At 67.2% G+C, this 53296-nt stretch carries 66 protein-coding genes, 1 tRNA gene, 1 other RNA gene and 1 pseudogene (2 of these 69 cut by a window edge); 22 read left to right on the top strand and 47 right to left on the bottom strand.

Features of this window, described 5'->3' with window-relative positions:
- Nucleotides 1-71, top strand: partial view of a TetR/AcrR family transcriptional regulator gene (locus tag HWD99_RS04550; protein WP_241795057.1) — the 3' portion only. 475 nt of this gene lie to the left of the window's left edge; 71 of the gene's 546 nt are visible here — the last part of the coding sequence; its start codon lies off the left edge, out of view; it ends in the stop codon at nt 69-71.
- 81 nt (nt 72-152) lie between these two features.
- Here HWD99_RS04550 and serA read toward each other — a convergent pair whose 3' ends face one another.
- The 3 genes from serA to HWD99_RS04535 all read right to left on the bottom strand — a co-directional run bounded on the left by serA (nt 153) and on the right by HWD99_RS04535 (nt 2752).
- Entirely contained in the window at nt 153-1757 is a 1605-nt protein-coding gene (serA, locus tag HWD99_RS04545) for a phosphoglycerate dehydrogenase (RefSeq protein WP_241795056.1), read from the bottom strand.
- Nucleotides 1758-1871: 114 nt separating this feature from the next.
- The gene (locus HWD99_RS04540) at nt 1872-2225 is read right to left on the bottom strand and encodes a hypothetical protein (RefSeq protein WP_241795055.1); all 354 of its coding nucleotides are present in this window, start codon (nt 2223-2225) and stop codon (nt 1872-1874) included.
- Nucleotides 2222-2752, bottom strand: coding sequence for a hypothetical protein (locus HWD99_RS04535; RefSeq protein WP_241795054.1), 531 nt, complete (start codon nt 2750-2752; stop codon nt 2222-2224). The genes HWD99_RS04540 and HWD99_RS04535 overlap by 4 nt, the downstream gene beginning before the upstream one ends.
- Nucleotides 2753-2828: 76 nt before the next feature.
- On the opposite strand from HWD99_RS04535, the gene HWD99_RS04530 reads away from it, so the two are divergent.
- Nucleotides 2829-3761, top strand: a complete 933-nt coding sequence (locus tag HWD99_RS04530) for a hypothetical protein (protein ID WP_241795053.1) — start codon at nt 2829-2831, stop codon at nt 3759-3761.
- 142 nt (nt 3762-3903) lie between these two features.
- On the opposite strand, the gene ilvC is transcribed toward HWD99_RS04530, so the two are convergent.
- From ilvC to HWD99_RS04495, 7 genes are read right to left on the bottom strand one after another with little or no spacing between them, the layout of a single operon-like run.
- Nucleotides 3904-4932, bottom strand: a complete 1029-nt coding sequence (gene ilvC / locus HWD99_RS04525; protein ID WP_241795052.1) for a ketol-acid reductoisomerase — start codon at nt 4930-4932, stop codon at nt 3904-3906.
- A gap of 48 nt (nt 4933-4980) precedes the next feature.
- Nucleotides 4981-5490 (bottom strand): acetolactate synthase small subunit, encoded by a 510-nt coding sequence (gene ilvN, locus HWD99_RS04520; protein WP_210097756.1) that lies wholly within the window; start codon nt 5488-5490, stop codon nt 4981-4983.
- A 2-nt stretch (nt 5491-5492) separates the two neighbouring features.
- A complete protein-coding gene (locus tag HWD99_RS04515; RefSeq protein WP_241795051.1) occupies nt 5493-7295 on the bottom strand; it encodes an acetolactate synthase large subunit in 1803 nt (600 codons plus the stop codon).
- Nucleotides 7296-7355: 60 nt separating this feature from the next.
- Entirely contained in the window at nt 7356-9074 is a 1719-nt protein-coding gene (gene ilvD, locus HWD99_RS04510) for a dihydroxy-acid dehydratase (protein ID WP_241795050.1), read from the bottom strand.
- A 9-nt stretch (nt 9075-9083) separates the two neighbouring features.
- Entirely contained in the window at nt 9084-9881 is a 798-nt protein-coding gene (gene otsB / locus HWD99_RS04505) for a trehalose-phosphatase (protein ID WP_241795049.1), read from the bottom strand.
- Between the two features lie 46 nt (nt 9882-9927).
- Complete coding sequence (locus HWD99_RS04500) at nt 9928-11337, bottom strand: trehalose-6-phosphate synthase (protein ID WP_241795048.1); 1410 nt, start codon at nt 11335-11337, stop codon at nt 9928-9930.
- 31 nt (nt 11338-11368) lie between these two features.
- A complete protein-coding gene (locus HWD99_RS04495; protein WP_241795047.1) occupies nt 11369-12655 on the bottom strand; it encodes an MFS transporter in 1287 nt (428 codons plus the stop codon).
- Between the two features lie 221 nt (nt 12656-12876).
- Here HWD99_RS04495 and HWD99_RS04490 point away from each other — a divergent pair, with 221 nt between their 5' ends.
- Nucleotides 12877-13155: a hypothetical protein gene (locus HWD99_RS04490; RefSeq protein ID WP_241795046.1), complete on the top strand. Its 279-nt coding sequence runs from the start codon at nt 12877-12879 to the stop codon at nt 13153-13155.
- A gap of 15 nt (nt 13156-13170) precedes the next feature.
- Here the strand turns inward: HWD99_RS04490 and HWD99_RS04485 are convergent, their stop codons facing one another.
- Genes HWD99_RS04485 through HWD99_RS04475 form a run of 3 tightly spaced genes read right to left on the bottom strand, consistent with a single transcriptional unit; the run spans nt 13171 to nt 15813 of the window.
- Nucleotides 13171-14373, bottom strand: coding sequence for an acetyl-CoA C-acetyltransferase (locus HWD99_RS04485; RefSeq protein ID WP_241795045.1), 1203 nt, complete (start codon nt 14371-14373; stop codon nt 13171-13173).
- A complete protein-coding gene (locus HWD99_RS04480; protein ID WP_241795044.1) occupies nt 14370-15038 on the bottom strand; it encodes a CoA transferase subunit B in 669 nt (222 codons plus the stop codon). Before HWD99_RS04480 ends, HWD99_RS04485 begins: the two co-directional genes overlap by 4 nt.
- 1 nt (nt 15039) lies before the next feature.
- Complete coding sequence (locus HWD99_RS04475; RefSeq protein WP_241795043.1) at nt 15040-15813, bottom strand: CoA transferase subunit A; 774 nt, start codon at nt 15811-15813, stop codon at nt 15040-15042.
- Nucleotides 15814-15917: 104 nt separating this feature from the next.
- Here HWD99_RS04475 and HWD99_RS04470 point away from each other — a divergent pair, with 104 nt between their 5' ends.
- Genes HWD99_RS04470 through HWD99_RS04455 form a run of 4 tightly spaced genes read left to right on the top strand, consistent with a single transcriptional unit; the run spans nt 15918 to nt 18945 of the window.
- Complete coding sequence (locus tag HWD99_RS04470) at nt 15918-16706, top strand: IclR family transcriptional regulator (RefSeq protein ID WP_241795042.1); 789 nt, start codon at nt 15918-15920, stop codon at nt 16704-16706.
- Nucleotides 16707-16759: 53 nt separating this feature from the next.
- Nucleotides 16760-17197, top strand: a complete 438-nt coding sequence (locus HWD99_RS04465; protein ID WP_241795041.1) for a MarR family winged helix-turn-helix transcriptional regulator — start codon at nt 16760-16762, stop codon at nt 17195-17197.
- The gene (locus HWD99_RS04460; protein ID WP_241795040.1) at nt 17194-18420 is read left to right on the top strand and encodes an MFS transporter; all 1227 of its coding nucleotides are present in this window, start codon (nt 17194-17196) and stop codon (nt 18418-18420) included. Before HWD99_RS04465 ends, HWD99_RS04460 begins: the two co-directional genes overlap by 4 nt.
- Nucleotides 18421-18471: 51 nt before the next feature.
- Nucleotides 18472-18945 carry a YbaK/EbsC family protein gene (locus tag HWD99_RS04455; RefSeq protein ID WP_241795039.1) on the top strand — a complete coding sequence of 158 codons (474 nt, stop codon included), beginning with the start codon at nt 18472-18474 and terminating at the stop codon, nt 18943-18945.
- 6 nt (nt 18946-18951) lie between these two features.
- On the opposite strand, the gene HWD99_RS04450 is transcribed toward HWD99_RS04455, so the two are convergent.
- Both HWD99_RS04450 and HWD99_RS04445 read right to left on the bottom strand, forming a co-directional pair.
- Nucleotides 18952-19362 (bottom strand): protease inhibitor I42 family protein, encoded by a 411-nt coding sequence (locus HWD99_RS04450; RefSeq protein ID WP_241795038.1) that lies wholly within the window; start codon nt 19360-19362, stop codon nt 18952-18954.
- Nucleotides 19363-19462: 100 nt separating this feature from the next.
- Nucleotides 19463-19535 (bottom strand) — tRNA-Lys (locus HWD99_RS04445).
- A 147-nt stretch (nt 19536-19682) separates the two neighbouring features.
- On the opposite strand from HWD99_RS04445, the gene HWD99_RS04440 reads away from it, so the two are divergent.
- Genes HWD99_RS04440 through HWD99_RS04430 form a run of 3 tightly spaced genes read left to right on the top strand, consistent with a single transcriptional unit; the run spans nt 19683 to nt 21974 of the window.
- Nucleotides 19683-20480 (top strand): inositol monophosphatase family protein, encoded by a 798-nt coding sequence (locus HWD99_RS04440; protein ID WP_241795037.1) that lies wholly within the window; start codon nt 19683-19685, stop codon nt 20478-20480.
- 18 nt (nt 20481-20498) lie between these two features.
- On the top strand, nt 20499-21071 hold the full coding sequence (locus HWD99_RS04435; protein WP_241795036.1) for a hypothetical protein: 573 nt from the start codon (nt 20499-20501) through the stop codon (nt 21069-21071).
- A gap of 42 nt (nt 21072-21113) precedes the next feature.
- Nucleotides 21114-21974, top strand: a complete 861-nt coding sequence (locus HWD99_RS04430) for a transposase (protein WP_241795035.1) — start codon at nt 21114-21116, stop codon at nt 21972-21974.
- A 91-nt stretch (nt 21975-22065) separates the two neighbouring features.
- On the opposite strand, the gene HWD99_RS04425 is transcribed toward HWD99_RS04430, so the two are convergent.
- Nucleotides 22066-22359 (bottom strand): hypothetical protein, encoded by a 294-nt coding sequence (locus HWD99_RS04425; RefSeq protein ID WP_241795034.1) that lies wholly within the window; start codon nt 22357-22359, stop codon nt 22066-22068.
- A 118-nt stretch (nt 22360-22477) separates the two neighbouring features.
- On the opposite strand from HWD99_RS04425, the gene HWD99_RS04420 reads away from it, so the two are divergent.
- Entirely contained in the window at nt 22478-22990 is a 513-nt protein-coding gene (locus HWD99_RS04420) for a hypothetical protein (RefSeq protein ID WP_241795033.1), read from the top strand.
- A gap of 175 nt (nt 22991-23165) precedes the next feature.
- Here HWD99_RS04420 and HWD99_RS18755 read toward each other — a convergent pair whose 3' ends face one another.
- Complete coding sequence (locus HWD99_RS18755) at nt 23166-23462, bottom strand: DUF3263 domain-containing protein (RefSeq protein WP_374205448.1); 297 nt, start codon at nt 23460-23462, stop codon at nt 23166-23168.
- Here HWD99_RS18755 and HWD99_RS04415 point away from each other — a divergent pair.
- Both HWD99_RS04415 and HWD99_RS04410 read left to right on the top strand, forming a co-directional pair.
- Nucleotides 23461-23655 (top strand): hypothetical protein, encoded by a 195-nt coding sequence (locus HWD99_RS04415; protein WP_241795032.1) that lies wholly within the window; start codon nt 23461-23463, stop codon nt 23653-23655. The two genes, HWD99_RS18755 and HWD99_RS04415, sit on opposite strands and share 2 nt — an antisense overlap.
- A gap of 37 nt (nt 23656-23692) precedes the next feature.
- A complete protein-coding gene (locus HWD99_RS04410) occupies nt 23693-24001 on the top strand; it encodes a hypothetical protein (protein ID WP_241795031.1) in 309 nt (102 codons plus the stop codon).
- 70 nt (nt 24002-24071) lie between these two features.
- On the opposite strand, the gene HWD99_RS04405 is transcribed toward HWD99_RS04410, so the two are convergent.
- From HWD99_RS04405 to HWD99_RS04375, 7 genes are all read right to left on the bottom strand, one after another.
- The gene (locus tag HWD99_RS04405; RefSeq protein ID WP_241795030.1) at nt 24072-24962 is read right to left on the bottom strand and encodes a hypothetical protein; all 891 of its coding nucleotides are present in this window, start codon (nt 24960-24962) and stop codon (nt 24072-24074) included.
- A gap of 95 nt (nt 24963-25057) precedes the next feature.
- Nucleotides 25058-25396, bottom strand: coding sequence for a hypothetical protein (locus tag HWD99_RS04400; RefSeq protein WP_241795029.1), 339 nt, complete (start codon nt 25394-25396; stop codon nt 25058-25060).
- A 9-nt stretch (nt 25397-25405) separates the two neighbouring features.
- Nucleotides 25406-25807 (bottom strand): hypothetical protein, encoded by a 402-nt coding sequence (locus tag HWD99_RS04395; RefSeq protein WP_241795028.1) that lies wholly within the window; start codon nt 25805-25807, stop codon nt 25406-25408.
- The gene (locus HWD99_RS04390) at nt 25800-25994 is read right to left on the bottom strand and encodes a hypothetical protein (protein ID WP_241795027.1); all 195 of its coding nucleotides are present in this window, start codon (nt 25992-25994) and stop codon (nt 25800-25802) included. The genes HWD99_RS04395 and HWD99_RS04390 overlap by 8 nt, the downstream gene beginning before the upstream one ends.
- A gap of 216 nt (nt 25995-26210) precedes the next feature.
- Nucleotides 26211-26573: a hypothetical protein gene (locus HWD99_RS04385; protein WP_241795026.1), complete on the bottom strand. Its 363-nt coding sequence runs from the start codon at nt 26571-26573 to the stop codon at nt 26211-26213.
- A gap of 13 nt (nt 26574-26586) precedes the next feature.
- Nucleotides 26587-27003 carry a hypothetical protein gene (locus tag HWD99_RS04380; protein ID WP_241795025.1) on the bottom strand — a complete coding sequence of 139 codons (417 nt, stop codon included), beginning with the start codon at nt 27001-27003 and terminating at the stop codon, nt 26587-26589.
- Nucleotides 27004-27005: 2 nt separating this feature from the next.
- Complete coding sequence (locus HWD99_RS04375) at nt 27006-27179, bottom strand: hypothetical protein (RefSeq protein ID WP_241795024.1); 174 nt, start codon at nt 27177-27179, stop codon at nt 27006-27008.
- Between the two features lie 57 nt (nt 27180-27236).
- Here HWD99_RS04375 and HWD99_RS04370 point away from each other — a divergent pair, with 57 nt between their 5' ends.
- A complete protein-coding gene (locus HWD99_RS04370) occupies nt 27237-27818 on the top strand; it encodes a hypothetical protein (RefSeq protein WP_241795023.1) in 582 nt (193 codons plus the stop codon).
- A 192-nt stretch (nt 27819-28010) separates the two neighbouring features.
- The gene (locus HWD99_RS04365) at nt 28011-28655 is read left to right on the top strand and encodes a hypothetical protein (protein WP_241795022.1); all 645 of its coding nucleotides are present in this window, start codon (nt 28011-28013) and stop codon (nt 28653-28655) included.
- Here HWD99_RS04365 and HWD99_RS04360 read toward each other — a convergent pair.
- A complete protein-coding gene (locus HWD99_RS04360) occupies nt 28643-29563 on the bottom strand; it encodes a hypothetical protein (protein WP_241795021.1) in 921 nt (306 codons plus the stop codon). The two genes, HWD99_RS04365 and HWD99_RS04360, sit on opposite strands and share 13 nt — an antisense overlap.
- Nucleotides 29564-29577: 14 nt before the next feature.
- Here HWD99_RS04360 and HWD99_RS04355 point away from each other — a divergent pair.
- Nucleotides 29578-29982: pseudogene (locus HWD99_RS04355) on the top strand (tyrosine-type recombinase/integrase); the annotation flags it as partial.
- A gap of 80 nt (nt 29983-30062) precedes the next feature.
- On the opposite strand, the gene ssrA reads toward HWD99_RS04355, so the two are convergent.
- Nucleotides 30063-30432: a transfer-messenger RNA gene (gene ssrA / locus HWD99_RS04350) on the bottom strand.
- A 142-nt stretch (nt 30433-30574) separates the two neighbouring features.
- Between ssrA and HWD99_RS04345 the strand changes: the two genes are divergently transcribed.
- Nucleotides 30575-31243, top strand: a complete 669-nt coding sequence (locus tag HWD99_RS04345) for an SIMPL domain-containing protein (RefSeq protein WP_241795020.1) — start codon at nt 30575-30577, stop codon at nt 31241-31243.
- Between the two features lie 6 nt (nt 31244-31249).
- Here the strand turns inward: HWD99_RS04345 and hflX are convergent, their stop codons facing one another.
- Entirely contained in the window at nt 31250-32767 is a 1518-nt protein-coding gene (gene hflX / locus HWD99_RS04340; protein WP_241795019.1) for a GTPase HflX, read from the bottom strand.
- Between the two features lie 68 nt (nt 32768-32835).
- On the opposite strand from hflX, the gene HWD99_RS04335 reads away from it, so the two are divergent.
- Complete coding sequence (locus tag HWD99_RS04335; RefSeq protein WP_241795018.1) at nt 32836-33489, top strand: class I SAM-dependent methyltransferase; 654 nt, start codon at nt 32836-32838, stop codon at nt 33487-33489.
- Between the two features lie 12 nt (nt 33490-33501).
- Here the strand turns inward: HWD99_RS04335 and HWD99_RS04330 are convergent, their stop codons facing one another.
- The 17 genes from HWD99_RS04330 to HWD99_RS04250 all read right to left on the bottom strand — a co-directional run bounded on the left by HWD99_RS04330 (nt 33502) and on the right by HWD99_RS04250 (nt 49167).
- Nucleotides 33502-34158, bottom strand: coding sequence for an HAD family phosphatase (locus HWD99_RS04330; protein WP_241795017.1), 657 nt, complete (start codon nt 34156-34158; stop codon nt 33502-33504).
- Nucleotides 34158-35030 (bottom strand): diaminopimelate epimerase, encoded by an 873-nt coding sequence (dapF, locus tag HWD99_RS04325; protein WP_241795016.1) that lies wholly within the window; start codon nt 35028-35030, stop codon nt 34158-34160. The genes HWD99_RS04330 and dapF overlap by 1 nt, the downstream gene beginning before the upstream one ends.
- Before the next feature lie 22 nt (nt 35031-35052).
- A complete protein-coding gene (locus HWD99_RS04320) occupies nt 35053-35496 on the bottom strand; it encodes a GNAT family acetyltransferase (protein WP_241795015.1) in 444 nt (147 codons plus the stop codon).
- A complete protein-coding gene (locus tag HWD99_RS04315) occupies nt 35493-36050 on the bottom strand; it encodes a dihydrofolate reductase family protein (protein ID WP_241795014.1) in 558 nt (185 codons plus the stop codon). Before HWD99_RS04315 ends, HWD99_RS04320 begins: the two co-directional genes overlap by 4 nt.
- 29 nt (nt 36051-36079) lie before the next feature.
- On the bottom strand, nt 36080-37015 hold the full coding sequence (miaA, locus tag HWD99_RS04310) for a tRNA (adenosine(37)-N6)-dimethylallyltransferase MiaA (RefSeq protein ID WP_241795013.1): 936 nt from the start codon (nt 37013-37015) through the stop codon (nt 36080-36082).
- Complete coding sequence (gene miaB / locus HWD99_RS04305; protein ID WP_241795012.1) at nt 37012-38559, bottom strand: tRNA (N6-isopentenyl adenosine(37)-C2)-methylthiotransferase MiaB; 1548 nt, start codon at nt 38557-38559, stop codon at nt 37012-37014. The genes miaA and miaB overlap by 4 nt, the downstream gene beginning before the upstream one ends.
- Before the next feature lie 83 nt (nt 38560-38642).
- Nucleotides 38643-39212, bottom strand: coding sequence for a regulatory protein RecX (locus tag HWD99_RS04300; RefSeq protein ID WP_241795011.1), 570 nt, complete (start codon nt 39210-39212; stop codon nt 38643-38645).
- A 341-nt stretch (nt 39213-39553) separates the two neighbouring features.
- The gene (recA, locus tag HWD99_RS04295) at nt 39554-40600 is read right to left on the bottom strand and encodes a recombinase RecA (RefSeq protein WP_241795010.1); all 1047 of its coding nucleotides are present in this window, start codon (nt 40598-40600) and stop codon (nt 39554-39556) included.
- Nucleotides 40601-40864: 264 nt separating this feature from the next.
- Nucleotides 40865-41089, bottom strand: a complete 225-nt coding sequence (locus tag HWD99_RS04290) for a DUF3046 domain-containing protein (RefSeq protein WP_241795009.1) — start codon at nt 41087-41089, stop codon at nt 40865-40867.
- 21 nt (nt 41090-41110) lie between these two features.
- Nucleotides 41111-41419 (bottom strand): helix-turn-helix domain-containing protein, encoded by a 309-nt coding sequence (locus HWD99_RS04285; RefSeq protein WP_045280478.1) that lies wholly within the window; start codon nt 41417-41419, stop codon nt 41111-41113.
- A gap of 140 nt (nt 41420-41559) precedes the next feature.
- Nucleotides 41560-42042 carry a CinA family protein gene (locus HWD99_RS04280; RefSeq protein ID WP_241795008.1) on the bottom strand — a complete coding sequence of 161 codons (483 nt, stop codon included), beginning with the start codon at nt 42040-42042 and terminating at the stop codon, nt 41560-41562.
- The gene (pgsA, locus tag HWD99_RS04275; RefSeq protein ID WP_241795007.1) at nt 42039-42611 is read right to left on the bottom strand and encodes a CDP-diacylglycerol--glycerol-3-phosphate 3-phosphatidyltransferase; all 573 of its coding nucleotides are present in this window, start codon (nt 42609-42611) and stop codon (nt 42039-42041) included. The genes HWD99_RS04280 and pgsA overlap by 4 nt, the downstream gene beginning before the upstream one ends.
- Entirely contained in the window at nt 42611-45340 is a 2730-nt protein-coding gene (locus HWD99_RS04270) for a DNA translocase FtsK (protein WP_241795006.1), read from the bottom strand. Before HWD99_RS04270 ends, pgsA begins: the two co-directional genes overlap by 1 nt.
- Nucleotides 45341-45422: 82 nt before the next feature.
- Nucleotides 45423-45917: a GNAT family N-acetyltransferase gene (locus HWD99_RS04265; protein ID WP_241795005.1), complete on the bottom strand. Its 495-nt coding sequence runs from the start codon at nt 45915-45917 to the stop codon at nt 45423-45425.
- 69 nt (nt 45918-45986) lie between these two features.
- Complete coding sequence (locus HWD99_RS04260; protein ID WP_241795004.1) at nt 45987-47663, bottom strand: ribonuclease J; 1677 nt, start codon at nt 47661-47663, stop codon at nt 45987-45989.
- A gap of 68 nt (nt 47664-47731) precedes the next feature.
- A complete protein-coding gene (gene dapA, locus HWD99_RS04255) occupies nt 47732-48709 on the bottom strand; it encodes a 4-hydroxy-tetrahydrodipicolinate synthase (protein ID WP_241795003.1) in 978 nt (325 codons plus the stop codon).
- Between the two features lie 29 nt (nt 48710-48738).
- Nucleotides 48739-49167, bottom strand: coding sequence for an EF-Tu/IF-2/RF-3 family GTPase (locus HWD99_RS04250; RefSeq protein WP_241795002.1), 429 nt, complete (start codon nt 49165-49167; stop codon nt 48739-48741).
- 49 nt (nt 49168-49216) lie between these two features.
- On the opposite strand from HWD99_RS04250, the gene HWD99_RS04245 reads away from it, so the two are divergent.
- Nucleotides 49217-49759, top strand: coding sequence for an NUDIX hydrolase (locus tag HWD99_RS04245; protein WP_241795001.1), 543 nt, complete (start codon nt 49217-49219; stop codon nt 49757-49759).
- A gap of 18 nt (nt 49760-49777) precedes the next feature.
- On the opposite strand, the gene HWD99_RS04240 is transcribed toward HWD99_RS04245, so the two are convergent.
- From HWD99_RS04240 to HWD99_RS04230, 3 genes are read right to left on the bottom strand one after another with little or no spacing between them, the layout of a single operon-like run.
- Nucleotides 49778-50539, bottom strand: coding sequence for an SDR family oxidoreductase (locus HWD99_RS04240; RefSeq protein WP_241795000.1), 762 nt, complete (start codon nt 50537-50539; stop codon nt 49778-49780).
- Entirely contained in the window at nt 50539-51015 is a 477-nt protein-coding gene (locus tag HWD99_RS04235) for a dihydrofolate reductase (RefSeq protein WP_308220680.1), read from the bottom strand. Before HWD99_RS04235 ends, HWD99_RS04240 begins: the two co-directional genes overlap by 1 nt.
- Complete coding sequence (locus HWD99_RS04230) at nt 51012-51821, bottom strand: thymidylate synthase (RefSeq protein WP_241794999.1); 810 nt, start codon at nt 51819-51821, stop codon at nt 51012-51014. The genes HWD99_RS04235 and HWD99_RS04230 overlap by 4 nt, the downstream gene beginning before the upstream one ends.
- A gap of 96 nt (nt 51822-51917) precedes the next feature.
- On the opposite strand from HWD99_RS04230, the gene HWD99_RS04225 reads away from it, so the two are divergent.
- From HWD99_RS04225 to HWD99_RS04215, 3 genes are all read left to right on the top strand, one after another.
- Nucleotides 51918-52337 carry a thioredoxin family protein gene (locus HWD99_RS04225; RefSeq protein ID WP_241794998.1) on the top strand — a complete coding sequence of 140 codons (420 nt, stop codon included), beginning with the start codon at nt 51918-51920 and terminating at the stop codon, nt 52335-52337.
- A 22-nt stretch (nt 52338-52359) separates the two neighbouring features.
- A complete protein-coding gene (locus HWD99_RS04220) occupies nt 52360-52926 on the top strand; it encodes a DUF4395 domain-containing protein (RefSeq protein ID WP_241794997.1) in 567 nt (188 codons plus the stop codon).
- Between the two features lie 85 nt (nt 52927-53011).
- A protein-coding gene (locus tag HWD99_RS04215) for an OsmC family peroxiredoxin (protein ID WP_241794996.1) crosses the window boundary here: on the top strand, nt 53012-53296 show its 5' portion. The gene runs 141 nt beyond the window's last position; only the first 285 of its 426 coding nucleotides appear in the window; its start codon is at nt 53012-53014; its stop codon lies beyond the right edge, outside the window.

The raw sequence follows: 53296 nt of genomic DNA, 5'->3' as shown, positions 1-53296 counted from the left end.
AGCGGCTCGTGCCCCGGAGCGACGAGCTCGCCGACCTGATCGCGCTCGTCCTGCGTGCGACGGCACCCTGACACCCGACGCCACACGAACAGAGCGGGAGGCAGCCGCTCGGCTGCCTCCCGCTCCCGTCGGTTCGAGGGTCTCCCCCGCGCTCAGACCTCGGTGATCTCGATCTGGCGGAAGAGATCGGCGTCGATCGCGGTGCTGACCTCGGCGAGCAGCTCGTCGGACACCGGGGAGTCGAGCGTCACGACGCTGAGCGCCTGGTCGCCGGCGCCGAGTCGCGAGATCTGCATGCCTGCGATGTTGACTCCGGCCTCGCCGAACTTCTGACCGTAGACGGCGACGATTCCGGGGCGGTCGGTGTAGAGCATCACGACGTGGTGCTTCTCGATCGGGAGCTCGAGGGCGTGACCGTTGATCCCGACCAGCTTCTCGGCCTGCTTCGGCCCGGTGAGGGTGCCGGACACCGAGAGCTGCGAACCGTCCGAGAGGGCGCCGCTCAGGGTGATGACGTTGCGGTACTCGTCGCTGACGTCGTCCTTGAGCAGACGGACCGCGATGCCGCGCTGCTCGGCGAGCAGCGGTGCGTTCACATACGAGACCGTCTCGCTCACGATGTTCGTGAAGACCCCCTTGAGGGCGGCGAGCTTCAGCACGCTCACGTCGTAGTCGTTGAGCTCGCCGTGCACCTCGACATCGAGGCTCGTCAGCGGCGACGTCGCGAGAGCGGCGAAGATCTGGCCGAGCTTCTCCACCAGCGAGATACCGGGGCGGACGTACGGGTCGATCACGCCGCCGGCGACGTTCACGGCATCCGGCACCAGGTCGCCGCCGAGCGCGAGACGCACCGAGCGCGCGACCGACACACCGGCCTTCTCCTGCGCCTCTTCGGTGCTGGCTCCGAGGTGAGGGGTCACCACCACGTTCGGGAGGTCGAGCAGGGGACGAGCCGTGCCGCCCTCTGCCGGGGGCTCGGACGTGAAGACATCGAGACCCGCACCCGCGATCTCGCCGGCGACGAGTGCCGCGTGCAGCGCCTCTTCGTCGATCAGTCCGCCGCGGGCGACGTTGACGACGAACGCCGTGGGCTTCATGGCCTTGAACTGCTCGGCGCCGATCATGCCGGTCGTCTCGGGCGTCTTCGGCATGTGGATCGTCAGGAAGTCCGCTTCCGCGACCAGCTCGTCGAGAGAGAGGAGCTGGACGCCGAGCTGCTGCGCGCGGGCGGAGGTGACGTAGGGGTCGTACGCGACGACCCGCATGTCGAACGCCGCGAGGCGCGCCGCGACGAGCGCTCCGATGCGGCCGAGGCCGACGATGCCGACGGTCTTCTCGAAGAGCTCGGCGCCCGTGAACGAGCTGCGCTTCCACTGACCGGCGGCGAGGGAGGCGTGCGCGGCCGGGATCCGGCGAGCGAGGCTGAGGATGTGCCCGACCGTCAGCTCGGCGGCGGAGACGATGTTCGAGGTCGGTGCGTTCACGACCATGACGCCGGCCGTCGTCGCGGCCTTGATGTCGACATTGTCGAGTCCGACTCCGGCGCGGGCCACGACCTTCAGCTTCGGCGCGTGAGAGAGCGCCTCCTCGTCGATCTGGGTCGCCGAGCGGATGAGCACCGCGTCGGCATCCGCGAGCGAGGCGAAGAGCGCCTCGCGGTCGGTGCCGTCGACGTCACGGACGTCGAAATCGGGGCCGAGGGCCTCGATCGTGGCGGGAGAGAGAACTTCGGCGAGGAGCACGACGGGCTTCGGCACAGGGATCCTTCGGGGCAGCGCGACAGGGGGCCGATGCGCCGCACACCGTGGGGGCGCGATCACTTCAACTGTACCCGAGCGCTCCTGCTCCTCCGTGCCGTGTGACGCCCCGGATCACGATGCGGCCGTCACCAGATCCGACATGTTGAGGACGCTGTAGCCGATGAGACTGAGCCAGAACACCGCCACGATCCCGAGGCCGGCCAGCAGCACGAGCCCGAGTTCGCCCGCGTTACGCCGCCTGCCGATGGCATACGCGAACACGAACACGATGGCGGGGAAGACGACTCCGAAGAGAAGCGTCACCCATCCGACGCCCGTCAGGCCGTTCTGGGCCATCGAGACGAGGTGCGCCACGGCGTTCCAGATCGCATACGCGTAGAAGAGGCCTGCGAACCCGAGCACCACGGCGCTGAGCCAGCGCGGAGCGCCGGACGTCGACGACGTTTCCGTCTTCGATCCGGTCATGAGCCGATCACCCCCACAGTCACGAACGGCCACGGCACGAGCAGCACGACCCCGACCAGAAGGAGCGCGATGCGGATCCAGCCCGCCTTCGCCCTGGTCAGCACCCACACGGCGAGGAACCACAGCGCGGGAGCAGCTACGGCGAGGATGAACCATGGCACGTACATCGCGTCGGCGACGATGAGGTTGGCGAGCGGCTTGAGACGCAACCCGCCGACGACCCACCCCACGCTGTAGAGCAGGTAGATGCCGCCGACGATGCCGAGAGTCAGCAGCATCCCGGTGCTGAGCGGCGTGGCATCCTCGCGGCCCACCGTGACGGATGAGGTCGTCTCGCTGCCTCCACCGACCGCCGTCCACCCGTCGGGAAGGTCCGCGTCCGGCGCGGACCCCGTCGACTCCGGAGCACTCTGGGGCGATCTCGCGGGCCGTTCGGCCTTCGAAGATCGCTCCCCCGGCGCGGGTCTCGCCGGAGCATCGCTGTCGTCTCCGTCCCAGCTCAGGGCGTCATCGGAATCGGAAGTCATGTCCCCAGCGTAGGACACGGCGTCCACTATGCTCGGGGGCATCTGGGCCGCTGAGGCCCCGGCGAGAGGGACCACCGTGGCAGAGCAGAGCAAGCACGTCGAGCAGAGCGCAGCGGGTGGCCCCGTCAGCGAGCCGGCCGCGGGGTGGAAGCCCACCGCTGCGGCGAAGTCGAAGGCGACGACCTTCCGGTGGATCGCCGGAGCCCTCTGGGCCATCGCCATCGCGGCCGAGGCCGTCGGGATCTTCTGGCTGCTGCGTCAGCGCGAATACGTGGGCGAAGACGGCGCTCTCGTGCGCGACCCCGATACCGGTCTCCTCGAGGAGCAGGGCGTCAGCGCGCAGTTCCCCCAGTGGGCCTTCATCACACTGCTCGTACTGCTCGTCGTCATCGCGGCGCTTGCGATCACCGGCTCGATCCTCTGGAAGAAGGCGAATCGCCTCGACCCGGCGCGGAAGTCCGAGACGGTGCGCTTCTTCGTGCAGAACCAGCTCGGCGCCATCATCGCGATCGTCGCGTTCCTGCCACTGATCATCCTGATCTTCCTGAACAAGGACATGGACAAGGGACAGAAGGCGACCGCGGGCGTCGTCGGAATCGTTCTCGCCGTCCTCGCGACCGTCATCGGCGTCGACTTCAGCCCGCCCTCCGTCGAGCAGTACACCGCTGACCAGTCGACCGTGATCCAGCTGCTCGGCAAGGACGAGGTCGTCTGGGTCGACGGGGGCGCGGTCTATCACGTGTGCGACGAGGTGTCCGATATCCAGACCGGCAGCGAGAAGCGCACGGGCACGACAGCCGAGGCGGTCGAGGCCGGCAAGAGCCGTCTCACCCTGAAGTTCGCCTCCGAGCTGCGGACCTGTGGTCTGGCGGTCCCCGAGAATGCGGACGACATCGAGGCCGCCCTGCGCGAGATCCAGGCCGGTCAGGTCGACACGCTGCTTCCGGCTCCGGTCTGGGCAGATCCGGCTGACGCCCCCATCACCGTCGAGGACGCGCCCGTCGAATAGCCCTCGGACACGACGAAGGGCCCGGCGCGGATCGCGTCGGGCCCTTCCTCGTACCACGGTGTCTCGCTCCGGATACGAGCGGCGGATACGCGGAACGGGCACCCCCGAAGGGATGCCCGTTCCGTCGGAGGAGGACTCGGCGTCAGCGTGCGGCGCTGCCGTCGACGTAGTCCTCGTCCTGCTGCTTCCAGGCGAAGAGCGAGCGCAGCTCCTTGCCGGTCTCCTCGATCGGGTGCTTCTCCTCCTTGGCGCGAAGGGCCAGGAACTCCTCGGCGCCGTTGTCCTGGTCGTCGATGAAGCGCTTCGCGAAGGCACCGCTCTGGATGTCGGCGAGGATCGCCTTCATCGAGTCCTTGACCTCCGGCGTCACGACGCGGGGGCCCGAGACGTAGTCGCCGTACTCTGCCGTGTCGGAGATCGACCAGCGCTGCTTGGCGATGCCGCCCTCCCACATGAGGTCGACGATGAGCTTGAGCTCGTGGAGCACCTCGAAGTACGCGATCTGCGGCTGGTAGCCCGCCTCGGTCAGCGTCTCGAAGCCCGCCTGCACGAGGTGGCTGACACCACCGCAGAGCACGGCCTGCTCGCCGAACAGGTCGGTCTCGGTCTCTTCCGTGAACGTGGTCTTGATGACACCGGCGCGGGTGCCGCCGATCGCCTTGGCGTACGACAGCGCGGTCGCCCAGGCGTTGCCCGAGGCATCGCGCTCGACCGCGATGATGTCGGGGATGCCGCGGCCGGCGACGAACTCGCGGCGCACGGTGTGACCCGGTGCCTTCGGAGCGACGAGGATGACGTCGACGCCCTCGGGAGCGTCGATGTAGCCGAAGCGGATGTTGAAGCCGTGCGCGAACGCGAGGGTCTTGCCCTCGGTCAGGTTCGGGGCGATCGACTCGCTGTAGATGCCGCGCTGGTGCTGGTCCGGCGCGAGGATCATGATGAGATCGGCCCACTTCGTCGCCTCGGCGACCGTCTTGACCGCGAATCCGGCCTCCTCTGCCTTCGGCGCGGACTTCGACCCCTCCTTGAGAGCGATCGCGACCTCGACGCCGGAGTCGCGAAGGTTCTGCGCGTGCGCGTGCCCCTGCGAGCCGTAGCCGACGATGGCGACCTTCTTGCCCTGGATGATCGACAGATCGGCGTCTGCGTCGTAGAAGATCTCGGTGCTCACTGGTTTTCTCCTTGATTGATGTTCGTGTACGTGTGTGAAAGTTCGGAATCAGCCGCGCAGGACGCGCTCGGTGATGCTCTTGCCGCCGCGGCCGATGGCGAGGAGACCCGACTGCGCGATCTCCTTGATGCCGAAGGGCTCGAGCGCGCGCAGCAGCGCGTCGACCTTGCCCCGGTCGCCGGTGACCTCGATCACGAGCGCGTCGGAGGCGTAGTCCACGACCGAGGCGCGGAACAGGTTCGCGACCTCGATGACGTTCGACCGCGTCGCGTTGTCGGTGCGGACCTTGACGAGCATGTGCTCGCGCTGCACCGAGGTCGGGAAGTCGAGCTCCACGATCTTGATGACGTTGATCAGCTTGTTGAGCTGCTTCGTCACCTGCTCGAGAGGAAGGTCCTCGAGGTCGACGACCACGGTGATGCGCGAGATGCCGGGCACCTCGGTCACGCCCACCGCGAGCGAGTCGATGTTGAAGCCGCGGCGCGCGAACAGACCTGCGACACGGGTCAGCAGACCGGGGGTGTTCTCCACGAGGAGGCTCAGCACGTGAGTCGACATGGTCAGTCCTCCTCGTCGAATGCGGGCGCGTGCTCGCGGGCGTACTGGACGTAGCTGTTGCTCACGCCCTGGGGAACCATCGGCCAGACCATGGAGTCCGCGCTGACGACGAAGTCGATGACGACGGGCCGGTCGTTCGTCTCGAGGGCGAGCTTGATCGCGGCATCCACCTCCTCTTCCTTCTCCACGCGGATCGCGAGGCAGCCGTAGGCCTCGGCGAGCTTCACGAAGTCGGGGATGCGCACGGTGCCGTGCCCGGTGTTGAGGTCGGTGTTCGAGTGGCGGCCGTCGTAGAACAGCGTCTGCCACTGGCGCACCATGCCGAGCGAGGAGTTGTTGATGATCGCGACCTTGATCGGGATGTTGTTGATCGCGCAGGTGGCGAGCTCCTGATTGGTCATCTGGAAGCATCCGTCACCGTCGATCGCCCACACCACACGGTCGGGCTCGGCGACCTTGGCACCCATCGCAGCAGGCACGGAGTAGCCCATCGTGCCCGCTCCCCCGGAGTTCAGCCAGGCGTTGGGGCGCTCGTACTTGATGAACTGCGCGGCCCACATCTGGTGCTGCCCGACGCCCGCGGCGTAGATGCCCTCGGGGCCGGTGAGTTCACCGATCCGCTGGATCACGTGCTGCGGGGCGAGCAGACCGTCGGTCGTGGGCGCGTAGCCGAGGGGGAACTCGGTGCGGAGTCCGTCGAGGTACGACCACCATTCCTCGGTGTCGGGCGCGTCCGTCCCGATCGCGGTCCGGAACGCCGACTCGAGGTCCGCGAGCACATCGCGCACGTCGCCCACGATCGGCACATCGGCCATGCGGATCTTGGAGATCTCGGCGGGATCGATGTCGACGTGCACGACCTTGGCGTTCGGCGCGAAGAGCGCGGCCTTGCCGGTCACGCGATCATCGAAGCGGGCGCCGAGCGACACGATCAGGTCGGCCTCCTGCAGCGCGAGCACCGCGGGGACCGTGCCGTGCATGCCCGGCATCCCCAGGTGCTGCTGGTGGGAGTCGGGGAACGCGCCGCGTGCCATCAGCGTGGTCACGACGGGCGCGTTCGTGGTCTCGGCGAGGGCCAGCAGCTCGGCCGACGCGCGACCGCGGATCACGCCGCCGCCGACGTACAGCACCGGCTTCTTGGCCTCGGCGAGAAGCGCGGCAGCCGCCTGGATCTGCTTGCCGTGGGCCTTGGTCACGGGCCGGTAGCCCGGCAGCTCGATCTTCGCGGGCCAGATGAACGGCGCCATCGCCTGCTGCGCGTCCTTCGTGATGTCCACGAGAACGGGGCCGGGACGACCCGTCGAGGCGATCTCGTACGCCGCGGCGAGGGCGCCGGGGATCTCGGATGCGTCCTTCACCAGGAACGAGTGCTTCGTCACCGGCATGGTGATGCCCACGATGTCGGCCTCCTGGAACGCGTCCGTGCCCATCAGCGTCGAGAACACCTGACCGGTGATCGCGAGCAGCGGCACCGAGTCCATGTAGGCGTCCGCGATCGCGGTGACGAGGTTGGTCGCTCCCGGTCCGGACGTCGCGATGCACACGCCGACCTTGCCCGACGACGACGCGTAGCCCTCGGCGGCGTGGCCGGCGCCCTGCTCGTGGCGCACCAGGATGTGCCGGAGCTCGGACGCATCCATGAGCGGGTCGTAGACGGGGAGGATGGCGCCGCCCGGGAGCCCGAAGACGTCCTTGACGCCGAGGAGCTCCAGGGTGCGGACGACGGCCTCGGCACCGGAGATCTCCGGTGCGGCGGACTTGGGGGCGGGCGGCCTCGGCACAGCCGAGACGGTGTCAGCAGTCATGACACTCCTTCTGATGGTCTGTTGGCGACGTCGGAGGCCGGGGCCCGGAGCCGACGCGGATCAGCCGGTCGTCGCGCCCTCGGCGGCGGACCGCACGAGACGCGAGTACTTGGCAAGAACGCCACGGGTATAGCGCGGGGGTAGCGGCTCCCAGCCAGAGCGGCGGGAGGCGAGCTCCGCCTCGTCGACGAGTAGGTCGAGAGAGCGAGCTGCGATATCGACCCGTATCAGATCACCATCGCGCACGAAGGCGATAGGACCTGCGTCCACCGCTTCGGGTGCTATGTGGCCGATGCACAGGCCGGTTGTGCCGCCTGAGAATCGTCCGTCAGTCAAGAGTAGTACATCTTTTCCGAGCCCCGCGCCCTTGATGGCCGCGGTGATCGCGAGCATCTCGCGCATACCCGGACCGCCCTTGGGTCCTTCGTAGCGGATGACGATCACGGTGCCCGCCTCGATCTCGCCGTTCGCGACCGCATCCATCGCGGCGCGCTCGCGCTCGAACACGCGGGCGGGGCCCTCGAAGACCGCGGCGTCGAAGCCTGCGGTCTTCACGACGGCACCCTCGGGCGCCAGCGATCCGTGCAGGATCGTCAGGCCGCCGGTGGCGTGGATCGGGTTGTCGAACGTGTGGATGACCTCACCGTCGATCGGCTGCGGGTCGAGGTCTGCGAGGTTCTCTGCGAGCGTCTTGCCGGTCACGGTGAGGGCGTCTCCGTGCAGCAGCCCCTCGTCGAGCATCGCCTTCATGATCACGGGGATGCCGCCGTGGCGGTCGACGTCGTTCATGACGTACTTGCCGAAGGGCTTCATGTCCGCGACGTGCGGGACCTTGTCGCCGATGCGGTTGAAGTCGTGCAGGCTCAGGTCGACCTCGGCCTCGCGGGCGATCGCGAGGAGGTGCAGGACCACGTTGGTCGAGCCGCCGAGAGCCATCGCGAGGGCGATCGCGTTCTCGAAAGCCTCCTTGGTGAGGATGTCGCGGGTCGTGATGCCCTGGCGAAGCAGGTTCACGACGGCCTCGCCGGAACGGTGCGCGAAGTAGTCGCGGCGACGGTCAGCTGCGGGCGGCGCGGCCGAGCCGGGCAGGCTCAGGCCGAGCGCCTCGGCGACGGATGCCATCGTGTTGGCGGTGTACATGCCTCCGCAGGCGCCTTCACCCGGCGCGATCGCACACTCGATGCGCTTGAGGTCCTCTTCGCTCATGAGCCCTGCCCGGCACGCGCCGACGGCCTCGAAGGAGTCGATGATGGTGACGTCCTTCTCAGTGCCGTCGGACAGCTTCACCCACCCGGGAGCGATGGATCCGGCGTAGAGGAACACGCTCGACAGGTCGAGGCGGGCACTGGCCATGAGCATGCCGGGGATCGACTTGTCGCAGCCGGCGAGCAGGACGGACCCGTCGAGTCGCTCGGCCATCATGACCGTCTCGACGGAGTCGGCGATGACCTCGCGCGACACGAGCGAGAAGTGCATTCCCTCGTGACCCATCGAGATGCCGTCGGAGACGGAGATCGTGCCGAACTGCAGCGGGTAGCCACCGCCCGAGTGCACGCCTTCCTTGGCTCCCTGCGCCAGGCGGTCGAGGCTCAGGTTGCAGGGAGTGATCTCGTTCCAGCTCGACGCGATTCCGATCTGGGGCTTGTCCCAGTCGGCGTCTCCCATCCCGACGGCACGGAGCATGCCTCGGGAGGTCGTCGCCTCGATGCCGTCGGTGACGACGCGGCTGCGGGGCTTGATGTCGATGGGCGCGCTGGTGGAGGGGTCATGCGAGGACATGACGGAAGTCTATTCCCGCTGAGAGGCTCTCTCGTCCGCGAGGGCTTCGAGAAGAAGGGCGATCTCTTGTGGATTCTCCACACGAAGGGTCGCCACGCTCTCGCCGGGACCGACGCGCACGCCCAGATCGTCGGCGGTGAGCACGCGCATCGCGTCCTCATCCGTGACGTCGTCGCCCGCGAACAGGATGCCGGTCGCGTCGAAGTGCTGACGGAGCGCGGCCATCGCCGCATCCTTGCCCTCGGTGCGTGACGAGAACTCGAGCACCCGGTGACCGGCGCGGCGCCGCCAGTGCGGGAACCTCTCCGCGGCGAGAGCATCGATCTCGGCGAACACCTGCTGCTCGATCTCGGGCGTCGCCGTGCGGGTGTGCACGCCCATCCCGAACGTCTTCGGCTCGAACTCCGCACCCTCGTAGCGATCGATGATCGGACGCGCGGCCGCCCACAGGGCTTCGCGCTCCCCCGCCGCCGTCTCGGGTCCGGTGGCGTCCGCATCCCCCGACCCGGGGTACCAGTACTGCGCACCATGCGAGCCTGCGAGGGCGATCAGGGAATCATCGGTGTGCTCCGTGATCACCCGCAGATCGTGCATGCTTCGGCCCGAGACATAGGCCACCACGGTGCCGGGGAGCTCAGCGAGACGCGCGACCTGCTCGGCCACCTCGGGCAGCGCCCGAGCGGCCATCGGATCCGGAACGAGCGGAGAGGCGGTGCCGTCGAAGTCGAGGGCCACGACCAGTCGTGGCGTGGCTGCGATGGCGCTCAGCGCTGCGTCGGGCGATCCAGGGGTCCAGCTGCGGGTCACGGGTACTCCAATCGATACGGGATGTTGTCTCAGTGCCTCGGCGGCATCACCGCTGGCGGATGTCCGCCAGCGCGCGGAGGAAGGACGAGGACCAGGCGTCGACGTCGTTCTCCAGCACGCGGCGGCGCAGCGAGCGCATCCGCTTGCCCTGCTCCGCCGGTGTCATCGCGACGGCCGTCATGATCGCGTCCTTCAGACCTGCGATGTCGTGCGGGTTCACCCGCACGGCCTGCCGCAGCTCATCGGCGGCGCCCGTGAACTCGCTCAGCACGAGCACGCCTCGATTGTCGGCGCGGGTGGCCACATACTCCTTGGCCACGAGGTTCATGCCGTCGCGGAGGGCCGTGACGAGCATGACATCCGCGGCGAGGTAGAGCGCGACCATCTCCTCCCGCGGATATCCCTGGTGGAGGTAGCGGATCGCGGTGTGCCCCATGGTGTCGTGGTCGCCGTTGATCCGTCCGACGGCGAGCTCGATCTCATCGCGCAGATGCACGTACGCGTCGACGCGCTCCCGACTCGGACTCGCCACCTGGACGAACGTGACGTCCTCGACGCTGAGCAGGCCGTCTTCGAGGAGCTCTCCGTAAGCCTTGATGCGATGCCGGATGCCCTTGGTGTAGTCGAGGCGGTCGACACCGAGGAGGATCTTCTTGGGATTTCCGAGACTCTCCCTGATCTCCGCGGCCCGAGCCCGCACATCGGGACGTGCCGCGAGCTCGAGGTACGGCGTCGTGTCGATCGAGATCGGGAACGCTCTGGCGATCGCCGTGCGGGACCCGCCGTCGGCGGTCGGGATCGCGACTGCCGAGCCCTTGACCTCGTACCGCAGTCGGCGGCGGACAGCGGTGAGGAAGTACGTCGCGTCCTGCGCCCGCTGGAATCCGATGACGTCGGCTCCGAGAAGACCGGTCAGCACCTGATCGCGCCACGGGAGCTGAGCGTAGAGACCGTGAGCGGGGAACGGGATGTGGTGGAAGTAGCCGATGGTGACGTCGGAGCGGATCTCCCGGATCATCTGGGGCACCAGCTGGAGCTGGTAGTCGTGGATCCAGACCGTGCCGTTCGGAGCGGCGACGGCGGCCGCGGCCTCGGCGAACCGACGATTCACCCGTACGTACGCGTCCCACCATTCGCGGTGGTACTGCGGCGGGGCGATCACGTCGTGGTACAGCGGCCAGATCGTGTCGTTGGCGAAGCCCTCGTAGTAGTCGGCGACCTCTTCGGTGCTGAGCGGAACGGGCACCAGGTCGATCCCGTTGATCTCGAACGGCTCGAGATCGACGTCGGGTTGCCCCGGCCATCCCACCCAGGCGCCGTGCGCGCTGCGCATCATCGGCTCGAGTGCCGCGACGAGGCCACCCGGAGACGTCCGCCACTCGTCCTCGCCGTCGGGACCCACCACCCGGTCGACGGGGAGTCGGTTGGCGACGACGACGAAATCTGCGGCTGGCATGGGGCTCCTGACGATGCAGTGGGGACGAACCTCAGGCTACCGAGGCTCTTTCCGAGCGTACGCGAGAGGCGGTCGCACTCAGCCGCCAGTTGACAAGCCCCGCCGCGAAGGCTACTCCGGCGGCGATGATCGGAAGGAGAAGGGCGCTGCCGGTTCCCGCGCTCTCGGCGAGCTCTCCTGCGACTGCGGCGCCGAGCGACTGACCGACCACGATGCCGGAACCGAGCATCGTCATGACGGTCGCCGAGCGGCCGAGCGGACTCCGCGCGGCTCCGAAGCTGTACTGGGTGACCAGCGTCGGTCCGATGCCGATGCCCATGATCGCGAGAGCGAGCATCATCGTCGCCGGCGTGTCGACGACGAGCAGCAGCAGACTGCCTGCGAGCAGGATGCCGGAGAACACCAGCCAGCGCCCGCGCAGCGAGAACCGTGCCGGGAGCCAGGCGACGCCGAGAGCGAGGATCGCCGAGCCGACGCCCATCACTCCGTACAGCAGTCCTGCCTGCTCGGGGGCTCCGCGGTCGGCCATGAACGATGTCAGCGACGTGAGCATGGTGCCGAAGAACATCCCGACGCCGAGGATGCCGACGACGACGATCAGCAGGCGCGGTCGGAACAGCTCGGACACGGCGGACGGTGCGCGGCCGTCGCTGTCGCGGTGCGCGGACACGGCACGGGCGCTGGGGTGCAGCGCGAAAGCGCCGACGAAGATCACGGTCAGCACCGCGGCACCCACGAGCGGTGCCCAGGGGGCCAGGGCCGACGCGAGGACGCCCACGATGAAGGGACCGAAGACGAAGACCGTCTCGTCCGCAGCCGATTCGTAGGCCATCGTCCCCGAGGTGGTCCGGGTCCGCACCGCCTCGGGCATGCGGTCCGCGATCATCGTGACGAGCCGGGACCGCGACATCGGCGCGACCTGAGGAGCCGTCGCACCGATCCCGAACGCGGAGATCAGCACCAGGGCGTCAGCAGCCCCTGCGTACACGACGACGGTGAACAGCACGAGCATCGCGCCGTTCGCGATCGCCAGGATCAGCAGGACGGTCCGCTGGCCGAATCGATCGGCCGCAGCGCCGAGCAGCGGTCCGAAGCAGGCGGTGCCCAGTCCCACCGCGGCAGAGGTGAGTCCGCCGAGCGACAGCGACCCACGTGCCGAGACGACGACGGTCAGGACGCCGACGACCATCATGGCGAAGGGCAGTCGCGCGACGAACGCGATCAGGAAATAGGGCAGGCCCGCGATGCGGAGGAGGCTGGGCGCATCCGTCGCCTGCGTGCGGATGTCGGATCGCTCCTGTGATGATGCGTGTGTCATGGCTCTCGCGCGCCCGGAGACGCGGGGTCGGGTGCCGCCGCTGTCCGCCGGGGAGCCGACGGCCGGTAGATACACGGGTTGCGGACGCGGACGAACCGCGACCCGACGATGCTATCGCAGTCGTCTGCGAGCGTGCTGGGCACCGTCGCCGAGGCGTGGCAGACGGCGCATCCGCTGTCAAGGCTCGGCGCTGCGCATGCGGGTGAGGGTAGCGTGAAGGTATGAATTACCTCTCGGGTACCGGACTCATCGGCGCGATCATGACCGGGTTCACCCTGCTCCGCGGCTCCCGCGAGACGAAGATCACGTGGCGCTCGGCCCTCGCGTGGGTGAGCTGGGCCATCAGCCTGGCCCTGGCGATCGGCGCGGTGGTCGACACGCGTCGCGCACGACAGGGACGCCCGGTCTCCCCGGACTCCCCCGTGTACGCGAAGCAGCAGAAGGCGTTCGAGAAGGAAGCGAAGAAGAATCCTCGCGACTTCACGCCCTCGAAGCGCTGACGCCCCTGGCGGAGATCAGCGTGTGAGGATGAGCGCTTCGCCCTGACCCCCACCACCGCAGAGGCCGACCGCTGCGATACCGGAGCCTCGGCGGGCGAGTTCGTGCGCGACGTGCACCACGAGGCGCGCGCCCGAGGCGCCGATGGGGTGACCGATCGCGATACCGCCGCCATGGATGTTGACGACGTCGCTCGAGATGCCGAGCTCGACCTGAGACCGTGACACCACCGCACCGAACGCCTCGTTGATCTCGACGAGATCGAGATCTGCCGGGAAGATCCCCTGCTTCGCGCAGGCCCGCTCGATCGCGCGCGCCGGCTGCGCCTGCAGGGAGTTGTCCGGTCCTGCCGTCTGCCCGCTCGCGCCGACCGCCACGAGTACGGGCCAGCCCGACGCCTCGGCCCTGGCGCGCGTGGTCACGATCACAGCCGATGCGCCGTCGGAGATCTGCGACGAGTTGCCCGCGGTGATCGATCCCCCTTCCGCGAACGCTGCTCGCAGGCCGCTCAGCGACTCGACGGTGGTGTCGGGACGGATGCCTTCGTCGGCTGTCACGAGGATCGGCTCCCCGCGTCGCTGCGGGACCGCGACGGCGACGATCTCATCGTCGAAGACTCCCTGCGCCTGCGCTGCGGCGGCTCGTTGATGGGAGAGCGCCGCGACCTCGTCCTGCGCTTCGCGGGTCAGCTCGTACCGGGCGTTGTGGCGCTCCGTCGACGCGCCCATGCTCTCGCGGTCATAGGCGTCGGTCAGACCGTCGTACGCCATGTGGTCGAGCACCTCGGTGCTGCCGTACGTCCAGCCGTCCCGTGACCCCATCAGCAGGTGCGGCGCGCGGGTCATCGACTCCATGCCGCCGGCCACCACGACCTGCGCGTCGCCGGTGCGGATCATGCGCGCGGCGTCGATGATGGCTGTGAGGCCCGACAGACACACCTTGTTGACCGAGTGCGCGGGGACGTCCCACCCGATCCCTGCACCGATGGATGCCTGGCGTGCGGCGTTCTGGCCCGACCCGGCGGCGAGGACCTGCCCCATGATCACGGCGTCCACGTCCGAACCGTCGACACCCGCCTGCTCTCGCGCGCCGCGGATCGCGAGCGAACCGAGCTGGGGCGCTGTGAAGCCCGCCAGCTGACCTTTGAGTCGTCCCTGCGGCGTGCGCGCCGCAGCGACAATGACGATGTCGTCGGCGTCAGTATGCGTGGTGTCGGTCATTCCGTGGTTCTCCCTCTGTCACTGTTCACGACCTGATCCACGATCAGGGGTGGCTCGGTCGCTGCGACCACCTGCTCCACCGACACGCCGGGTGTGGTTTCGACCAGCACCAGGCCCGCGTCGGTGACATCGATCACCGCGAGGTCCGTGATGATGCGGTCCACCACCCGTCGCCCCGTGAGCGGCAGAGAGCACTCCCGCACGATCTTCGGCGATCCGTCCTTCGCGACGTGCTCCATGAGCACGATGACTCGCGCCGCGCCGTGCACGAGATCCATCGCGCCGCCCGGTCCCTTGACCATCTTCCCGGGGATCATCCAGTTCGCGAGATCTCCGCCGGCCGACACCTGCATGGCTCCGAGGATCGCAGCATCGATCTTCCCCGCCCGGATCATGCCGAAGCTCAGTGCCGAGTCGAAGAAGGCCGCACCCGGCAGCACCGTGACGGTCTCCTTGCCGGCGTTGATGAGGTCGGGATCCACCGCCTTCTCGCGAGGGTACGGACCGACGCCCAGGATGCCGTTCTCCGACTGCAGCACGACCATGACGCCGTCCGGAACGTGGTTGGGCACGAGCGTCGGCAGCCCGATGCCGAGGTTGACGTACGAGCCGTCCTGCAGCTCGGCGGCGGCGCGAGCCGCCATCTGATCGCGAGTGAGCGCCATCTCAGGCTCCTTCCGCGGCGACCGTGCGCCGTTCGATGCGCTTGGGGATGTCGGCTCCGACCTCGACGATCCGATGCACGTACACACCGGGCAGGTGGATGCGATCGGGGTCGAGGTCGCCCGGCTCCACGAGCTGCTCGACCTGGGCGATGCAGACTCGCCCTGCCATCGCGGCCAACGGATTGAAGTTGCGCGCCGCCTTGTTGAAGATCAGATTGCCGTGACGATCGCCTGCCAGCGCATGAACGAGCGCGAAGTCGGTGGTGATCGCCTCTTCCAGCACGTAGTCGCGGGGCGTGCCCTCCACATCGAAGGTCCGGACGTCCTTTACGGGTGATGCCGCCGCCACCGTGCCGTCGGGGCGATATCGGCGCGGCAGTCCGCCCTCGGCGACCTGGGTGCCGACTCCCGTCTGTGTGTAGAACGCGGCGATGCCGGAACCGCCCGCGCGCAGCTTCTCGGCCAGTGTGCCCTGCGGGGTGAGCTCCAACTCCAACTCACCGGACAGGAACTGACGCTCGAACTCCTTGTTCTCGCCCACATACGACGATGTCATCTTGCGGATGCGACGCGCACCGAGGAGCACTCCGAGCCCCCAGTCGTCGACCCCGCAGTTGTTGCTCACGATGCGGAGATCGGTCGTCCCCTGCGCCAGGATCGCCTCGATCAGCGCGATCGGATTTCCGGACAGCCCGAACCCCCCGACCGCGAGGGACGATCCGTCCGAGATGTCTGCCACGGCGTCCGCCGCCGAGGGCCTCTGCTTGTCGATCACGCGTGCTCCTTCGAAGACGTACCTGCGTCAAGCATCCGCCTCCGCGAGGTCTCGCGCGAGCGCCCTCTTGCGATGTGGTTCGATCGCTCTGTAGCGTCCACATCATGGAACATCCGTCCCGCAGCGTCCCGGGCACCCAGGCGATCTCCCGCGCGGCGGCCCTGTTGCGCCTCGTCACGCAGAGCGGCTCCGACGGCGCCGCCCTGCACGAGCTCGCTCGCGAATCCGGGCTCACCCGCTCGACCGCGCACCGGCTCCTCTCCGCCCTGCGGGTGGAGGGACTCGTCGACCGCGACGAGGGGTCGTCGCACTGGATGCCCGGGCCGGAGCTCTTCTTGATGGGAACCGTGGCTGCGGCTCGCTATGACGTGACGGCGCTCGCTCGTGACATCGTGCGGTCGCTCGCGGTGAAGACCGAGGAGAGCGCGTTCCTGTCCGTGCGGCGCGCCGACGAGACCGTGTGCCTCGTCCGGGAAGAGGGCGCGTTCCCCATCCGATCGTTCGTGCTGAGCGAGGGAGTCCGCTTCCCGCTCGGCGTGGCGAGCGCCGGCCTCGCGATCCTCGCCTTCCTGCCTGACCACGATGTGGACGCCTACCTCGAGCGCCATCCCGAGCTGGAACAGCGCTGGGGCAGCCCCCACGCCGTCCGCCCACTGCGCTCGCGCCTCTCCGAGACGAAGGAGCGGGGGTATGCGGTGAATCCGGGGCTGATCGTCGAGGGCAGCTGGGGCCTCGGCGCGGCGGTCTTCGATCGAGCCGGCCGTCCGGAGTGGGCACTGAGTCTGACGGGCGTCGGATTCCGCTTCGGACCGGATCGCCTTCCGGAGCTCGGCCGCACGCTGCTCGCACACGCGCACCAGCTGTCCGCGCGCATCGCCGGGGCACGGCGCTAGCGGATCACTGCGGGCGATACCCATTACATACCAGCAGGTATATACTTTATGGTATGAACCGAATCGACGTGATCCCGTCGCTCGTGCTCTCCGGATACGCACTGGGGCGCATCGCCGCTCAGGACGCGGGGAACGACGCACCGGCCGCACAATGGCGGATCCTGAACCTCCTCGAGCAGTCAGGTCCGAAGCGGGTCGGCGAGCTCGCTGCCGCGGCCCGGACCACCCAGCCCGGAATGACGAGGCTCATCGGCACTCTCGAGCGCGACGGCCTCGTGCTGAGGTCGCCTGTGCCCGAAGACTCCCGAGCGATCGCCGTCGAGATCACCGCCGAAGGCTCCAGTGCCCTGGCGGACTGGCGGACCGAGTTCCGCGACACGCTCGCGCCCCGTTTCGCCGGCCTCGACGACGACGACTGGAACACCCTCACGCGCGCCGCCGAGATCCTCGCCGCGCACACCGCCATCGAATCGACAGGAGCACACCGGTGACCCGCACCACCACATCCATATGGAAGCAGCCCGCACAGGTGTGGGCGGTCGCGTTCGCCTGCGTCGTCGCCTTCATGGGGATCGGTCTCGTCGATCCGATCCTGCCCGCCATCGCGGAGTCTCTGCAGGCGAGCCCGTTCGAGACCGAGCTGCTGTTCACGAGCTACCTCGCCGTCACAGGCCTCGCGATGCTCGTGACGAGCTGGATCTCGAGTCGCATCGGGGCCAAGAAGACGCTGCTGATCGGACTCGCGCTGATCGTGCTGTTCGCACTGCTGTGCGCGCTCAGCGGCAGTGTCGACGCCGTCATCGGCTTCCGCGCCGGATGGGGACTCGGCAACGCCCTCTTCATCTCGACCGCGCTGGCCACCATCGTGGGCGCGGCATCCGGAGGCAGCGCCGCCGCCATCATCCTCTACGAGGCCGCGCTCGGGCTCGGCATCGCCATCGGACCGCTGCTCGGCGGCATCCTGGGCGAGCAGAGCTGGCGCGCCCCATTCTTCGGCGTCGTCGTGCTGATGGCGATCGCCTTCCTCGCCGTGCTCGTGCTGCTGCGCGGGCCGGAGGGCCCCCGCACCCCCGTGCCGTTCTCCGCCCCGTTCAAGGCGCTCGGACGCCCCGCCCTGGCGATCCTCGCCGTCGCTGCGTTCTTCTACAACATCGGCTTCTTCATCCTGCTGGCGTTCTCGCCGTTCCCCCTCGGCTTCGGGGCGATGGGCATCGGCTTCACGTTCTTCGGATGGGGCGTCGCACTCGCGGTGACGAGCGTCTGGGTCGCTCCCCTGCTGATGCGCCGGATGCCGCGCACCCGGGTGATCCTGCTGGTCCTCCCCCTGCTCGCGATCGATCTCGTCGTCGCCGGTCTGCTCGTCGAGTCGGCCGCGGCCCTGGTGACCTGCATCGTGATCGGAGGACTCCTTCTCGGCATCATGAACACCGTGCTCACCGAAGCGGTGATGGAGGCGACCGACCTCCCGCGCTCCGTCGCCTCGTCGGCCTACTCGTCAGTGCGGTTCCTCGGCGGCGCCGTCGCTCCGCCTCTCGCCGCGGCCCTCTGGCACGCGTTCAGCGCGACGATCCCGTACTTCGTCGCAGCCGTGGCCGTTCTCGTCGCCGCGCTCGTGATCTTCCTCGGCCGCTCGACGCTCGCGCACATCGACGATGAGCCCGACGATGCGACGGTCGAGGATGCCGAGGCGATCCTGCTGGGCGATGCGGGCTGATCAGCTCGTGCAGTGCCGCACGAGCCTGCTCGCGTTCGATACGGTGGGGCCATGACCGCCCTCCCCGAACGCAGCAGACTCGTGCAGCAGCACCTCGACGCGGCGGGGATCCACACCGAGATCAGGGTTCTCCCCGAGTCGGCGCGCACTGCCGCCGAAGCCGCCGCCGCGATCGGATGCGAGGTGGCGGCGATCGCGAACAGCCTGATCTTCGTCGCCGACGGCTCCCCCGTGCTCATCATGACGAGCGGCGGACACCGCGCCGACCCCACCGCGCTGGCGCTCGGCATCGGAGCGCGTGAGGTGACCATGGCACCGGCGGCCCTCGTCCGTGAAACCACCGGCCAGGCGATCGGAGGCGTCGCACCCGTCGGGCACCCTGCGCCGATCCGCACCTACATCGACGAGGCTCTGCGCTCCCACGAACAGATCTGGGCAGCCGCGGGACACCCCCACACCGTCATGCCGCTGACGTTCGCCTCGTTGCAGGAGCTGACGCACGGAACGGTTATCGCCGTCGCCTGAGCGGGGTCACTTCACAGTGACCGTGATCTCCGCCGACCTGCGATCCTGAGGATCGTCGGGGACCGAACCCCGGAACTGATAGTCGAACCGCACCACGGTCGTTCCGCCCCCGATCGCCGCGAAGCGGTAGGTCATCTCGCTCGGCGCGCCCGTCTCGCCCTCCTCGCCGAGGTAGCGATTCCGCTCGTCGCCCTCGTCGAGGACCATCGGATCCGGCTCGCGCGTGAGCACCCAGGCCTCTCCGACTGACGCGTTGACCTCGCCGAACTCCACGATCAGCGCCTCGCCTGGCGCGAGAGACACCGAGGACGTCGTGTAGTCCACGCGCTTCTCGACAGTCGCGGCGCACCCCATCAGGCCCAGCCCGAGCGTCGTCGCCACCAGGACCGTCACTGTCGCCGTCCGTACATCGTGCATCGCCACCCCCGAGCGTTGGCATCACGCTAGCGCAGGCGAGGACATGTGGACAGATGCAGAAAAGCCCCGATGACTGGCGAGAGTCATCAGGGCTGATCCGTGCACCCCCTCGGACTTGAACCGAGAACCCACTGATTAAGAGTCAGTTGCTCTGCCGATTGAGCTAGAGGTGCGTGGCCCGGGAATTCCCCGGCCGAGGAATTACATTACCAGCCGATCACGCCGAGACGAAATCGGGGCGAGCTCTCCGTGCGCGCCGCGCGTGTCGCTCGGTTTCCGCGGTCCTCGGTCGGCCGGTTCCGGGCGGTTATCCTGAGGATGTGACCTCACCCCCTCGCACCGCCGATCTGTCCGTGGACCTCGATCTGGCGCTCCGGCTCGCAGATGCCGCCGATGCGCAGTCGCTGTCACGTTTCGACAGCGCCGATCTGCAGATCTCCACCAAGGCCGATCGATCGCACGTCACCGACGCCGATCTCGCCACCGAGCGGGCGATCCGCGAGATCCTCGCGGCCGAGCGACCGGGCGACGGGATCTTCGGCGAGGAGTTCGGCACGGAAGGCAGCACGGAACGGCAGTGGATCATCGACCCGATCGACGGCACCGCGAACTTCCTGCGCGGAGTTCCGCTGTGGGGCACGATGATCGCCCTCGCCGTCGACGGCGTGCCGCAGGTGGGCGTCGTCAGCATGCCCGCGCTCGGGCGGCGCTGGTGGGCCTCGACGGGGTCCGGAGCCTGGACGGCGACGCCGGACGAGCCTCGGCGCCTGCGCACATCGTCCGTGTCCTCTCTGGACGACGCCAGTGTCAGCTTCCAGAGCATCACGCAGTGGGCCGACGCCGGCCGCCTGCCGCAGCTGCTGACTCTCGCCGAGCGCGTCTGGCGGGATCGAGCGTACGGCGACATCTACGCATACATGCTCCTGGCAGAGGGGCGCCTCGACATGGTCGCCGAGTTCGGCGTCAAGGAGTACGACATCGCCGCCGCCGTGCCGATCGTGCGCGAGGCCGGAGGACGCATGACCGGCTTCGACGGCGCCGAGACGATCTCCGACCTGTCGACACTCGCCAGCAACGGCATTCTTCACGATGCCTTCCTCGAGCTCCTGCACGACTGATCTTCGCGAAGGCCCCCGATGACTCCCCGCATCACATCCGCCGCCCTCGGCGCTCTGCTCCTCGCGGTCGTGATGGCCGGATGCTCCGCCGCGGCGCCCGAATCGGCAACGCCCTCCCCCGAGGCACCGGAACCGTCTGCGTCCGTGTCGACGCAGCCGGCGACGACGCCGACGCCGGCTGCCACGCCCGCGGTCCCGACGTGCGAGACGATGATCTCGGAGGGGACCGTCGACGCACTCACAGAGGTGGGCTGGACGGCCGAGCAGGAGGAGGAGTTCGTGATCGGCGACGTCACCATGTCCGACGGGCTGCTGTGCTTCTGGGCGGACTACTCGGTGCCGTCCGACCACGGTCAGCTGTACGGCTGGTCCGCGATCACTCTCGAGGACGCGACTCGCGCGCAGTCGTCTCTGCTGGCGCAGGGATGGACGCGTGAGGACGGCCCTGACGGCATCTACATCACTGAAGACCCTCAGTTCTCGATGGGCACCGACGACGCCGGATACGGCATGACCTATCTGTTCGGCGACGGCTGGGTGAAGTTCGCCGACACTCGTGAGGGACTCATCCTGATCGACTGGGCGGGTTGAGCAGCCGCGCCGTGCGAGGCAGGCGACGGTAGTGTCGCAGGCATGACTCGAGGGGCCTCGCTCGTGGAGATCGCGTCCGAACTGTACACGGGCGCCCTCGACGAGTTCATCACCGCGCGGAACGCCCGTGCCGGCGCGACGGCAGCACGCGACCCTGCCCTCGCCGCGCAGATCAGAGAGCTCCGCAAGCCGTCCGTCGCGGCGTGGGTCGTGAACATCTTCGCGTCGGAGAGACGGGAGCAGCTCGCCGAGGCCCTCGAGCTGGCCGAGCAGCTGCGAGAGGCTCAGGACGACCTGGATGCCAGCGCCCTCAGCCGACTCGGCCGAGATCGACGGGCACTCACCGTCCGCCTGGCCGCTGCTGCCGCGGAGCTCGCCGAGGCTCGGGGCGAGCGGGTGACGACTGCGACGAGGGAAGCGGTGCAGCAGACCCTCTCAGCAGCGTTCTTCGATGCGGATGCCGCCGCCGCCGTCTCGTCCGGTCGACTCGTACGCGCTCTCGAACCGCGCGGCGCCTTCTCGGACGCGATGGAGTCGATCGTGGGAGGCGGAGCTCCCGGGGCGCCCGCACGCCAGGAGAAGCCTGTCGACGAGCTCGACGCCCGGCGCCGACGTCGCGAAGCCGAACGCCTGCTGCGAGACGCCCAGCAGGCCCACGATCGGTCCGCAGCGCGAGCAGCGGCGGCGAGTCGCGAGCTCCGCGAGATCACGCGCACCGCCGAAGCGCTGTCATCCCGTGCTGCGTCGCTCGAGAAGGAGCTCGCGGCCGTGAGACGCGAGCAGGAGCTCACCCGCGACGCCGTCGAGCTCTCAGAGAAGGAGCAGCAGGAGGCCTCGGAGCAGCTGGCTGCGGCAGACGACGTGCTGAACCGTGCAGAGAGCGCCGTCGGCCTCCTCGACTGATGTCGGGCCGACGCAAGTGGTCCGGGAACCGAGACGCCTCGGAAGTCGCGTCTGTCACCGATGAGCCTCGCACGGCCCCCGGCGAGGCTGTTCAGAGCTGATCGAGAAGGAGCTCTCCGCGCGCGTTCAGCTGCTCCATCATCTCGGTGACGCGATTCGGGTCGATCGACGTCGGCTGAGGATCATCGAACTCGATGACGAGGGGGATGCTCGGGTGGACCCAGATCGACATCCGTCCCGCCGAAGACTCCGGCTTCGACAGCCATGTCATCATGAAGCTCTCGTTTCGCCGAAGCTTCGTCGCTATGACGATCTTGAGGTGCGCCAAGGTGCCGTCTTCGATGACGATAGCCGGACGCGAACTGTTGTATTCGAGGGAACCCATTGGGTCAGCCTACGCGGACGGGCGCGACGCGGAGCGTGCCTGCGAGACCTCTTTTCTCTCGCTAAGCAGACGACTCGCCTAGCTAGCGAAAAGACCGCGAATGTGTCAGCATTTGGACATGAATCATGTGGTGATGCTGATCCAGTCCAGGTCAGGCATGATCCATGTGGAGGGGTGCACCGAACTCGATCACGATACGGATTCCTCCACCGCCGTGAGAGTTCGACGCGATGAGATCGGCAAGATCGGGCCGTACAGTCGCTGCACCCGCTGCGCTCCGCCGGTGCCGGAGAGCTCCCCGAATCGCAGCTCCACACCCCGAAGAGCGGGCGCCCTCACGCACGACGATCTCGGGCGCGAGACCGTCCTGGGGCGCATCGAAGGCATCCGTCATCACGCTGATGAGGTTCAGGTCAGCTTCGACCACGCGACGACGTGGTCGTTCGCACCGACCGATCACCTCTCTTTCTACGTACCTCTGGACCACCGTCGCGATGACGACGTCGATGACCTCGAGAATCGGCTCGACGAACGTGCGACAGCCGCGGACGTGGGCAGGGTGTCGGCGGGGATCACCGATTGTCGAATCGTCTACGACGCACAAAAGGCCCGCCTCCCTAGCGCTGACTAGGGAGGCGGGCCTCATTGCTTGTGACAGCGACCTGGTGGAGCTGGGGGGAATCGAACTATGCCCCGTGCCGCACGAGCACATCACTTCCGCAGAAACGTGCGGAACAAGCGGCAGCAAGCGATGGCATCCGCACGTGCCCGATGGGGCGATCTGTGGGCAAAATGTGGGCACGCGGTTACGCTGCGCGCCTCCCTCGTCGCGCGGCGTGCTTCTCAGAGCGATCTCTGACCTCCCGTGCCGTGATCGGGTGAGCGCGGATCCCGTCGAGCGACGAGGCGGCACGGATCAGCAGCTGGTAGTAGCGGGGCGGTGAGACTCGGAGTCTTCGTCTGATCGCCTCGCCCTTGTCGGGCGTGTGCGGCGGCCACTGGGATTCGAACTCGAGGAGTTCTTCAGGCGTCACGGTCGCCGATCTTGCCGCCGGCCACCGACATTTCCGCCGTCGCGCGGCGTGTGGGATCGTGGTCGGCATGCGCATCTTCCTCGCCGTGTACGCGGTCCTCGCTCTCGCCTTCGCCGTGGTGGTCTGGATGATCACCGGCGGAACCGCGGCGGCCGTCATGGCGCTCCTCGGCGCAGCGCTCGTCGGCGTCGTCCTGTGGCTCGTTGTTCGCGCATTCATCCCGACTAAGCCGCGGGGCACGGACGTCGGCGGTCAGTCCTAGACTCGGACTCACTCGGCCGGAGGAAGGACATCCGGTCATGCCATCTCGAGGACTCTCCCCCGACACGATGCTCAGCATCCAACTCGATGCGATCTGCTCCCGGAACCGATACACGCAGGACCCGGCGCCCGTCATAGAGGGGCTGCGTGCGGCCGCCGGCGATCGTATCGACATCCTGACCGAGTCGGTCGGCATCTGGGTCGGATTCTTCGACGACGACTACGTGCACACGCTGTGCGAGGGGCTGCGCGAGCTCCCCGGCCTTGAGCCTCGGATCGCAGAGGGCTCCCGCCGTCGATCGTTGAAGGGCCACACGACGCCGGCGCTAGGAATCCGCCACGCTTAGACAGATAGACAGCTATCAATCGTCGTCCGTGTTCTCAGGCTTTCCATAGGGCATCGGCAGCCGCCCCGCGTTATATGAAGGAACCGAATGCGCGCGAATCGACCCGTCCATTAGAGCTGACCGCTCTCTCAGCGGAGACCTCCAAGGTCTTACCCATCAGGGGCGACTTCAGCAGTTCGACTTTGCCGAGAGACGGCCCGAAAGACACGGCGAACTTCTGGTAGACCATCCCCGCTACATTGTGTACGGACAAGCCGCGAATGGATGCGACAGGGTGATCGTAACTGCGCTTGGGGGGTCCTTTCTCACCGATCTTCGGCAGGAGTTCAGCCAGGGAGTTTGAAGCCACGGCGGCCGCCAACCACAGCCCGTGCTCACTCAACGTCCTCCCATGGCCTGAGAAGAGACGAGTTTGAGAGATCTCATCGGGATGCTCACCGCCAAGGTGTGACCCGTACGCGTTCCCGTACTGGATGACAAGCTTCTCCCACGTAACTTGGCGATAAGGCTGATCGGTCAGCGAGATCGTGAAGAAGCGCGTTTGAAGCCACTCGAACAGTGAAAAGGAAACGTCCGAATCCCAGCCAATCGGGTCCGGGAACGAGGATTCTTCCCCTCCATACCCGGGGTCGAGGGTACCGATCCAGTCGGAGCGCGGGAAGAGAGCGGATTCGTCGACGGGGAACCCACCAAAGGCGAAGGCCACGTCGCGTTGCGTGGGCGCCGGGTACTTCACTTTGACTCGCGGCGCGTCGAGCTTCTCCTGTGAACAGAGGCGCTGTACCGCTTTGTCGCCGCGGCCGTTCGCGAGCAACGTCCGCGTGACTGCAGCCACGTCGAACATGGCGTCTTGATCGCCCGCCTCCCAGGCAGACAGGTGCCGGTGAAGTCGCCGGCTCAGGCTGGCCACGCCTTCCCGCAATTCGTCTCTGGTGAGTTGCTCTCCGCCTACCTTCGCCACGCGACACACCATATCCGCCTGACCGCGCTGCAACGACGAATGACCCCACCCGGCCCGAAGGCTAGGTGGGGTCTAATGAGCAGGTGTCGCGGCGCTCAGTGGTTCTCGTGGGCGACGATGACGGGCGGTTCAGCGGCGCGCTCGACTGCGGGAGCCGAGTCGCGGGTGACCAGCGCATAGGACGCGTTCACGATGACGATCGCGAGGAGCGCAAAGAGCCACCAGTCGGTGATCGGCTCCTTCGTGATCGCGTAGTACAACACGACCACGAGCGCGGCGAGTACCAGGGAGACGACGATCGAGACGGCCTTCTTCTGCCACGACTTCTTCACAAAAGGCAGGGCACCGTTCAGCGCGGCGACCACGTACGGGGCGAAGAAGCCGAGCAGGGTGAGCACGCCGAGCGGCGCGACTGGGATTGCGATATCCATCATTTCTCCTTGTCAGACAGCGCGTCGGCGAACCCACTCGGGCGGAATGGTGTCTTCGATCTCCGCGATGTCTGCGGGGCCGAGGTTGGGGGTATCTCCCCCGGGCCACTGGTCGAACAGTGCTCGGAGAATGCGGGCGACGGCCTGCATCTTGCGGGTGTCTTCCTTCCGCACATCGGACAGTTGCTTCTCGATGGCGGAGAGCTTCTCGTCGGTGGCGGTCAGGTCGGCTCGGAGTCGTCGGTTCTCGTCGACGAGCTCCTGCCAGCCGGGAAACTGCTTCTCGTGTCGAGCGGCCTCGGCGGCTGCCTCAGATGCGCCCCTGTCTCGGCGCTTACCCGCGAGCAGAAACCATCTGCCGAGGAGCGAGACGATCGCTCCGGGAAGGACGTACTGGAAGATCAGTTCAACCATCGGAGTCCCCGCGCCGGATGAGGGTCACGATCCTCGTCGTCAGGAAGACCATGAAGCCGAGGGCGATCACCGAGTACGCGAGCCGCTCAACGTCGCCTCCGAGGATCAGCACGATCGGGGCGAAGGCGTAGACGGCGAGTAGCGCGACGACGCACATGGCGCCGCTGAACTCGATCCGCCACCACATTTTTCCGTGTCGAGCCGATCGTCGCGAGCGTTCCGGTCGGCACCATGCCGAGCGCACAGAACGACGAGCACGACGCGGAGGTGACCTGATCCAGCGTCGGTGCGGTGGCGATCGCGACCGCGACCCCGAGGAGCGTGGTGAAGATGTACTTCGTCACCATCGCCCCTCGAGGGATCACGATCGGCTCGCCGCCCCACCGACGCAGTCGGCCGCGCATCAGCTGACCGGCACTGCCGTCTTGGCGTTGCCGATCGCCTTCTGCAGGTCGGTGATCGACCTCGCGAGACCGGCATCGGCGAGCGTCTCTCGCTGCGCCTTCGCCATGGTCCGCGTCCAGGACGTGCCCTTGCCGAAGCGGGACTCGTTGTCGAACGCCTGGCTGCGGAACGTCGACTCCATCGCGGCCCACGGAACCTTCAGCGATGCGACGACCGCAGTGAGTGCGTCGTTCTCGACGGTCTTCGCCGGGCCGAAGATTCTCTCGAGCGCGGCGAGCGCGGGGCCGGTTGCGATGTAGTCGGTGGACTCGTCCGTCATGAGCCAGCAGGCCCCGTTCGCGGCCCATCGGATGATCTTCATGTCTTCGTCCTCCTCAGGGACAGGTGGTGCGGTGGGGTCGGGGTCGTGGCGGTGGTTGTCGAGGTGCAGGAAGTACTCGAAAGAGCCAGGGCTCGACCAGGGTCCGTTTGCCGTTGACCCACCGGTAGACGGTGCGGCGCCAGCCGTGGTCCTCGAGGATCGCCATGATGCGCTGGGCCTCGTCGGAGTCGATCGAGAGGCCCTTCTGGCGCTCAGATGGGGTGTTCGGGTTCAGGGCGATCGGCCAGCCGTCGCGGAGGTACTTCTGCCAGTGCTCGTTCTGGCGACCCCAGGTGCGACCGGCTTCGGTGATCTGCAGCGGGTGCCCGGTCTGCCGGTCGATGCGGCGGATCGATGCGGCGGCAGGGCGGCTCAGCCAGCCGCGCCCGAAGCCGAGGTCGACCATCTCGCCCGTGTATGTGAATGCCACGGTCAGGCGTCCTCGAACACGAGCTCGTGACCGTCGTCGCCGAGACGGACGTTCACAAGGCCGTCGCCGCTCAGATCGTCGCTGCCGCCAATGTCGAGCGTGATGCGAGGCGGCACACCCTCAGCGGTCAAGATCGCGCGGACCTGGTCATGGCCAGGAGGTTGAGCATCTGTCACGGGGCCTTTCCTTTCGTGTGAAGAGTCGCGTGTCGCGGATCGGATAGATTCGGCAGCGTGCATCTGGACTACTCACTCGGCGAAGATCCGCGCGCCTTGGGCACTTACTGCCGGGAGGTTGTCACTCAGGGAGAATTCACCTGGATGGCATGGGTAGCTCTCACAGAGGAGATGAGGAAGCCACCAGAGAGTCCGCGCGACCACATGGCATGTTTCGCGTACGCGCAGATGATGCTTTCGGCCGTCGCACAGATCTCGAAGGTGTTCTGGCCACCGGTGAACAAGCGGGACTGGACACCCGAACACATTCAGTTCACTAAGGCTCGAGGGCTGAGGATGCGGGAGCTGTTGAAACCGGATCCGCGTCTGAAGAATCGTGCCGTTCGCGATTCGATCGAGCACTTCGACGAACGACTCGACAGCTTCTTCCTCAGCAGCCCCGGCGCCCCGATTGCGGACCACAACATCTTCCCCGAGCACTATCTCCACAACGGCTACGAGGACAAGCCGTACATGACCCTGAGACGCATCGACCCTGAGACCGCGGAGATCGCAGTACTCAACGTCAAGGTGTCGCTGCGAGACCTATACGTCATGGTGATGGAGGTCGCTGCACGAGCAGAGAAGTACTCCTCCTGAGCGCGCACCCCCTACGGTGGGGGCATGTCGGATGATGGGTCGCGTCGCGCGTGCGCGTTCTGCGGGCAGGTAGCGAAGCTCACGCGGGAGCATCTCTTCAGGGATTCCTTGCGGGGTCGGATTCCGGCATCGCCGAGACTGCTGCGGGTTCGCCGGCCCGGCGATGACGAGGCCGAGCACACACGGATGCCGGTGTCGATCTTCGAGGTCACCGTGCGCGAGGTCTGCGGCACGTGCAACAGCGGTTGGATGAACGACATCGATGTGGAGATCGAGCCCGTGCTCGTTGCCCTGGCAAACGGACAACGCCAGGACATCCCCGCTCAGAGCGTCGCTGCTTTCAGTCGCTGGGCGTCACGCGTCGCACTGCTGCGCACGATGAGCGACCGGAGCAGCAATGGACACGCAAGTGCGGCTCTGTTCCACGAGCTCTACCGCACTCAGCTGCCGCCCTCCGGCACCATCATCCGTATAGGTGCACTCCCACAGCTCGCGTTCGAAGGTGGCTCCAACGGCTACGCCCATGGCGTCGTGGATGACCGTCACACGGCTATCGCCGAAGGAGACCCACGGTCCACCGTGAATCTCGGCACGTGGGGTATCGGGTTCCTCTACGTCCACGTGATCCTCTCCTTCCCCGGCAGAGGCCGAGCCCTCGCGAACCACATCGACTCGCGCATCCGGCGCATGGAGCCACGCCTGGTGAAGGTGTGGCCGAACCGGCGGCGCGCCGTCACCGTTCGAAACCTGATCCCGCCCAGCGATCTCGAAAGCATGGGCAGCATGCAGTACTTCCTGCACGGGCGGGCGCCGATCGTGCCCGACTACAACTCCTGACGACCTCTGAGGCTCAGAGCTCTGCGCCGTCGTAAGGCCCAGAACTTGAACCGCAGGAACGCCGGAGCAACGAGCGTCGAACCGGCTACACGGATCCCGGCGAGGGTGTTCCCCATGAGGATCCCCTGCTGCGATTCCGTGAGCCGGACGCTCATCAGGTCGACACCTGCGCGGGAGACGCGCACGCGGTCTCGCTCGCGGATCAGCCGCCATGTGGCTGTGTCGCCGCGTCCTGCCGGGTTCGTCATGCTCTTGAGCGTGATGTTCCCGCCGTCCGCGGCCGGTCGGATGATGAGCAGCGACAGCAGGGTCTCCGTCATCGTGAACGCGAGCTGCACCGTCACCGCGGACGAGTTCACGTTCATGGTCAGACCGATCGACGGCCACGGATCCGCACCCGACGGGGTGAGGATGTCCGCTTCGACGATGCCGCTTTCTGCCTGCACGTTCACGAGCGGTGTGCAGGCGGGGGTGATGAGTCGGCCGGAGCCGTTCAGTGTCGCCGCCGTCAGCCCGGAACCGTGCGTCCACCCCGGACCGGTGTCCGGGGTGTAAGCGGCGAGAGTCGTCCCCGCCGCGCCATCGAACAGCGACTCGTGCACCGCGCGCACCTTCGGCGGCGCCCATCCCAGCTCACGCAGTCGAGCAGCGACGACCAGTGCCGCCAAGCGGTAGGCCTGCGCCGTAGGGTGCACGCGGTCGACGCGGAGTGACGGCGGCACCAGGTCGTTCGCGATGTCCGCGAGATCGCCCGCCGTCGGCGTTATGCCCGCGGTGGCGAGGCCGTAGTCGATCAGCCACTTCCGAATGTTGATGAAGCGTCGACCGTGAGCCAGCAGAAGCTTCGTCTCGGTCGCGACCACCGCCGTGTGCGCGGCGGTGCCGATGATCTGCGGGTCGCGGTTCATCGAGCCGAGCACTAGAGAAGCGCACCGTTCCATTCCCGGCGTTCCTCGCCGCCGCGCTCGAGCGACAGTGCGAGGGGAAGGCGAAAAGCGATCTGGTGTTCGGCGACGCGAACGGGCACTACCTGCGCAGAGCCAAGACGAGTGAGGGCGCCGGATCCTGGTTCGCCCGCGCGACGGAAGAAGCTCGCCTCGAGCGCCTCACCCCGCATGACCTACGTCACACCGCGGCGTCGCTGGCGATCAGCTCGGGCGCGCACGTGAAGGCCGTGCAGCGGATGCTCGGCCACAAGTCCGCGGCGATGACACTCGACACGTACGCCGACCTCTTCGACGACGACCTCGACGACGTCGCGAACCGACTGGACGAGCGTGCGACAGCGGCAGATGTGGGCAAAGTGTGGGCAGGCCTCGCCGCCTGACGAGTTATCCACAACGCAAAAAAGGCCCGCCTCCCTAATGGTGATTAGGGAGGCGGGCCTCATTGCTCGTGACAGCGACCTGGTGGAGCTGGGGGGAATCGAACCCCCGTCCAACGCTGAGTCTCCACGCCTTCTCCGGGCGCAGTCTGTGCAGACGTTCTGCTCGGCTCCGACCTTTGTCACAGACACCTAAGTCGACAAGCCCAGCCTGGGAAGAGTCCCACGTGACGTCCAGACGCCATCACGCAGCAAGATTCCTAGATGACGCCAGGATCCGTATCGGAATCACATACGGCCTGACGGACTATCGGGCTCGCTTATGCAGCGAGGGCGAAGTCGTTGCGCTTGGTTTCGGCAACTATTTTTTTGCAGAGAGCGTTTACGAGATAACTCTGCATCCTCGGCCCGCTTCTCGTGGATTCACAGGCGCTGTCGAAACCGATCAGCCCCGTGGTCCTTCTCTCGAAGGAGCCGCTGTCACACTGTGGAGTTTCCAACCCGGGAAACGAAGTACCCGAGCATCACAGACTACAACGTTCATCGCTGCTCCGCCATTCCGCGGGTCGACACACTGCTGGCGTAGAGTCGCCCCATGAGCGAAGTGACCATCACCGTCCGCGGCGAGCACGAGGCGAGAGTCGCGCCCGAGCGCGCCACCATCCGGGTCACGGTGCGCACCGAGGGACCGGAGCGTGCATCCGTGGTGGAGCGCGTGATGCGCCTGACCGAGCCCGTGCGCGACAGCATCACCGGTCGCAAGGAGTCCGGCACGATCGTCGACTGGACGAGCACCCGGCTCGCCATGCGGGCCGAGCGGCCGTGGAACAGCGAGGGGAAGCGGCTCGACCCGGTGTACTACGCGAGCATCGACCTCACCGCGACGTTCACCGAGGCATCCGAACTGTCGATCTGGGTCTCCGACATCTCTCCCTGGGACGGGGTCGAGGTCGGCTGGGTGAACTGGCATCTCACGCCCGACACCAACGCCCGTATCGAACGCGATGTCGCCGCACAGGCCGTGGGCGTGGCCGTCTCGCGAGCGCAGGCCTACGCCACCGCCCTGGGACTCAAAGATGTCGTTCCCGTGGAGATCGCCGATGTCGGCCTGATCGCTCCGACGCCTGCCCAGCCCTTCGCGGGCATGGCGAAGGCACGGGGGTTCCTGCAGGAATCCGCCGCTCTCGCCGATGCGTCGATGGCTTACGAGCCCGACGAGATCGTCATCAGCACGACGGTCGAGGCACGGTTCCTGGCGCGCTGATCGGACTCAGACGTCCGCGTCGGCGGCGAACCGGGCGAGGTCCGCGGCAAGGCGCTCGGACACACGAGCATGCACCGCTGTTCCGCCTTCGAGATGCTCGACCGAAAGCAGCATCCCCGTCTCGTGGATCGCCGCGACGAGGTCGCCGCGATCGTACGGAACGAGCGCATGGATCTCGACCGCCGGCTTCGGAAGGGCCTCTTCGATCGCTGCGCGCAGCTCCTCGACGCCTTCACCCGATCGCGAGGAGACGAAGTGGGCCTTGGGCTCGAGCCCACGGAGGACGAGCCTCTCGCCCTCGTCGATCAGGTCGGCCTTGTTGAACACCACCAGCTCGGGCATGTCCCGCACGCCGACATCGCCCATCACATCGCGGACGGTCTGCAGCTGCCCGGCGGGGTCCGGGTGAGACCCGTCCACGACGTGCAGCACGACGTCGGCATCCCCGACCTCTTCGAGAGTCGAGCGGAACGCCTCCACGAGTTGGTGCGGCAGGTTGCGGACGAAGCCGACGGTGTCGGTGAGCGTGTAGACACGGCCGTCGGAGGTCTCCGACCTGCGTACGGTCGCATCGAGGGTCGCGAAGAGAGCGTTCTCGACCAGAACGCCCGCACTCGTGAGCGCGTTCAGCAGACTCGACTTGCCGGCGTTCGTGTAACCGGCGATAGCGACGGACGGAATCGTGTTGCGCCGGCGCTCCGCGCGCTTGGCTTCCCGAGCCGGACCGAAGTCGCGGATCTGGCGACGCAGCAGCGCCATCTTGGTGCGGATGCGGCGACGGTCGAGCTCGATCTTCGTCTCACCGGGGCCACGCGAGCCCATACCGGCTCCACCGGCGCCGACCTGCCCACCGGCCTGTCGGCTCATGGAGTCGCCCCAACCACGCAGACGTGGGAGCAGGTACTCGAGCTGCGCCAGTTCGACCTGCGCTTTGCCCTCACGACTCTTCGCATGCTGACTAAAGATGTCGAGGATCACTGTCGTGCGATCGATGACCTTCACCTTGACGACGTCTTCGAGTGCGCGGCGCTGGCTCGGCGCGAGCTCGGTGTCAGCGATCACGGTGTCCGCACCGGTGGCGGCGACGATGTCCTTGAGCTCCTGGGCCTTGCCACGTCCGATGTACGTCGCGGCATCCGGATGCGGACGACGCTGCAGCACACCGTCGAGCACGACGGCGCCCGCGGTCTCCGCCAGGGCGGCGAGCTCGCGCAGCGAGTTCTCAGCATCCTCCTGGGCGCCCTGCGGATACACGCCCACCAGCACGACGTTCTCGAGCCGGAGCTGCCGATACTCGACCTCGGTGACATCCTCGAGTTCGGTCGACAGACCGCCGACACGCCGCAGTGCGTGCCGGTCCTCGAGATCCCACTGGTCACCGTCCGACGAGGCGTGCGAGGCGGTGGACTGATCCTGCAGCGCCTGGGCTGCGCCGAAGACACGAGGTTCTGTGCGCTTCTCCGCATTCGCGAGCACACGCTCGACTGCTCCGTCGTCCGTGGTGGGTGTGGTGCTCTCCGTCATCCGGTCCTTGTCTCTGGGTTTTGTTGCGAGCCTTAACCTTAGCCCGCACTGTCCGCTACGCTCACGGTATGGGGTCCGACCATTACTTCACTGCGGCCCCGGCAAGCCCCGAGAACCTGCGCTCGCTCCGTGTGACGCTCGCAGGCCGTGAGCTGGACGTCACAACCGCTGGTGGCGTCTTCAGCCCGGATCGGCTGGATGCCGGTACTGCCGTTCTACTCACCAACATGCCGCCCGTCCCGCCGGGTGGCAATCTTCTCGACCTCGGCAGCGGTTGGGGTCCCATCTCTCTCTCGATGGCACTCGCGTCGCCGCACGCCACGGTCTGGGCCGTGGATGTCAACGAGCGCGCCCTCGACCTCGTTCGCCGGAATGCGAAAGCGTTGGGCCTCACCAATGTCAACGCGTCTCTGCCCGGAGATGTTCCCGAAGACGTGACGTTCCGCACCATCCGCTCCAATCCGCCGATCAGGGTGGGCAAGAACGAGTTGCACGGTCTGCTGGAGAAGTGGATCCCTCGACTCGACGAGCGCAGCGACGCGTGGCTCGTGGTCCAGCGCAACCTCGGTGCGGATTCCCTGCATCGGTGGATCGCCGCGAGCTTCCAGCCCGGGTTCAGCGTGCATCGGACCGCGACCGCCAAGGGATACCGCGTGTTGAAGGTGCGTAAGCACGGGTCACCGCCGACGGAGCCGATCGCCCTGGCCGGGCTCGACGCCTGACCTCAGCCGGACTCACCCCCGCAGGAGGTCCGGAAGCAGCCGCATGTCTGAGAACACCGCAGTAGCCCCTGCCTCATCCAGCCACTCCGCAGGCGTGAGGCCCCCGGAGTAGCCGAGAACGCGCATGCCCGCTGCTCGAGCGGCCGCCACGCCGAAGCGGCTGTCCTCGATCACCACACATCGGGACGGGTCTGCGCCCAGCTGCGCTGCGGCATGCAGGAAGAGATCAGGGGCGGGCTTTCCCTCGCGCACGTCCTGCGCACTGAAGATCCTGCCGTCGAAACGATGCAGCAGTCCGGTCAAACCGAGTGATCTGCGGATCTTGTCGTGCGAGCCGCTCGACGCGACACACACCGTGGTCTCGATCTGATCGAGAGCGCTCGACACCCCAGGAACCTCGACCAGTTCGCGCTCGAACGCGTCGACATACCAGGGTTGGTAGGGAGCTTCCCAGTCCTCAGGAAGCGCCCTCCCGAGGTGCTGTTCGATCTCCGCACGGAAGTGCGCGGCGGATCGGCCCACGAACCGGTGGAGGATCTCCTCGTTCGTGAGCGACCATCCGAGGTCCGCGAGGACGCGGCGGTCGATGTCGACGGACAGCCGCTCGCTGTCCACCAGGACTCCGTCGCAGTCGAAGATCACGCCGTCGATCGCGTCGGCACGAGTCATCAGACGAGGTCGACCTCACCACTGAAGACCAGTTGCGCGGGGCCAGAGAGGGCGACATGCTCGCCGTCCTCCGCGGGGAACATCCGGACGCCGAGGATGCCACCGGGCACTTCGACTCTCCAATGGTTCGGTGCCTGCTCCCCCGCCCAGTAGCGCACCGCGAGGGCCGTGGCCGCGACGCCGGTGCCGCAGCTGAGGGTCTCACCTACGCCACGCTCCGACACGCGCATCCGGACGTGACCGATGCCATCGCGAACGAGAGGCTCACCGGGGACGACGAACTCGACGTTCGCGCCGGCGGGGAGGCGCGGTTCGAGTTCTGGCGCGCGGTGCAGCTCGAGCGACGCGAGCTCGACATCCGAGGCAAGTGCGACGACGACATGAGGGTTGCCGACGTCGATGCCGAGTCCGGGGCGCGTGACCGCCAGTCCTTCCGCCGTCACGAGGGGATTGTCGCCGGACAGCTTCCACAGCCCGAGGTCGACCTGGTAGCCGGTCTCGCTGCGCGTCACGTCGCGAACGCCTGCCCGCGTTCCGATCGGGAGTGTCGCTCCCGCCTCGATCGTCGCGAGGCCGGAGCGCACGAGGTAGTGCGCGAACACGCGGATTCCGTTGCCGCACATCTCGGCGATCGAGCCATCCGCATTGCGATAGTCCATGAACCACTCGGCGTTCGGTTCCTCGTCGAGCGCGGCCTGGCCTTCAGCGATCGCGTTGGATCGCACGACACGGAGGATGCCGTCGGCTCCGATGCCGAAATGCCGATCGCACAGCACGGCGACCTGTTCCGGCGTGAGGTCGAGAGCACCGTCGGGGTCGGCGATGATGACGAAGTCGTTGCCGGTGCCGTGTCCTTTGGTGAATGCGACCATGCCACCAGTCTAGAGATTCTCGTCAGGCGTCGACGACGAGGCGCTTACCGGTGTTCGACACTGTGAACTGCTCATATCCGAGCCCCTCGTAGAAGCCGAGAACACCTTCGTTGCCCTCGCGGATCATCAGTTGGACCTTGGGGCAGCCCATCGCGAGAAGCAGGCGCTCCGCCTCATCGACCAGCGCACGGGCCACGCCGCGACCACGATGCGAGCGCGCGGACGCGAGGTAATAGAGCCAACCGCGGTGACCGTCGTATCCGGCCATGACACTTCCCACGATGGTCGAGCCGAGGTTCTTCTCCCCCGCGGCCTCCGCGACGAGAAAGAGCTCCGGCTGCACGGCGAGCTTGCGCTCGATGTCGAGCCGCGGATCGTTCCATGGCCGGGTGAGCCCGGCGTCCGACCACAGCTCCACGACGGCATCGGTATCGGCTCGGTCGAAAGCGCGGACCGTCCAGCTCATCCGTGTGACTCCAGGCTCGAGGCAACGTGACTCTTCACCACACGGTATCGACCGCACATGAAGTTGCGGTTGCGCGCCACTTCGACGACCTCGAGGTCGAGTGCCCTCGGCAGCAGCGGCGCCCCCGACCCGAGAGTCACCGGCGCATACTGCACCCAGACCTCGTCGAGCAGACCCGCATCCGCGAACTGGCCCGCGAGGTCGCCGCCTCCGACCACCCAGACATCCTTGCCGCCCGCGGCCTCGACCATCTCTGTGTGCAGGTCGACCACGTCGCCCTGTGCACGGCGCACGTCGGCCCCCGTGGGGATCTGGATCTCGCGATGCGCGAAGACCCAGGTCGGCTGCGTGTATCCCCAGCGTCCCCCCTCGTTCCGCATGACCCATTCGAAGGTCGACGCTCCCATCGCGAGCGCGCCGACCTCCTTCTCGAACGCCGCATAGGCCATCGGCCCGTCTTCGTCGATCTCCTGCTTCAGCAGCCAGTCGAGTGAGTGCTCGGTCGTCGCTATGAAGCCATCGAGGCTGGATGCGGTGTAGTACTTGGTCGCCATACTCCTAGGCTCCCACTCATCACGGACATTCAGCGATCCAGAAGGTCCGTGGCTCGGATCGGCGCGTCAAGCCAGGAGAGTTCCGGATAGCGCTTGAACCACGAGACCTGACGTCGCGCGTACCGGCGAGTGAGCGCCTGCGTCTCGGCGATCGCTTCCGCACGCGTGAGACGGCCGTCGAGCTGTGCCAGCGCCTGCGCATAGCCGATGGCGCGCTGAGCGGTGACACCCCTCTCGAGCCCGTGTGCGCGCAATCCCTCGACTTCGGCGACGAGCCCCTGCTGCCACATGCGCTCCACCCTGGCGTCGAGACGCTCGACGAGGGCAGCACGATCGACATGGACTCCGATGATCAGCGTCGTGGGCTTCCACAGCTCAGGGCGGGCAGGCAGCGCCGCTCCATGAGTGCTGCTCCCCTGCTCGAGGACTTCGAGGGCGCGGACCACACGCCGGCCGTTACGGGGATCCACGCGTCGGGCCGTCTCAGGGTCCATCGTCCGGAGGCGTTGGAGCAGGACCTCGATGCCCTGGTCCTCGAGCTCGCGCTCGAGGCGCTCGCGGATCGCGGCATCGCGCGGCGGGAAGGCGAAGTCGTAGACGACACTGGAGACATAGAGGCCGGAACCGCCGACGAGGATCGCGTCTCCCCTCTGCGCCTGGATCTCGTCGATCGCCGCGCGGGCGCGCGGTTGATACCAGGCCACTGCCGCCTCTTCATCGACATCGCGAACGTCGAAGAGATGATGAGGGATTCCTCGGCGCTCTGCTTCGGTCACTTTCGCCGTGCCGATGTCCATGCCTCGATAGAGCTGCATCGCGTCGGCGTTGACGATCTCCGCAGGATTGCCGCGGTCACGCAGTGCCTCTGCGAGATCGAGTGCGAGGTCGCTCTTTCCCGTGCCGGTCGCGCCGACGATCGCCCACAATCGCGGCTGAGCAGAGACCTCGGACCCTGCGTCGGTCACACGCCCACGCGAAGGGTCGGAAGTCCGAGCGAGACAGCGCGCGGCGATCCGTCAGCGATCGGGGCCGGGGCGGCGCACGAATCGGCTTGACCACGATCCCATGCGTCGCCACCGCGCGTGCGCCTGATGCGAAGCGGGGAGCCCGTCGGGTCGTCGGCGAGCAGGTGGAAGGGTGCGGCATGGGTGATCGTGACGGTGACGGCGTCACCCGGACGCGGGGTCACCGACTCGGGAGTCACCTCGAAGTGCACCAGCCTGTTGTCGCGGCCGCGCCCCGTGAGGCGGTGGGTCTCCGCGTCCTTCTTGCCTTCGCCCGTCGAGACGATAACCTCGACGTCGCGTCCGACCTGCTTCTGATTCTCCTCGAGCGAGATCCGCTCCTGCAGAGCGAGAAGGCGGTTGTACCGCTCCTGCACCACGGCCTTGGGGACCTGATCGTCCATCGTCGCCGCGGGTGTGCCTTCGCGGATCGAGTACTGGAACGTGAAGGCACTGGCGAACCGTGCCTGCTCCACGACCCGCATGGTGTCTTCGAAGTCCTCGTCGGTCTCACCGGGGAATCCCACGATGATGTCGGTGGTGATGGCGGCGTCAGGGATTCGGTCGCGGACGCGATCCAGGATTCCCAGGAACTTCTCGCTGCGATACGAGCGCCGCATCGCCTTGAGGATGCGGTCACTGCCGGACTGCAGCGGCATGTGCAGCTGAGGCATGACATTCGGAGTCTCCGCCATGGCGTCGATAACGTCGTCGGTGAAGGCGGCGGGGTGCGGGCTCGTGAACCGGATGCGTTCCAGACCCTCAATCTCACCCGCAGCGCGCAGCAGCTTGCCGAACGCCTGGCGATCGCCGAACTCGATCCCGTAGGAGTTGACGTTCTGCCCGAGCAGCGTGACCTCGATCGCGCCGTCATCGACGAGCAGACGGATCTCGTTGAGGATGTCGCCAGGACGCCGATCCTTCTCCTTGCCGCGGAGACTGGGCACGATGCAGAAGGTACAGGTGTTGTTGCAGCCCACAGAGATCGAGACCCAGCCGCTGTGCGCCGATTCGCGCTTCGTGGGAAGCGTCGACGGGAACACCTCGAGCGACTCGAGGATCTCGAGTTCTGCCTCACCGTTGTGGCGCGCGCGCTCGAGGAGGCTCGGAAGGGAGCCCATGTTGTGCGTGCCGAAGACCACATCGACCCAGGGGGCCTTGTCGATCACGGCCTGCTTGTCCATCTGCGCGAGACATCCGCCGACCGCGATCTGCATCCCGTCCTTGCGGCGCTTCACCGCCGCCAGCTGACCGAGGGTGCCGTAGAGCTTGCCCGCGGCGTTGTCGCGCACGGCGCAGGTGTTGATGATGACGACATCGGCTTCGTCGCCGTCGGTCGCGCGGACGTAGCCGGCGCTCTCGAGAGAACCTGACAGTCGCTCGGAGTCGTGGACGTTCATCTGGCAGCCGAACGTGCGCACTTCATACGAGCGCTGGCGTCCATCGACGTCGATTGCTGCTGACGACGACGCGATGATCGTCGGTTCACTGCGCGGGATACTCATGATGCTCCCATTCTACGAGCGACCGTCGACGCGACCGCTCCGATGCGACCTGACGCTCCGAAGCGACGCGAGTCCGTGTGCGGTCAGTCCGACTCCACGAACCGCACTCCCGTCGTCGGACGACCGCGCGAGACCTCGGCGAGGGCTGCCTTCGCCGCCGACATGGCGACCGAGCCGTTGTATCCGCGGCGGGCGAGCTGCCCCACGAGACGACGAAGCGCGGTGTCATGCTCGAGCCGAGCGAGGGATGAGGCTTTCGTCCTCGCGAAGTCGAGAGCGCGAGCGGCGTCATCGTCAGGAAGCTCGGAAAGCGCCGAATCGATCACATCGCGAGGGATGCCCCGCTGCGCGAGTGCGCGGGACAGAGCGACCCTCCCCTGCCCCTTGCGCTCGAAACCGGCCCTGATCAGCTGCTCCGCGAGCGCGCCGTCATCGAGGTATCCCCGGCGCTCGAACTCGTCGAGCACATCGTCGATCTGCGACGATTCGAGTCGCACCCCATTGCGTTCGAAACCCCGAAGGACGAGACGGGCTTCGGAGATCGACAACGAGCGGGTGCGAAGCTTTCGCACCAGCAGCTCTTCGGCGGAGGTGCGGGCCTCGTCGGCGCTCGGCGCATCTGCTGCCTCCGCCGGGGCGCCTTCCGACTCCAATGCACGCAGGCGGACCGGAGCGCGCCCTCCCCCGCGGGCAGGGTGCCTCTCGCTGGGAGATCCGGGGATCTCTCTTCTCGAGGTGTCCTCGATTCGACCCCGATCTGCCGCATCAGAGTGCTCACCACTCCATGTCGAACGCCACGACACGGCACCCGTGGCTGCCGTCGAGTCGGTCTGCTCTTCTGCCGAGAAGGGAGACGCTGCGGAGGAAACCGTCGAGGAGACATCCGTCTCGACGGCCTCAGCCGACGGGGAATCTGCTGACGCTCTAGCCCCGAAGAGAGGGATGACGGGAGCGAGTCGCTCGGACCCGCTCCCGCCGTCACGATCACTCATGATCAGGCCGGGCGACGCTCGGCGAGCTCATCAGCAGGAGCGTCGGCTACGGCGCCGCCGATACCGAGCTTCTGCTTGATCTGCGTCTCGATGGCCAAAGCGATGTCGGGGTTCTTCAGGAGGAACGACCGCGCGTTCTCCTTGCCCTGTCCGAGCTGATCGCCGTCGTACGTGTACCACGAGCCCGACTTCTTCACGATGCCGTGCTCGACTCCGAAGTCGATCAGGCTGCCTTCTCGCGAGATGCCGACGCCGTAGAGGATGTCGAACTCGGCCTGCTTGAACGGCGGGGCCATCTTGTTCTTCACGACCTTGACCCTGGTGCGGTTTCCGACCGCGTCGGTGCCGTCCTTCAGCGTCTCGATGCGACGGATATCCATGCGGACGGACGCGTAGAACTTCAGCGCCTTTCCACCCGCGGTGGTCTCGGGGGATCCGAAGAACACACCGATCTTCTCTCGCAGCTGGTTGATGAAGATCATCGTGGTGTTCGTCTGGTTGAGCCCACCGGTCAGCTTTCGCAGCGCCTGGGACATCAGTCGAGCCTGCAGACCCACGTGAGAGTCACCCATCTCGCCCTCGATCTCGGCGCGCGGCACGAGAGCAGCGACGGAGTCGATGACGATGAGGTCGATCGCGCCCGAACGCACGAGCATGTCAGCGATTTCGAGCGCCTGCTCACCGGTGTCGGGCTGGGAGACGAGAAGAGCATCGATGTCGACACCGAGCTTCGCGGCATAGTCAGGGTCGAGCGCGTGCTCTGCGTCGATGAAGGCGGCGATGCCGCCGGCACGCTGTGCATTCGCGATCGCATGCAGCGTGAGAGTCGTCTTACCCGAGGACTCCGGACCGTAGATCTCCACGATGCGACCACGCGGGAGCCCTCCGACGCCGAGCGCGACATCGAGGGCGATGGAGCCGGTCGGGATGACGGCGACGGGGGCGCGCTCGTCGCTGCCCAGCCGCATGACCGAGCCCTTTCCGAACTGACGGTCGATCTGGGCGAGTGCGGTCTCGAGGGACTTCTCGCGGTCAGCGGGTGATGGCATGACGTGCTCCTTATGCTCGCATGGTGCCGCCTGTAGGCTGTCGCGGTCCTCCCGGTTGGGCGGAACTCTCCGACAAGGCGTATGGCTCTTCGGCTTGTCTTCACCGTACGAGGTGCCTCCGACATTGCGTCGCGGGCATCCACGAAGTCGGGATGACGGTACTTCTGAACCACTTGTGCAGAACACTACGCCCGGTTCGAACACATCTTCGACGACACGCCGAGAATTCGGAGGCGAAATCCGCAGCGCCTCGAACGAGGTGCGTCAGCGTCGTCGGGGCTCGAGTCGCCCCGCGCCGTGACGGCGCTCCAGAGGTACATCAGCCTCGACGCAGAGCGCCAACCAGATGTCGCGGGGAGGAATGCCGTCGTCCAGCGCGATCTCAGCGGTGCGATCACCGAGCTGAGTCAGCACCAGATCGCTGACCAGCGACGAACCTCGCGCCCCGAACTCCGCATCCACGGCGCGAAGGAACTCACTTCGACGCATCGAAAACCGGAACTGCGCCGGTCAGCGCAGCGAGAGCTCGGGTTCGACCGACGCCACGAGATCGTCGGGAACCACGTCGGGGAACACCTGGATCCCTTCGAGGACCGAGATGCGGTCGCCGACCTCGCGCATGATCGTGGAGATCGGAACGTCGAGAGCGTCAGCGACGGATGCGAGGATCTCGCTCGACGCTTCCTTCTGTCCGCGCTCGACCTCGCTCAGGTAGCCGAGGGCCACCGATGCCTTGCTCGCGACCTGACGAAGGGTACGACCCTTCTGCAGGCGGAAGTCCCTCAACACGTCACCGATTTCCTGCCGTACGAGAATCATCGGAACCTCCTCCCAGATCGCCTCTCAGGGTCTCCCCCGATCGAATCGCCAGTCTAGTCGCACTGACCTTCACAGAATCTACCTTTGCACGCTGTGCTTTGGGTGTGAGCACACAGACAAGAACCACGCCGTGGCGTCGGCTATTCCCCCGCGACCCGAGCGAGCAGAGCCAGAACCGCGTCCGACGCCTGCGCTCTGATCTCGGCTCGGTCGCCGCCGAACAGGAACGTCTCGCTCCGGGATACCGTCGGCGTCACGACCGCGATGTGCACCGTGCCGACCGGCTGCCCGTCCGGTGACTCCGGGCCCGCTATGCCGGTGGTCGCGATCCCCACATCCGGACGCCGATCGTCAACCCGTAGCGCGTCGCGCACGCCGGCCGCCATCTGCACAGCGACCTCCGCATGAACGGGCCCGTGCTCGTGCAGCAGCGTCTCGTCGACACCGAGCAGTGTGTGCTTGATCGGCGTCGCGTAGGCGACGATCGCGCCCTGCAGGACAGCCGAGGCTCCGGGAATTGTCACGAGCTCGGCGGCCACCGCACCGCCGGTGAGCGACTCCGCGACGCCCAGGGTCCAGCCGCGCGCGGCCAGAGCATCGAGCGCCTCGGCGGCGATCGTCACGGCTTCCGCGACCCTCGCACCTGAGCGACGATGTAGTCGATGCCGCTGGCCACGGTGAGAACGAGCGCTGCGATCATCAGAACCGTCGTGACGAGCACCCACGCATCGATGCCGATGAACACGTGCAGGGGAAGCACCGCCCAGGAGAGCGCCACTCCCTGCACGGCGGTCTTGATCTTGCCCATCCACGCGGCCGCGACCACATGCTCCTTCGCGACCACCAGCCGATGCACGGTGATCCCCCACTCTCGGATGAGGATGACGACGACGATCCACCACTGCAGTTCGCCGAGCACCGCGAGGCCGATGAACCCAGCCCCGGTGAGCAGCTTGTCGGCGATGGGATCCCACAGCTTGCCGAAGTCGCTGACGATCTCGTAGCGCCGAGCGAGGTATCCGTCGACCCAGTCGGTGGAGATCGCCACGATGAAGAGGATCGCAGCGACCCACCTCACCACGATGTCGCTCAGGCCGTACGTGCCTCCGAGCAGGAGCAGGACGAAGAAGACGACGGCGAGCGGGATTCGCGCCACCGTGATCGCGTTGGGCAGCTGCCGCGGAATGGCCATCAGTCGCGCCCCGTCAGACCCCAGGCGTCTTCGTCGCCTTCGGCTTCGACGACGGGAAGTCCCTCGAACTGAGACTCGACCGGGTCGTGGGAGACGCCTCCCTGACCCGCGGTCGTGGCTGTCGCCGTCGCCGGGGAGGACGACGACGCTGCCGGCACGTCTTCCCCGCGCAGCTTCGCCATCACCTGGGGAAGCTGCTCTACGGTCGCCAGCACGTCACGGGCCTTCGACCCCTCGGAGGGACCGACGATCTCGCGAGACTCGAGGAGATCCATGAGACGGCCGGCCTTAGCGAACCCGACGCGCAGCTTGCGCTGCAGCATGGACGTGGAGCCGAACTGCGACGAGATGATCAGCTCCGCAGCAGCCAGCAGCAGCTCGAGGTCGTCGCCGATGTCCTCGTCGACCTCCTTCTTCTTGGTCGGCTCCATCGCTTCTGCAACGTCGGAGCGGTAGTCCGGTCGTGCCTGACGCGTCACGTGCTTGACGACCGCGTCGATCTCCTTCTCGTCCACCCAGGCGCCCTGCAGACGGAACGGCTTCGACGAGCCCATGGGCGAGAACAGGGCGTCACCCTGACCGATGAGCTTGTCCGCGCCGGGACTGTCGAGGATCACGCGACTGTCGGTGACGCTCGTCACCGCGAAGGCCAGGCGGGAGGGAACGTTCGCCTTGATCAGGCCGGTGACGACGTCGACGCTGGGTCGCTGCGTGGCCAGCACGAGGTGGATTCCCGACGCGCGCGCGAGCTGGGTGATGCGCACGATCGAGTCCTCGACATCGCGCGGCGCGACCATCATGAGATCGGCGAGCTCGTCGACGACGACGAGCAGATACGGATACGGCTTGAGGACACGCTCGCTTCCGACCGGGACCTCGACCTCCCCCGCTCGCACCGCGCGATTGAAGTCGTCGATGTGGCGGAAGCCGAACGACGCGAGGTCGTCGTAGCGCATGTCCATCTCTTTAACGACCCACTGCAACGCCTCTGCGGCCTTCTTGGGGTTCGTGATGATCGGCGTGATCAGGTGCGGTACTCCCGCATAGCTCGTGAGCTCCACGCGCTTCGGGTCGATGAGCACCATCCGCACGTCCGACGGGCGAGCCCGCATCAGAAGGCTCGTGATCATCGAGTTCACGAAGCTCGACTTACCCGAGCCGGTCGACCCGGCGACCAGAAGGTGAGGCATCTTCGCGAGGTTCGCCGTGACGAAGTTCCCGCCGACGTCCTTGCCGACGCCGATCGTCAGCGGATGCGTGTTCTTCAGGGCGGCCTGCGACCGCAGTACGTCGCCGAGCGCCACCGTCTCGCGGTCGGTGTTCGGGATCTCGATTCCGATGGCGCTCTTGCCGGGAATCGGAGACAGGATGCGCACGTCGTTCGAGGCGACCGCGTACGCGAAGTTGTTGCTGAGCTGCAGGATCTTCTCGACCTTGACGCCGTGCCCGACCTCGACCTCGTACTGGGTCACCGTCGGCCCTCGCGAGAACCCCGTGACCTTGGCATCGACGTTGAACTGCGAGAGCACGCTGGTGATCTGCTCGACGATGCGGTCGTTCGCCTCGGACCGCGCGACGGACGGCGGTCCCTCGGCGAGCACACCGGGCGAAGGAAGGATGTAGGGCGCGACGGGCGCCTGGGGGCCGCGCTCGCCCGGTCCGTCGGTGCCGAATCCGTCGAGCCCCGGCAGCTCGGGCATCTCGCCGGTGTCGGACTCGTCATCGAGGAGAGCGGTGGTCTGCTGCTCCGCAAGCGCATCCGTCACGGACCGCACGTCGGAGAGCACCTCGGTGGCGGCGTCGGACGACACCGCAGGGTTCACGACTGTGACCGCCTGATCGTACGCCGGCGTCGCATCCGTGGTGCTGAGGAGAGCGGTGATGTCGTCGGAACCGAGAGTCCCCTCGTCGGGGTCCTCTTCGCGACCCGTCTTGTTGCGCCGCCACCAGGGCAGCACGTCCGGATCGTCGACCTTGTCGGCGTCGTCGATGGCCACCGCGTCCTTCGCGGGCTTTTCGACGCGCTCCGCGTCGAACATCCACGCGTACAGATCGCCGAGACGGTGACCGATGCGGTTGGGAGGAGTCTTGGTGAGGATCAGCACACTGAGGATCGCCAGCAGAGAGAGCACGATGTACGCCGGGATGGCCGTCAGGTAGCTGAGCGGCTGGCCGATGATCCACCCGAACAGACCGCCTGCGGCGCTGAGAGCGACCATGCCCTCCGGCGGCTGCGGCAGCCCTCCCGCGATGTGGCAGAACCCTGCGAGCGTGATCATCAGGAGGCCGAAGCCGATGCCGATCCGTCCGTTGTCATGCACGGACGAGGGGTGCCGGAAGAGCCAGCCGGCGAGGAGAAGGAGCAGCACGGGGAAGATGAAGGCCATCCGGCCGATGAGAAGCCCGACCGAGTAGGCGCTGATGGTGGTCGCGACCTCGTTGCCGATGAAGAACCATTCGTTGACGGCACCGGCGATCGCGAGGATGACGAGGAGCAGCGGGAAGCCGTCACGACGGTCGTCCTTCTCGAGCGTCTCCGGACCGAACGCGCGGAAGATCCCGCCGACCGCGTGCGCGATGCCGCCCCAGGCCCGGACGATCACCGGCGGCTTGTCGAGCTCGTCGATGTACTTCTTCGGCGCGGCCTGGGACTTCGGCGCCGCCTGCCGCTTGGGCCGAGGCGCGGCGCTGTCGGATGCGCGCGCTGATTTCGTGGTGCTCCTGGCCATGCTCTCACGTTACGGCCAGCAGCCGACAAAGCCCCTCAATGACGCGGCATTCCGCGGTCTTCGGCCCATCGACACGCCGACGTCATGACACGCGGTGCACCATCGTGTCGCGCAGCAGGCCGCTGCTCGTCACCAGGAAGCCCTCCGAGCGATACAGACCTCGAGCGAAGTTGTCGCGCTCCACGCTCAGGCTGATCCGGGCATGCCCCTGTTCCCCCGCGTGCGCCACGAGACGGCGCAGCAGCGTGCGCCCGACGCCGTGCGCACGCCAGATCGGCTGCACGCCGATGATCAGCTCGGGCACCGCGGTGCCGACGAACCCGAATCCGGGGTCGTCCTGCGACAGCATCCGGTACCACGCCGCGCCGATCGACTGCCCCTCGGAATCGACCGCGATGAATCCGGCGTCTGCCGGACGCATCCACCCCGAGAGGTACCTGCGATGTTCGACGGACGTGAGGATCTCGTGTCGCGGTCGTGCTCCGCCCGAGCGCCAGTTCGCCGCCTCGACGACCATGTCGCCGAGGAAGCTTCCGTCCGCCTGCACGGCCGGTCTGAGCGAGAACGCATCCGCCATGCCCTGAGGCTACGTCCGGTGCGTTTCCGATGCGTGTCGGTCGGCTGTGAACCCCGGCTCGCCCGGCGGTCAGGCCTCGATGACGAGGGGGACGATCATCGGTCGCCGGCGGAGCTTCTGGTTGACCCACCGGCCGATCGTGCGACGCACCACCTGCGAGAGAGCATGCGTGTCGCGCACGCCGTTGCCAGACGCCTCTTTGAGCGCGGCGATGATCTTCGGCGTCACGTCGTCGAAGACGGAGTCGTCCTCGGCGATACCGCGCGCATGGATCTCGGGACCCGAGATGATCCGGCCCGTCTGCGCATCGACGACGACGATCACCGACACGAAGCCCTCTTCGGCGAGGATCCGGCGGTCCTTGAGATCGGCGTCGGTGATCGCGCCGACCGTCGAACCGTCGACGTAGACGAATCCGAGGTCGAGCTGGCCCGCGACCCGAGCATCTCCGTCCTTGAGGTCGATCACGGTGCCGTTCGAGGCGATGATCGTGCGCTCCGCCTCGACACCGGTGTCCTGCGCGAGCTTCGCGTTCGCGATCAGGTGTCGGTACTCGCCGTGCACCGGAAGCACGTTCTTCGGCTTGAGGATGTTGTAGCAGTAGATCAGCTCGCCGGCAGCGGCGTGACCGGAGACGTGCACCTTGGCGTTCGCCTTGTGCACGACGTTGGCGCCGAGTTTCGTGAGGCCGTCGATCACCCGGTACACCGCGTTCTCGTTGCCGGGAATCAGGCTCGAGGCGAGGATGACGGTGTCACCCGGGCCCGGCTCGATCGCGTGATCGAGGTTGGCCATGCGGCTGAGCACGGCCATCGGCTCGCCCTGTGATCCCGTCGACATGTAGACGATCTTGTCGTCGGGGAGATCCCGCGCCTTCTTGTAGTCGATGAGGAGTCCGGCGGGGACCTTCAGGTACCCGAGGTCCTCGGCGATCGTCATGTTGCGCAGCATGCTGCGCCCCAGCAGCGCGACACGACGTCCGTGCGCGTGAGCTGCGTCGAGCACCTGCTGCACGCGGTGTACGTGGCTGGAGAAGCTGGCGACGATCACGCGGCGCGGCGCCTTGCCGATGACCTGGTCGAGCACCGGGCCGATCGAACGCTCCGTCGGCGTGAAACCGGGAACATCGGCGTTCGTCGAGTCGACGAGGAACAGATCGACGCCCTCTTCCCCGAGACGGGCGAACGCACGGAGATCCGTGATGCGTCCATCGAGCGGAAGCTGGTCCATCTTGAAGTCGCCGGTGGCCAGCACGAGGCCGGCGGGCGTGCGGATCGCGACGGCGAGAGCATCCGGGATCGAGTGGTTGACCGCGACGAACTCCAGATCGAAGGGTCCGACCTGTTCACGCTGGCCCTCCTTCACGGTCAACGTGAAGGGCTTGATGCGGTGCTCCTTGAGCTTCGCTTCGACGAGGGCCAGGGTCAGGCCCGAACCGATCACCGGGATGTCGCTCTTCAGCCGAAGCAGGTACGGCACCGCGCCGATGTGGTCCTCGTGCCCGTGGGTCAGAACCACGCCGACGATGTCGTCGAGGCGCCCCTTGATGGGCTCGAAGTCCGGCAGGATCAGGTCGACGCCCGGCTGGTGCTCCTCGGGGAAGAGCACCCCGCAGTCGACGATCAGGATCTTGCCGTCGAACTCGAAGATGGTCATGTTGCGACCGATCTCGCCGAGTCCGCCGAGCGGGATGACCCGAAGCGTCCCTTCGTCGAGTGCTGCGGGTTCTGCGAGCGGAATGGACATGGTGTCTCCTCAGTCGGACACTCGACGCGTCCGTTCGTTCGTGGTGACGCGGCGCACCGCGTCAGGTGTCAGCGGGTCGTGCCATGCACCTTCGGCAGGGCGCCGCCCGCGGCCGCGTTGCGGTCGGGGCGGAAGTTCGAGAAGTCGGCGCCGGGAACGTCCTTGACGAGATCCAGCTCGTCTTCGATGAGTGCTGCTTCCCACTCTTCGGGACCGACGAGCGGCAGACGGACGCGCGGGCTCGAGATGCGGCCGAGCCCGTGCAGGATGTACTTCGCCGCGACCGTTCCGGGCACGTGCGTCATGACCGCCCGCACGAGCGGTTCCAGGCGCTGGTGCTCAGCGGTCGCGGTGGCGAGATCGCCGCGGTTCACGGCGTCGACGATGGTCCGGTAGGGGGTGGCGGTGATGTTCGCCGTGACTCCGATCAGACCGGTCGCCCCGATGGCCAGGTGCGGCAGCACGTTCGCGTCGTCACCCGAGAAGTACATGAGGTCGGTCTGGTTGAGAACCCTGCTCACCTCGGAGAAGTCACCCTTGGCGTCCTTCACCGCGAGGATGTTCGGGTGCTTCGCCAACCGCAGGATGGTCTCGTACTTGATCGGCACACCGGTGCGGCCGGGGATGTCGTAGAGGATCACCGGCAGGTCCGTGGCATCGGCCACGAGGCGGAAGTGCGTCAGGATGCCGGCCTGAGTCGGCTTGTTGTAGTACGGCGTGACGATCATGATCCCGTCGGCGCCGGCCTTCTCACTGGCCTTGTACAGCTCGATCGCGTGGGCGGTCTCGTTGGACCCTCCGCCGGTGATGATCTTCGCCCGGCCTGCCGAGACCGACTTGCCGATCTCGACGAGCTTGAGCTTCTCGGGGTCCGTCAGGGTAGAGGTCTCGCCTGTCGTTCCCGTCACGACGATTCCGTCCGCACCGGCGGTGATGACGTCATCGATGTGCTTCTCGACGGCGGGCCAATCGACTTCACCGTCGGCCGTCATCGGAGTGACGAGCGCGACGAGAACCTGTCCGAAAGGGTTGCCCGAGTGCGTCATGCCCCCCAGCGTATCGGGTCGAGTGCTGGTCACGCTGACGGGAGAGGACGGATGACGTCACCGCGAGCGATGTCGACCTTCCCCGTCAGGACGAGACCCGCCATCTGCCCCGATGTCGCCTCGTGCGCGGTTCTGCGGAACATCTCGATCCCCGCGACGGCGGTCGTCGCGCGCGGTGAACCCGCGCGCAGCACCTCGACGTGGTCGCCGACGCGGACGACTCCCGTACGCACCGTCCCCGTGGCGACGATGCCGCGGCCCGTGATCGTGAAGACGTCCTCGACGACGAACTGTCCGTTCCCCGTGGCTGTGTCGAGCGTCGCAGACGGCTCTGGCGGGGTCGCGGATGCCCCGTTCATCATGGCGGCGAGCCGCAGCGCCTCCGCCTCGTTGTATCGGCGCAGCGTCTCGGTCGCGTCTTCCGCGCCCCGCGCCCTACGCCCGAAGAGCCATCCCATGCCCCCCGATGATACGGAGGCGCACTCGGTGGCGCATAGGCTCGGACGCATGGCATGGGTGACACACGAGACCACGACCGTCTACGCGAACGCCTGGATCTCCGTCCGGGAGGATCGTGTCACCGGCCCCGCCGGCGAGGGGATCTACGGCGTGGTGACCATGCGTCAGCCGGCCGTGTTCGTCATCGCGCTCGATGAGCAGGACCGCATGTGCCTCGTGACCCTCGAGCGCTACACGACGGGTCGATCGATCGAGGTGCCCGCCGGCGGCAGCGATGGCGAGGACCCTCTTCTCGCCGCGCGCAGGGAGCTCCTCGAGGAGACCGGGTACGAGGCGGCGGAGTGGACACCGCTCGGCACGATGAACGCGCTCAACGGAATCGCCGACGCCCCGGAGCACGTCTTCCTGGCACGAGGACTGACGCTCGCCACGGGCGCGGCATCCACGTCCCAGGAGGAGGAGGGCATCGATGCGGTCAGCTGGGTGCCGTTCGGCGAGGTGCTGGACATGATCGCGGACGGGCGGATCAGCGACGGTGAGACCGTGGCCGCCGTCGCGTATGCGGGCATCCGCCTCGGACGCTTCCGCTGAGCGGCGACGCACCGGGTCTCAGACGCGTCCGCGACGAGCGACGCCGGAGGTCACCGCGTCGGGCAGCAGGGCCGCCAGCGTCACGATGGCCCGGTACCTGAACGACGGGATCGACACCGACTTGCCGCGAGCGGCGTCGCGGAGTCCCTCACGAACCACGTCGCGCGCATCGAGCCACAGGAAGCCGGGAACGCCCTCCTGTCCGGGAGGCAGCCCCATGCGCTCGTGGAAGGACGTGTGGGTGAAGCCGGGACACACCGCCGTCACACTCACGCGATCGCGGGCGTATTCGAGGTTCGCCCAACGACTGAATCCGATGAGCCAGCTCTTGCACGCGGAGTAGGTGGAGCGGGAGATGAATCCGGCGACCGATGCGACGTTGATGATGCGCCCGCCCCGACCGCGCATGGTCTGGAGCGCGGCGTGCATGAGACGCATCGACGCTTCGACGTGCACGCGGAGGTGACGCACCTCGTCGGCGACGTCGTTGTCGGCGAACTGCAGCGGGAGTCCGAATCCTGCGTTGTTCACCAGCAGGTCGACAGGGTCTGAGGTGTCGCGCAGACGGGCGGCGACGAGCTCCACGTCGCTCTCGACGGCAAGGTCGGCGACCAGCACCTCGACCGCGACCCCGTAGTCGCTCCGGATCTCGGATGCGACGTCGTCCAGCGCATCGGCGGAGCGTGCGACGAGGATCAGATCGGCGCGGCGCCTCGCGAGCTGGCGCGCGAACTCCGCGCCGAGGCCGGCGCTCGCTCCCGTGATGAGTGCGGTGGGCATCAGCGCTCGTATCCGATGAAGCGGTAGCGGATGCCGGTGCGGGAGGTCTGCCACTCCCCCTCGTCGACGGCTCGCCATCCGGCCCTCGCCGGCGCGTGCGCGTCTCCGTCGACGGCGAGGTCGAGTTCGGTGACCTCGAGGCGGTCGGCGTCGGCGATCACGAGTCGGAAGATCTCGGCACCGCCGATGATCCAGACCTTCTCCTGACCGCGCACGGCCTCGACGACCGACGCGGCCCGACGGGCACCGTCGGCAGACCAGTCCTGCTGACGGGTGATGACGATGTTGTCCCGCCCGGGAAGAGGGCGGAATCGCTCGGGCAGTGAGTCCCAGGTCTTGCGGCCCATGATCACCGGGGACCCCGAGGTGATCTCCTTGAAGTGCGCCAGATCCTCGGGGACGTACCAGGGCATGCCGCCCTCGGCGCCGATGACCCCGTCGTGTGCCTCAGCCCAGATCAGGCCCACCCAGGTCACACCGCCACCGCCGCCCGGATCGGTGCATGGTGCTGGTAGCCCTCGACGACGAGGTCGTCGTAGGTGTAGTCGAACACCGAATCCGGCGTGCGCTCGAAGCGGAGTGTGGGATACGGGTAGGGCTCGCGGGTGAGCTGCTCACGCACCTGTTCGAGATGGTTGTCGTAGATGTGGCAGTCGCCACCCGTCCACACGAAGTCACCGGGCTCGAGCCCTACCTGCTGCGCGATCATCATCGTCAGCAGGGCATAAGACGCGATGTTGAACGGGACTCCGAGGAACAGGTCGGCGCTGCGCTGGTAGAGCTGGCACGAGAGTCTGCCGTCGGCGACGTAGAACTGGAACAGGGCGTGGCACGGAGCGAGCGCCATGTCGGGGATGTCCGCGGGGTTCCACGCCGACACGATCAGTCGGCGGGAGTCCGGAGTCTGACGGATCTGCTCGATGACCTCAGACAGCTGATCGATGCTGCGGCCGTCGGGCGCGGGCCACGATCGCCACTGGACCCCGTAGACGGGGCCGAGGTCGCCGCTCGCGTCTGCCCATTCGTCCCAGATGCTGACGCCGTTCTCCTGGAGCCACCGGACATTGGAATCTCCGCGGAGGAACCAGAGCAGCTCGTACGCGATCGACTTGAAGTGCACCTTCTTCGTGGTGACGAGAGGGAACCCCTTCGAGAGGTCGAAGCGGATCTGTCGCCCGAAGACGCTGGTCGTGCCCGTCCCGGTGCGATCCGACTTGTGGGTGCCGGACTCCAGCACGTCACGGAGCAGGTCTTCATACGGCGTCGGGACGGCTGCGCTCATGTCTGCCAGACTACCCGCCCTCGGCAGCCGGCCGCCTGATCGTCACGATGCGACACATCGGCCCCGGCACCGTCTGACCGCCCGTATTCTCTTCCCATGACGCCCGGAATCGCCCTTGCCGTGATCGGCGCTCTCGTGGTGATCGCCGTCATCGTCGGCGTCGTGCAGCGTGTTCTCGACGGACGGCGACGCACCGGGGGCCACCTCCGGTTCGATCCGGCCGACGCGGACACCGACCGGCTCGGTTCCCACGCCACCCTCGTGCAGTTCAGCACCGAGATGTGCACGCGCTGCCCCCAGGTGCGGAGGATGCTCTCGAGCTTCGTGGCAGACACCGACGACGACGCCGTGCAGCACCTCGAAGTCGATCTGACGCACCGGCCCGACCTCTCTGCGCGATACAAGGTCATGCAGACCCCCACGACGTTCGTCGTGGACGCGTCCGGCGCCGTCCGTGCGCGCTTCCACGGAGTACCGCACCGCCACGCACTCACCGACGCACTCGCCGCCGTCTGAGGCGTCAACGACTGGAGCCGAGATGACCACTCCCGCTGGTATCGACCCCCGGGGCCCGCGCTTCGCCGCGACGATCACGACCGTGCTGCTCCTCGCAGCGACCTTCCTGGGGCTGGTCGGCATCTCGACGGCGAGGTCCTTCGGCTGGTTCGCCTATCAGCCCCTCGCGGCCTCGGACTTCGGCTCCGACACCTGGGCGATCGTCTCGGCCACAGTTGCACAGCGCGCACTGGACCCCGGATTCCTCCTGACCGTCGTGATCGCACTGCTGTTCCTGTGGAGCGTCGTCTCCCCGCCGACCGCGCCGTGGGGCGTGCTCTTCCGCCGATTCGTCCGCCCGCGCCTCGCCCCTCCGGCCGAGCTCGAGGACCCGCGACCGCCGCGATTCGCCCAGGGTGTCGGTCTCGTCGTCGTGACCGTCGGAATCGTCCTCCATCTGGTCGGCGTGCCGTGGGCCCTCCCGATCTCGACGGCTGCCGCGTTCATCGCGGCCTTCCTCAACGCCGCTTTCTCGTTCTGCCTCGGCTGCCAGATCTACCTGCTGCTGCAGCGCGCCGGCGTCGTCGGACGGGCCGCCTCGCCCGCGTGAGCGCAGTTCCGCCGCACGCGCCCGGTCGATAGGCTGGCCCCACATGCGGCCGCACATCCCGCGGCCCGCGAGAACCGGAGGAATCATGCCCGTCACCAGCGAAGCAACCACGACCTGGACCGGATCCCTCACGGAGGGCTCGGGCACCGTCGCATTCTCCTCGTCGAAGCTCGGCACCTTCCCGATCAACTGGAAGGCGCGCAGCGAGGGCAGCGACACGACCACCACGCCCGAGGAGCTCATCGCCGCCGCTCACGCCTCGTGCTTCAGCATGGCTTTCTCCCACGCGCTGGCCGAGAACGGCACGCCCCCGGAGCGCATCAACACGAGCGCGTCGGTCACCTTCAAGCCCGGCGTCGGCATCACCGGG

This window comes from Microbacterium sp. C5A9 (assembly GCF_022627955.1).
Classification (GTDB): domain Bacteria; phylum Actinomycetota; class Actinomycetes; order Actinomycetales; family Microbacteriaceae; genus Microbacterium.
The sequence above is the reverse complement of the archived record's forward strand: the minus strand, read 5'-3'. Positions and strand labels throughout refer to the sequence as shown.

Bases quoted from the DNA above. Each gene is read 5' to 3' on its own strand.
- HWD99_RS04315 (WP_241795014.1), bottom strand. From the start codon at position 36,050: ATGGCGACCAAGTACTACACCGCATCCAGCCTCGATGGCTTCATAGCG.
- HWD99_RS04540 (WP_241795055.1), bottom strand. From the start codon at position 2,225: ATGACCGGATCGAAGACGGAAACGTCGTCGACGTCCGGCGCTCCGCGC.
- HWD99_RS04270 (WP_241795006.1), bottom strand. From the start codon at position 45,340: ATGGCCAGGAGCACCACGAAATCAGCGCGCGCATCCGACAGCGCCGCG.
- HWD99_RS04250 (WP_241795002.1), bottom strand. From the start codon at position 49,167: ATGGGATGGCTCTTCGGGCGTAGGGCGCGGGGCGCGGAAGACGCGACC.
- HWD99_RS04220 (WP_241794997.1), top strand. From the start codon at position 52,360: ATGACCACTCCCGCTGGTATCGACCCCCGGGGCCCGCGCTTCGCCGCG.
- HWD99_RS04535 (WP_241795054.1), bottom strand. From the start codon at position 2,752: ATGACTTCCGATTCCGATGACGCCCTGAGCTGGGACGGAGACGACAGC.
- HWD99_RS04490 (WP_241795046.1), top strand. From the start codon at position 12,877: ATGAATTACCTCTCGGGTACCGGACTCATCGGCGCGATCATGACCGGG.
- dapA (WP_241795003.1), bottom strand. From the start codon at position 48,709: ATGACGCACTCGGGCAACCCTTTCGGACAGGTTCTCGTCGCGCTCGTC.
- HWD99_RS04500 (WP_241795048.1), bottom strand. From the start codon at position 11,337: ATGCCAGCCGCAGATTTCGTCGTCGTCGCCAACCGACTCCCCGTCGAC.
- HWD99_RS04485 (WP_241795045.1), bottom strand. From the start codon at position 14,373: ATGACCGACACCACGCATACTGACGCCGACGACATCGTCATTGTCGCT.
- HWD99_RS04470 (WP_241795042.1), top strand. From the start codon at position 15,918: ATGGAACATCCGTCCCGCAGCGTCCCGGGCACCCAGGCGATCTCCCGC.
- ilvN (WP_210097756.1), bottom strand. From the start codon at position 5,490: ATGTCGACTCACGTGCTGAGCCTCCTCGTGGAGAACACCCCCGGTCTG.
- HWD99_RS04465 (WP_241795041.1), top strand. From the start codon at position 16,760: ATGAACCGAATCGACGTGATCCCGTCGCTCGTGCTCTCCGGATACGCA.
- HWD99_RS04495 (WP_241795047.1), bottom strand. From the start codon at position 12,655: ATGACACACGCATCATCACAGGAGCGATCCGACATCCGCACGCAGGCG.
- HWD99_RS04360 (WP_241795021.1), bottom strand. From the start codon at position 29,563: ATGAACCGCGACCCGCAGATCATCGGCACCGCCGCGCACACGGCGGTG.
- HWD99_RS04430 (WP_241795035.1), top strand. From the start codon at position 21,114: ATGACTCGAGGGGCCTCGCTCGTGGAGATCGCGTCCGAACTGTACACG.
- dapF (WP_241795016.1), bottom strand. From the start codon at position 35,030: ATGGTCGCATTCACCAAAGGACACGGCACCGGCAACGACTTCGTCATC.
- HWD99_RS04435 (WP_241795036.1), top strand. From the start codon at position 20,499: ATGACTCCCCGCATCACATCCGCCGCCCTCGGCGCTCTGCTCCTCGCG.
- miaB (WP_241795012.1), bottom strand. From the start codon at position 38,559: ATGAGTATCCCGCGCAGTGAACCGACGATCATCGCGTCGTCGTCAGCA.
- HWD99_RS04385 (WP_241795026.1), bottom strand. From the start codon at position 26,573: ATGAAGATCATCCGATGGGCCGCGAACGGGGCCTGCTGGCTCATGACG.
- recA (WP_241795010.1), bottom strand. From the start codon at position 40,600: ATGCCATCACCCGCTGACCGCGAGAAGTCCCTCGAGACCGCACTCGCC.
- pgsA (WP_241795007.1), bottom strand. From the start codon at position 42,611: ATGGCCATTCCGCGGCAGCTGCCCAACGCGATCACGGTGGCGCGAATC.
- HWD99_RS04230 (WP_241794999.1), bottom strand. From the start codon at position 51,821: ATGAGCGCAGCCGTCCCGACGCCGTATGAAGACCTGCTCCGTGACGTG.
- HWD99_RS04395 (WP_241795028.1), bottom strand. From the start codon at position 25,807: ATGGTTGAACTGATCTTCCAGTACGTCCTTCCCGGAGCGATCGTCTCG.
- HWD99_RS04455 (WP_241795039.1), top strand. From the start codon at position 18,472: ATGACCGCCCTCCCCGAACGCAGCAGACTCGTGCAGCAGCACCTCGAC.
- HWD99_RS04335 (WP_241795018.1), top strand. From the start codon at position 32,836: ATGGGGTCCGACCATTACTTCACTGCGGCCCCGGCAAGCCCCGAGAAC.
- ilvD (WP_241795050.1), bottom strand. From the start codon at position 9,074: ATGTCCTCGCATGACCCCTCCACCAGCGCGCCCATCGACATCAAGCCC.
- HWD99_RS04285 (WP_045280478.1), bottom strand. From the start codon at position 41,419: ATGATTCTCGTACGGCAGGAAATCGGTGACGTGTTGAGGGACTTCCGC.
- HWD99_RS04390 (WP_241795027.1), bottom strand. From the start codon at position 25,994: ATGTGGTGGCGGATCGAGTTCAGCGGCGCCATGTGCGTCGTCGCGCTA.
- HWD99_RS04515 (WP_241795051.1), bottom strand. From the start codon at position 7,295: ATGACTGCTGACACCGTCTCGGCTGTGCCGAGGCCGCCCGCCCCCAAG.
- HWD99_RS04245 (WP_241795001.1), top strand. From the start codon at position 49,217: ATGGCATGGGTGACACACGAGACCACGACCGTCTACGCGAACGCCTGG.
- HWD99_RS04480 (WP_241795044.1), bottom strand. From the start codon at position 15,038: ATGGCGCTCACTCGCGATCAGATGGCGGCTCGCGCCGCCGCCGAGCTG.
- HWD99_RS04240 (WP_241795000.1), bottom strand. From the start codon at position 50,539: ATGCCCACCGCACTCATCACGGGAGCGAGCGCCGGCCTCGGCGCGGAG.
- HWD99_RS04400 (WP_241795029.1), bottom strand. From the start codon at position 25,396: ATGATGGATATCGCAATCCCAGTCGCGCCGCTCGGCGTGCTCACCCTG.
- HWD99_RS04320 (WP_241795015.1), bottom strand. From the start codon at position 35,496: ATGAGCTGGACGGTCCGCGCTTTCGACCGAGCCGATACCGATGCCGTC.
- HWD99_RS04330 (WP_241795017.1), bottom strand. From the start codon at position 34,158: ATGACTCGTGCCGACGCGATCGACGGCGTGATCTTCGACTGCGACGGA.
- HWD99_RS18755 (WP_374205448.1), bottom strand. From the start codon at position 23,462: ATGCCGACCACGATCCCACACGCCGCGCGACGGCGGAAATGTCGGTGG.
- HWD99_RS04225 (WP_241794998.1), top strand. From the start codon at position 51,918: ATGACGCCCGGAATCGCCCTTGCCGTGATCGGCGCTCTCGTGGTGATC.
- HWD99_RS04345 (WP_241795020.1), top strand. From the start codon at position 30,575: ATGAGCGAAGTGACCATCACCGTCCGCGGCGAGCACGAGGCGAGAGTC.
- HWD99_RS04410 (WP_241795031.1), top strand. From the start codon at position 23,693: ATGCCATCTCGAGGACTCTCCCCCGACACGATGCTCAGCATCCAACTC.
- HWD99_RS04265 (WP_241795005.1), bottom strand. From the start codon at position 45,917: ATGGCGGATGCGTTCTCGCTCAGACCGGCCGTGCAGGCGGACGGAAGC.
- HWD99_RS04420 (WP_241795033.1), top strand. From the start codon at position 22,478: ATGAATCATGTGGTGATGCTGATCCAGTCCAGGTCAGGCATGATCCAT.
- HWD99_RS04415 (WP_241795032.1), top strand. From the start codon at position 23,461: ATGCGCATCTTCCTCGCCGTGTACGCGGTCCTCGCTCTCGCCTTCGCC.
- HWD99_RS04450 (WP_241795038.1), bottom strand. From the start codon at position 19,362: ATGCACGATGTACGGACGGCGACAGTGACGGTCCTGGTGGCGACGACG.
- HWD99_RS04260 (WP_241795004.1), bottom strand. From the start codon at position 47,663: ATGTCCATTCCGCTCGCAGAACCCGCAGCACTCGACGAAGGGACGCTT.
- HWD99_RS04425 (WP_241795034.1), bottom strand. From the start codon at position 22,359: ATGGGTTCCCTCGAATACAACAGTTCGCGTCCGGCTATCGTCATCGAA.
- hflX (WP_241795019.1), bottom strand. From the start codon at position 32,767: ATGACGGAGAGCACCACACCCACCACGGACGACGGAGCAGTCGAGCGT.
- HWD99_RS04290 (WP_241795009.1), bottom strand. From the start codon at position 41,089: ATGCGTCGAAGTGAGTTCCTTCGCGCCGTGGATGCGGAGTTCGGGGCG.